The organism is Nitrosomonas supralitoralis, from assembly GCF_003011925.2.
In the GTDB taxonomy this organism is placed as follows: Bacteria; Pseudomonadota; Gammaproteobacteria; order Burkholderiales; family Nitrosomonadaceae; genus Nitrosomonas; species Nitrosomonas supralitoralis.
The window spans coordinates 56,544-111,347 of sequence record NZ_PXXU01000006.1; the positions used below are offsets into that span (position 1 = coordinate 56,544).

52 protein-coding genes and 1 pseudogene (1 of these 53 cut by a window edge) are annotated in these 54,804 nt (G+C 41.9%); 22 read left to right on the top strand and 31 right to left on the bottom strand.

Annotated elements, in window-relative coordinates:
- The 4 genes from fliS to C7H79_RS19335 all read right to left on the bottom strand — a co-directional run.
- Positions 1-178, bottom strand: partial view of a flagellar export chaperone FliS gene (fliS, locus tag C7H79_RS03185; RefSeq protein ID WP_106705850.1) — the 5' end (the start) only. The gene continues 248 nt to the left of window position 1, outside the view; 178 of the gene's 426 nt are visible here — the first part of the coding sequence; it begins with the start codon at positions 176-178; its stop codon lies off the left edge, out of view.
- A gap of 33 nt (positions 179-211) precedes the next feature.
- Positions 212-1,642 carry a flagellar filament capping protein FliD gene (gene fliD, locus C7H79_RS03190; protein WP_106705851.1) on the bottom strand — a complete coding sequence of 477 codons (1,431 nt, stop codon included), beginning with the start codon at positions 1,640-1,642 and terminating at the stop codon, positions 212-214.
- Positions 1,643-1,686: 44 nt separating this feature from the next.
- Positions 1,687-2,064, bottom strand: coding sequence for a flagellar protein FlaG (locus C7H79_RS03195; RefSeq protein WP_242447114.1), 378 nt, complete (start codon positions 2,062-2,064; stop codon positions 1,687-1,689).
- Positions 2,065-2,148: 84 nt separating this feature from the next.
- Complete coding sequence (locus C7H79_RS19335) at positions 2,149-3,858, bottom strand: flagellin N-terminal helical domain-containing protein (protein ID WP_106705852.1); 1,710 nt, start codon at positions 3,856-3,858, stop codon at positions 2,149-2,151.
- A gap of 351 nt (positions 3,859-4,209) precedes the next feature.
- Here C7H79_RS19335 and C7H79_RS03205 point away from each other — a divergent pair, with 351 nt between their 5' ends.
- From C7H79_RS03205 to C7H79_RS03265, 13 genes are all read left to right on the top strand, one after another.
- Entirely contained in the window at positions 4,210-5,781 is a 1,572-nt protein-coding gene (locus C7H79_RS03205) for a hybrid sensor histidine kinase/response regulator (RefSeq protein WP_106705853.1), read from the top strand.
- A 16-nt stretch (positions 5,782-5,797) separates the two neighbouring features.
- Positions 5,798-6,430 carry a response regulator gene (locus C7H79_RS03210; RefSeq protein ID WP_106705854.1) on the top strand — a complete coding sequence of 211 codons (633 nt, stop codon included), beginning with the start codon at positions 5,798-5,800 and terminating at the stop codon, positions 6,428-6,430.
- Positions 6,431-6,580: 150 nt separating this feature from the next.
- Positions 6,581-8,284: a GGDEF domain-containing protein gene (locus C7H79_RS03215; RefSeq protein ID WP_106705855.1), complete on the top strand. Its 1,704-nt coding sequence runs from the start codon at positions 6,581-6,583 to the stop codon at positions 8,282-8,284.
- 203 nt (positions 8,285-8,487) lie between these two features.
- Entirely contained in the window at positions 8,488-9,288 is an 801-nt protein-coding gene (locus tag C7H79_RS03220; protein ID WP_106705856.1) for a GGDEF domain-containing protein, read from the top strand.
- A gap of 156 nt (positions 9,289-9,444) precedes the next feature.
- Complete coding sequence (locus C7H79_RS03225) at positions 9,445-10,683, top strand: EAL and HDOD domain-containing protein (RefSeq protein WP_106705857.1); 1,239 nt, start codon at positions 9,445-9,447, stop codon at positions 10,681-10,683.
- 348 nt (positions 10,684-11,031) lie between these two features.
- Positions 11,032-11,616, top strand: a complete 585-nt coding sequence (locus C7H79_RS03230; RefSeq protein ID WP_106705858.1) for a hypothetical protein — start codon at positions 11,032-11,034, stop codon at positions 11,614-11,616.
- Between the two features lie 65 nt (positions 11,617-11,681).
- On the top strand, positions 11,682-12,047 hold the full coding sequence (locus C7H79_RS03235) for a response regulator (protein ID WP_106705859.1): 366 nt from the start codon (positions 11,682-11,684) through the stop codon (positions 12,045-12,047).
- Between the two features lie 137 nt (positions 12,048-12,184).
- Positions 12,185-14,338: a chemotaxis protein CheA gene (cheA, locus tag C7H79_RS03240; protein ID WP_106705860.1), complete on the top strand. Its 2,154-nt coding sequence runs from the start codon at positions 12,185-12,187 to the stop codon at positions 14,336-14,338.
- Positions 14,339-14,547: 209 nt separating this feature from the next.
- The gene (locus tag C7H79_RS03245; RefSeq protein WP_106705861.1) at positions 14,548-15,405 is read left to right on the top strand and encodes a CheR family methyltransferase; all 858 of its coding nucleotides are present in this window, start codon (positions 14,548-14,550) and stop codon (positions 15,403-15,405) included.
- Between the two features lie 10 nt (positions 15,406-15,415).
- A complete protein-coding gene (gene cheD, locus C7H79_RS03250; protein ID WP_106705862.1) occupies positions 15,416-16,027 on the top strand; it encodes a chemoreceptor glutamine deamidase CheD in 612 nt (203 codons plus the stop codon).
- A 37-nt stretch (positions 16,028-16,064) separates the two neighbouring features.
- Positions 16,065-17,144 (top strand): protein-glutamate methylesterase/protein-glutamine glutaminase, encoded by a 1,080-nt coding sequence (locus tag C7H79_RS03255; protein ID WP_106705863.1) that lies wholly within the window; start codon positions 16,065-16,067, stop codon positions 17,142-17,144.
- 188 nt (positions 17,145-17,332) lie between these two features.
- Positions 17,333-17,692 (top strand): NlpC/P60 family protein, encoded by a 360-nt coding sequence (locus C7H79_RS03260; protein ID WP_242447115.1) that lies wholly within the window; start codon positions 17,333-17,335, stop codon positions 17,690-17,692.
- Between the two features lie 145 nt (positions 17,693-17,837).
- Positions 17,838-18,140: a DUF4389 domain-containing protein gene (locus C7H79_RS03265; RefSeq protein WP_106705865.1), complete on the top strand. Its 303-nt coding sequence runs from the start codon at positions 17,838-17,840 to the stop codon at positions 18,138-18,140.
- On the opposite strand, the gene C7H79_RS17850 is transcribed toward C7H79_RS03265, so the two are convergent.
- The 15 genes and pseudogenes from C7H79_RS17850 to C7H79_RS03335 form a co-directional block, all read right to left on the bottom strand.
- Positions 18,060-18,428, bottom strand: a complete 369-nt coding sequence (locus tag C7H79_RS17850) for a hypothetical protein (protein ID WP_172592334.1) — start codon at positions 18,426-18,428, stop codon at positions 18,060-18,062. The genes C7H79_RS03265 and C7H79_RS17850 overlap by 81 nt on opposite strands.
- The gene (locus C7H79_RS03270) at positions 18,400-18,639 is read right to left on the bottom strand and encodes a hypothetical protein (protein WP_106705866.1); all 240 of its coding nucleotides are present in this window, start codon (positions 18,637-18,639) and stop codon (positions 18,400-18,402) included. The genes C7H79_RS17850 and C7H79_RS03270 overlap by 29 nt, the downstream gene beginning before the upstream one ends.
- Before the next feature lie 182 nt (positions 18,640-18,821).
- Entirely contained in the window at positions 18,822-20,183 is a 1,362-nt protein-coding gene (gene glmM / locus C7H79_RS03275; protein WP_106705867.1) for a phosphoglucosamine mutase, read from the bottom strand.
- Between the two features lie 31 nt (positions 20,184-20,214).
- Positions 20,215-20,496, bottom strand: a pseudogene (locus C7H79_RS03280) (hypothetical protein); the annotation flags it as partial.
- Between the two features lie 404 nt (positions 20,497-20,900).
- Complete coding sequence (locus C7H79_RS19665) at positions 20,901-22,373, bottom strand: sensor histidine kinase (protein ID WP_106705868.1); 1,473 nt, start codon at positions 22,371-22,373, stop codon at positions 20,901-20,903.
- Between the two features lie 21 nt (positions 22,374-22,394).
- Positions 22,395-22,784, bottom strand: coding sequence for a response regulator (locus C7H79_RS03290; protein WP_106705869.1), 390 nt, complete (start codon positions 22,782-22,784; stop codon positions 22,395-22,397).
- Positions 22,785-23,184: 400 nt separating this feature from the next.
- Entirely contained in the window at positions 23,185-24,039 is an 855-nt protein-coding gene (hslO, locus tag C7H79_RS03295; protein WP_106705870.1) for an Hsp33 family molecular chaperone HslO, read from the bottom strand.
- A 26-nt stretch (positions 24,040-24,065) separates the two neighbouring features.
- On the bottom strand, positions 24,066-25,187 hold the full coding sequence (locus C7H79_RS03300; RefSeq protein ID WP_106705871.1) for a Kae1-like domain-containing protein: 1,122 nt from the start codon (positions 25,185-25,187) through the stop codon (positions 24,066-24,068).
- A 19-nt stretch (positions 25,188-25,206) separates the two neighbouring features.
- Positions 25,207-26,094 carry a hydrogenase nickel incorporation protein HypB gene (gene hypB, locus C7H79_RS03305; RefSeq protein ID WP_106705872.1) on the bottom strand — a complete coding sequence of 296 codons (888 nt, stop codon included), beginning with the start codon at positions 26,092-26,094 and terminating at the stop codon, positions 25,207-25,209.
- A 10-nt stretch (positions 26,095-26,104) separates the two neighbouring features.
- Positions 26,105-26,446, bottom strand: coding sequence for a hydrogenase maturation nickel metallochaperone HypA (hypA, locus tag C7H79_RS03310; RefSeq protein ID WP_106705873.1), 342 nt, complete (start codon positions 26,444-26,446; stop codon positions 26,105-26,107).
- Positions 26,447-26,690: 244 nt separating this feature from the next.
- Complete coding sequence (locus tag C7H79_RS03315; protein WP_106705874.1) at positions 26,691-27,131, bottom strand: hydrogenase maturation protease; 441 nt, start codon at positions 27,129-27,131, stop codon at positions 26,691-26,693.
- Positions 27,128-27,628: a TPM domain-containing protein gene (locus C7H79_RS03320; protein ID WP_106705875.1), complete on the bottom strand. Its 501-nt coding sequence runs from the start codon at positions 27,626-27,628 to the stop codon at positions 27,128-27,130. Before C7H79_RS03320 ends, C7H79_RS03315 begins: the two co-directional genes overlap by 4 nt.
- The gene (locus tag C7H79_RS03325; RefSeq protein WP_172592337.1) at positions 27,629-28,489 is read right to left on the bottom strand and encodes a TPM domain-containing protein; all 861 of its coding nucleotides are present in this window, start codon (positions 28,487-28,489) and stop codon (positions 27,629-27,631) included.
- Between the two features lie 67 nt (positions 28,490-28,556).
- Positions 28,557-29,165 (bottom strand): LemA family protein, encoded by a 609-nt coding sequence (locus C7H79_RS03330; RefSeq protein WP_106705876.1) that lies wholly within the window; start codon positions 29,163-29,165, stop codon positions 28,557-28,559.
- A 416-nt stretch (positions 29,166-29,581) separates the two neighbouring features.
- Positions 29,582-31,759 carry a WD40/YVTN/BNR-like repeat-containing protein gene (locus C7H79_RS03335; protein WP_242447116.1) on the bottom strand — a complete coding sequence of 726 codons (2,178 nt, stop codon included), beginning with the start codon at positions 31,757-31,759 and terminating at the stop codon, positions 29,582-29,584.
- Between the two features lie 829 nt (positions 31,760-32,588).
- Here C7H79_RS03335 and C7H79_RS03340 point away from each other — a divergent pair.
- On the top strand, positions 32,589-32,786 hold the full coding sequence (locus C7H79_RS03340; protein ID WP_106705877.1) for a C4-dicarboxylate ABC transporter: 198 nt from the start codon (positions 32,589-32,591) through the stop codon (positions 32,784-32,786).
- 155 nt (positions 32,787-32,941) lie between these two features.
- Here C7H79_RS03340 and C7H79_RS03345 read toward each other — a convergent pair whose 3' ends face one another.
- Entirely contained in the window at positions 32,942-34,168 is a 1,227-nt protein-coding gene (locus C7H79_RS03345; RefSeq protein ID WP_106705878.1) for a BaiN/RdsA family NAD(P)/FAD-dependent oxidoreductase, read from the bottom strand.
- Between the two features lie 34 nt (positions 34,169-34,202).
- Entirely contained in the window at positions 34,203-34,424 is a 222-nt protein-coding gene (locus tag C7H79_RS03350) for a twin transmembrane helix small protein (protein WP_374057993.1), read from the bottom strand.
- Positions 34,425-34,595: 171 nt separating this feature from the next.
- Here C7H79_RS03350 and miaA point away from each other — a divergent pair, with 171 nt between their 5' ends.
- Together miaA and C7H79_RS03360 are read left to right on the top strand one after the other, a co-directional pair.
- Entirely contained in the window at positions 34,596-35,525 is a 930-nt protein-coding gene (gene miaA, locus C7H79_RS03355) for a tRNA (adenosine(37)-N6)-dimethylallyltransferase MiaA (protein WP_242447117.1), read from the top strand.
- A gap of 162 nt (positions 35,526-35,687) precedes the next feature.
- Entirely contained in the window at positions 35,688-36,023 is a 336-nt protein-coding gene (locus C7H79_RS03360; RefSeq protein WP_106705881.1) for a BON domain-containing protein, read from the top strand.
- A gap of 58 nt (positions 36,024-36,081) precedes the next feature.
- Here C7H79_RS03360 and dapD read toward each other — a convergent pair whose 3' ends face one another.
- From dapD to C7H79_RS03380, 4 genes are all read right to left on the bottom strand, one after another.
- Positions 36,082-36,903, bottom strand: a complete 822-nt coding sequence (gene dapD, locus C7H79_RS03365; RefSeq protein ID WP_106705882.1) for a 2,3,4,5-tetrahydropyridine-2,6-dicarboxylate N-succinyltransferase — start codon at positions 36,901-36,903, stop codon at positions 36,082-36,084.
- 32 nt (positions 36,904-36,935) lie between these two features.
- Positions 36,936-38,132 carry a succinyldiaminopimelate transaminase gene (gene dapC, locus C7H79_RS03370; protein ID WP_106705883.1) on the bottom strand — a complete coding sequence of 399 codons (1,197 nt, stop codon included), beginning with the start codon at positions 38,130-38,132 and terminating at the stop codon, positions 36,936-36,938.
- Positions 38,133-38,579: 447 nt separating this feature from the next.
- Positions 38,580-39,794, bottom strand: coding sequence for an ExeA family protein (locus tag C7H79_RS03375; protein WP_106705884.1), 1,215 nt, complete (start codon positions 39,792-39,794; stop codon positions 38,580-38,582).
- Positions 39,794-40,537: an OmpA family protein gene (locus C7H79_RS03380; protein WP_106705885.1), complete on the bottom strand. Its 744-nt coding sequence runs from the start codon at positions 40,535-40,537 to the stop codon at positions 39,794-39,796. The genes C7H79_RS03375 and C7H79_RS03380 overlap by 1 nt, the downstream gene beginning before the upstream one ends.
- A gap of 751 nt (positions 40,538-41,288) precedes the next feature.
- Between C7H79_RS03380 and C7H79_RS03385 the strand changes: the two genes are divergently transcribed.
- Positions 41,289-42,563: a hypothetical protein gene (locus tag C7H79_RS03385; protein WP_106705886.1), complete on the top strand. Its 1,275-nt coding sequence runs from the start codon at positions 41,289-41,291 to the stop codon at positions 42,561-42,563.
- 730 nt (positions 42,564-43,293) lie between these two features.
- The gene (locus tag C7H79_RS17855; protein WP_172592338.1) at positions 43,294-43,446 is read left to right on the top strand and encodes a hypothetical protein; all 153 of its coding nucleotides are present in this window, start codon (positions 43,294-43,296) and stop codon (positions 43,444-43,446) included.
- Here the strand turns inward: C7H79_RS17855 and C7H79_RS03390 are convergent.
- The 5 genes from C7H79_RS03390 to C7H79_RS03410 form a co-directional block, all read right to left on the bottom strand.
- Complete coding sequence (locus C7H79_RS03390; protein WP_106705887.1) at positions 43,424-44,836, bottom strand: dihydrolipoyl dehydrogenase; 1,413 nt, start codon at positions 44,834-44,836, stop codon at positions 43,424-43,426. The two genes, C7H79_RS17855 and C7H79_RS03390, sit on opposite strands and share 23 nt — an antisense overlap.
- 379 nt (positions 44,837-45,215) lie before the next feature.
- Positions 45,216-46,964 carry a gamma-glutamyltransferase gene (gene ggt, locus C7H79_RS03395; RefSeq protein WP_106705888.1) on the bottom strand — a complete coding sequence of 583 codons (1,749 nt, stop codon included), beginning with the start codon at positions 46,962-46,964 and terminating at the stop codon, positions 45,216-45,218.
- Between the two features lie 498 nt (positions 46,965-47,462).
- Entirely contained in the window at positions 47,463-48,953 is a 1,491-nt protein-coding gene (locus C7H79_RS03400; protein WP_106705889.1) for a tyrosinase family protein, read from the bottom strand.
- 32 nt (positions 48,954-48,985) lie between these two features.
- Positions 48,986-49,201 (bottom strand): hypothetical protein, encoded by a 216-nt coding sequence (locus C7H79_RS03405; RefSeq protein WP_106705890.1) that lies wholly within the window; start codon positions 49,199-49,201, stop codon positions 48,986-48,988.
- Between the two features lie 129 nt (positions 49,202-49,330).
- The gene (locus tag C7H79_RS03410) at positions 49,331-49,807 is read right to left on the bottom strand and encodes a hypothetical protein (RefSeq protein ID WP_106705891.1); all 477 of its coding nucleotides are present in this window, start codon (positions 49,805-49,807) and stop codon (positions 49,331-49,333) included.
- Positions 49,808-50,142: 335 nt separating this feature from the next.
- On the opposite strand from C7H79_RS03410, the gene C7H79_RS03415 reads away from it, so the two are divergent.
- The 4 genes from C7H79_RS03415 to C7H79_RS03430 all read left to right on the top strand — a co-directional run bounded on the left by C7H79_RS03415 (position 50,143) and on the right by C7H79_RS03430 (position 53,558).
- Complete coding sequence (locus C7H79_RS03415; RefSeq protein ID WP_172592339.1) at positions 50,143-50,400, top strand: hypothetical protein; 258 nt, start codon at positions 50,143-50,145, stop codon at positions 50,398-50,400.
- 513 nt (positions 50,401-50,913) lie between these two features.
- Positions 50,914-51,366 (top strand): BON domain-containing protein, encoded by a 453-nt coding sequence (locus tag C7H79_RS03420; protein ID WP_106705893.1) that lies wholly within the window; start codon positions 50,914-50,916, stop codon positions 51,364-51,366.
- Between the two features lie 9 nt (positions 51,367-51,375).
- A complete protein-coding gene (locus C7H79_RS03425) occupies positions 51,376-52,518 on the top strand; it encodes a DUF1207 domain-containing protein (RefSeq protein ID WP_106705894.1) in 1,143 nt (380 codons plus the stop codon).
- 491 nt (positions 52,519-53,009) lie between these two features.
- Entirely contained in the window at positions 53,010-53,558 is a 549-nt protein-coding gene (locus C7H79_RS03430) for a CHRD domain-containing protein (RefSeq protein WP_172592340.1), read from the top strand.
- A 472-nt stretch (positions 53,559-54,030) separates the two neighbouring features.
- Here the strand turns inward: C7H79_RS03430 and C7H79_RS17860 are convergent, their stop codons facing one another.
- Positions 54,031-54,189 carry a hypothetical protein gene (locus tag C7H79_RS17860; RefSeq protein WP_172592341.1) on the bottom strand — a complete coding sequence of 53 codons (159 nt, stop codon included), beginning with the start codon at positions 54,187-54,189 and terminating at the stop codon, positions 54,031-54,033.
- Positions 54,190-54,804 lie beyond the last annotated feature (615 nt).

Genomic DNA, 54,804 nt, shown 5'->3' on the forward strand with positions numbered 1-54,804 from the left:
AGATCATTTGTCCTTTTTCAGCAATCTCATTCCGCTGCATATGCATTTTTGTTCTGGCTAAAGCTTCTTGTGTGCCTTCGAACAGCATCAGAATAAGTTTGTGTGCATCCGCTGATTCAACGCCTGTTTCAACACCAACGCGTTGATAGGCAGATATTGCATTTGTAGTGAAGGACATTTTGTATTCTACCTCGTAAGTAATTAGTGATTTTTAATTACCGGAATTAGCACCAGGCAATCTAGATAATTGCTGCTGCAAAAAATCGCCGGTTTGTTTCATGCCGGCAATTGTTGAATCCAGCGCTGCAAATTGGGCACGAAATCGTTGTTCTACAATTGCTAAACGACTATTCACTGCATCGCGTTGTTTGCCGATATCCTTGATGGAAACATTAATGCCATCCATGCGGCCATCAATTAAGCCATCGTTTTTAAGCATCCCATCAATCACTTGACTCAGTTTTACAGCAATGCCATCTGTTGCAAATAGCGACGACATATCCATGGTGGGATCATTGAGAACAGCATTTAATTTGCCGCTATCCAACTGTAACGTGCCATCTTTCTGGAAGCGGATACCGGCTTGTGATAGTGTGTTCAATCCTCCTGCAGCACCACTTTGTAAATTCGAATTCAATACATTTCGCAGCTGTGTCTGTACAGATCGCAGTGTTGAATCACCGGTCAGGACGGATGCCCGTTGATTGGTTACATCGTAATTAGACAAGCTAGAGATAGTTTTTTGCAACTCGTTATATGCATTCACAAACGTACTGACTGCAGTCTGCACACTGGTTGTATCCTTTGTTACTGATAGGCTAGTAGTTGTTCCAGGATTTGCCTTGAACAAATTGATCGTTACTCCTTGCAATGCATCGGTGACAGTGTTAGATGGCTTGGTAATGGTAATCCCATCGATCACCATGGTCGCATTTCGTGCTGCCACGGTTTCGGACATATTTGCTGTGCCACCGGTTGATGCATCATAAGCAAGTTTTGATAAGCCACTGTTATCAATATTGTTTGAATCAGCGTCATTTACGGTAATCTTCAGCGAATTGCTCAAGCCGGAATCATTTGAAGCCAAAACTAACCGATTGCCGTTTCCGTCATTGACAATACTTGCAGAGACGCCGATATTGGCTTTATTAATTGTATCGCGTATATTCGCAAGGGATGATTGACTAGGTTCAATAGTGATCGACTTGGATGCTTTTTTTAAATTCTCAGTGAAGGTGCCATCACCGTTATAGGTACCAAATTCAATGGTCAGCGTACCACTGCCGATAGTGTCGCCGGGTGAAGCAAAAGATTCGGATTTTATTTTCTGAGCTTGTGCGAGTGTTTGTACTTCAATTGTATGAGCACCTATTTCAGCATTGGATTTTGCACTAACAGAAGCAATCGTAGAATCAACAATCGAAGCTTTAACGCCAGTGAACAAAGATGGATTGGCTAATGCTTTAACGGTGCCCTGAAAAGTTGACAGACCACTTTTCAGGTTGCCATAAGCTGAGAGTTCTGCCTGCTGCTTTGCTTCTTTCGTGCCTAGTTGCAGGAGAGGACGTTGCTCGATTGTCATGAGTTGACTGACGATTCCGTTGACATCTAATCCTGAGCCGAGACCTGGTGCTGAGATCATGCTTTCTCCTATCTATCTATAGACTTAATTCTGGAACAATTACATCAGGCGTGGCCGTTAAACAGTGCGCCATGAATCTTGCTGAGCGAGCGAGCTATATCGATTGCCTCTTCCGATGGAATTTGACGAACTATCTCATCGGTTGTGGCATCCATAACTTTAATAACGGTCTTGCCGGTATCTTCGTCGATAGAGAATTTCAAGTTTTGTGATGCTGCTTGCGCGAACTTCTCTATCTCGTTCACGGCTTTTTGCAATTGATCAGGCTGAACAGGGTTTGTCGTATCAGGCTGCGCTTTTGGAATAGAAATATTTCCATTGCTTACTGGATCGGTCGATGACTTGCCAGTAATCGGAGCAGAGTGAAAAGATGTAGATTGCGAAGTAACATTGCTCATACTTCCGGATAAATTGGTAATCATGAAAAATCTCCTACTATGGAAATGATTGTGGGGTGGCCATTACACATATTAAGTTCCACCCCATAATCATTCCTAAATGATTGCTTATCTCAACAAGGATAAGACATTGTTTGGCAATTGATTGGCTTGGGCCAACATTGCTACCCCAGCCTGCTGCAGAATCTGATTACGAGTCAGATTTGCCGATTCAGCAGCAAAATCAGCATCTCTAATCCGAGAACGCGAGGCTGACAAGTTTTCCGAGGTAGATTGCAAGTTAGACATAGTGCTTTCAAGTCGATTCTGCAGCGCACCGAAGTTAGCACGCTGACTGTTGACTGTGCTCAGAGCGGCATCGACAATTGCCAGCGTACGTTGAGCGGCATCATAGGTTGTGACATCGACTGCGCTGGTAGCTTGCAGTTGTGCGCCGTAAGTACCCGCTGCCGCTGTACCCGGTGTTCCCGCATCTTGGAATACATCCGCAACGGCAGTTGTGACACTAAACGATTGCGCGGAATCAAGTACCACTTTGCCCGTGTACCAGGCGCCGTTGCCATTAGTCCATACTCCCGTAGTTGTATCGAGTCCACCGCCAGCAAGTGTGTCCGCTAAAGCGTCAGTTGTATTAGTGTCACCGTCGAGCACTGATATATCAGAGACAGTAATACCAATCGCAGTTCCAGTATTGTCATAGGAATTGTTCAAAATACGCAGGTCGTTACCGTTCGTATTGCTCAGCTTGATAGACCAATAACCATCTTCTGACTGCACAGCCTCGGCGGTGAATCCTGTCTTGGCAGAAGCATCGTTGAATGCTTTCACGGCCGTGCTCAGGTAGCTGCCAGAATCGACATCAGATGCATCATCTGAGCCACCAGTTTTAAAAGAAATGGTCGTAAATTTTGGATCAACTGTATTGGTATTGGTTGGATCTGAATAATCAGTTGAAATTGCAAAAGAATAGGTAGTGTTCTGCTGAAACCCGGCGCCGCTACCTGTATCTGCCCCAAGCACGACTTCGGTGGTGGCGGAAGCATTGACGCCACTGCCGGTCTTGTTGATTGCACTGGCCATCTCAGCGGCACTGGCGCCTGCACGATAATAGACGTCAAAGTTTCCTGAGGAAGTGGAAATCCTGAAGTCACCCGCAGCCTTAGCGCCGTTGACACCGGATGTATCTCCCGTTGTGCCGCTGACCAGCACGGCATTGCCTACTGCGTCGCTATTGGAGCCGATCGTCCCTGCGACGAGATCACCAACACCACCTGCTGTAAAGGCAGCGAGCCCGCCGATACGGTAGTTGCCGAAAGCATTAGTTTGGAAGTTGCCTGACGAAGCAGAAATAGTCTGATTGGCGTTAGCGCCTACTTGCAGATTGAAGGTGCCGAAAGAACCATCCAGCAAGTTCATTCCGTTAAATTGCGTTTGACTGGCAACCCGCTGAATTTCAGAGGTCAGTTGCGTGACTTCAGCTTGAAGTGCGGCGCGATCACTAGCGGTATTGGTAGCATTGGATGCCTGGACCGACAGCTCGCGAATACGTTGCAAGTTGTTACCCATTTCGCTCAATGCACCTTCAGCTGTTTGAGTAAGCGAGATGCCATCATTGGCGTTACGATTTGCCTGATTCAATCCACGAATTTGAGTCGTCATTCTTTCTGAAATCGCGAGTCCAGCCGCGTCATCTTTAGCACTGTTTATTCTTAATCCAGAGGATAAGCGTTCCAGTGATGTATTGAGTGACGACTGTGACGAATTCAGGTTGCGCTGAGCTGTCAGTGAAGCAATATTTGAATTAATAACTGAAGACATTTGGGTTCTCCTATTTCATGTTTGGCATTATTGCCAGTTAGTTTTTCCGCAATCCTGAAAGATATAAAAATCTTGGGCGGATTTTAATTAATTTAATTTACGGTGGTGACTTCCTCGCAATCCAAGAAGAAAGGCAAGCACCGTTGATTGCAGTTATCGGAAATCATTTTCAAAAGTTTAGGATTATACTTTTGTGCGATTTGCCTAATTATTTGGTTAATATCATCTATTCGTGGTATAAAATGTTTTCTTTTCATGAAATTATTCAGTAGAATCTTATAAAAATACAGGTGGTTAATTTTGTAATTTAACTTTTAAGGTTATATCGGCTTCATTCAATGAGGGGCTGAGATGGTTCATGAAGAAAAATTAAAAATATTATTGATTGAGCATTCTGCACAGGATGCTGAAAGGGTTCTGGAAATACTTTTGCGCAGCGGTTTTCAAACAGATTGCTTGTGCGTTGCTACGGTTGAAGATTTTCTGAATGCTCTGAGACTTCAGGATTGGAATCTGATTCTATCTGATTATGCTTCGCCCCATCTGGGTGCGCATAACGTTATTGAATTGATAAAAAATCAAGGATTAGATATACCTGTAATTATTATTTCAAGTGATGTCGGTGAAGAAACGGCCGATTACATCATGGCCTTAGGCGCTTATGATTTTATGATGAAGGACAATCTTGCGAGATTAGTACCGGTAATCAGACGCAGTTTGTCTGAAGTAAAGAATTACCAGCGCTTTATTTCTGCACAAGCTGCTTTGCAAAAGAGTGAAGCGCTTTTTCAGGCAATCACCTCCAATCTTCCCGGCGTAGTGTTCCAATTTCAGTTGAGTAAAGATAATCAAGCCAAGTTTCCATATGTCAGCGATGCAAGTGAAACACTACTCGGATTATCACCTCAAAAGCTAATGGGTAACCCGGAGCTTTTTCCAGCATTGATTTTAGCTGAAGACAAGGAATCCTATCGTCAATTGATGCTGACATCAGCCGAACGACTTTCAACCTGGAACTGGGAAGGTTGTATTCAAGTGAAAGGAGATAGTGATATCAAATGGGTCAGTTTACGTGCAACACCCAGAAGGATGCCCAATGGGGACATGCTGTGGGATGGAATCATGATAAACATAACGCGTAATAAACTGGCTGAACGCGAAATCGCACGTTCTCGCGAACAATTAGCTGAGCTGTCTTCATATCTGCAGAAAGTTAAGGAGCAGGAGCGGGCTCGAATTGCACGTGAAATTCATGATGACATTGGTGGAACCTTAACAGCCATTAAATGTGAGTTATTCCCCTGTATCGACAAGTCAGTAAGAAATCTCGAATTTTATCAACAGAAAGCGAGATCTGTTGAATCACTAGTTGATCGTGTAATCGATAGTACTAGGCGTATTTCTCTTGATTTGCGTCCCGGAATTCTTGATTGTGGAATAGTAGCGGCTGTTCAATGGCAGGCAAAAGAATTTAGTAACCGTACAGGCATTATTTGCAGGGTATCATGCGACAGTGATGAAATATCTTTAGATGCGGATTTGGCCATAGCGATTTTTCGGGTATTTCAGGAAACACTGACAAATATTTCCAAACACGCCAATGCATCACGTATTCATGTGGAGCTTATTGAATTGGAGGGACTTATTTTGCTGGAAGTGATAGATGATGGGCGTGGTATTACTGTAAGCGATATGGAAAAACAAGATTCATTTGGTATCCGCGGAATGCGTGAACGATGTCTGCAATTAAAGGGAAATTTCCATATTTCTGGAGAATCGGAAAAAGGAACAAAGGTGACGATTCTGATACCGACAGGAAGTCTGGAAGATCAGTCTGAGCAAGCGTTCAATTTAAACAACAAGTTTAAAGAACTTTCGCAATCAGAGTTCATTAAGAAGAGAAAGCAAATTTCTCGACTTTAAGTAGTCGGAGGTATCCATGATTAGTGTAATGATTGCTGATGATCATGCAATTGTTCGTCAAGGCTTGAAACAAATATTGAGTGAAACTGATGATATCAAAGTGACTGGGGAAGCGGAAACAGGTTTCCAAGCAATCAAAATTGCGCGACAGCATGACTTCAATGTCATGTTGTTGGATATTTCCCTGCCAGATAGAAACGGTATTGAAATTCTAAAACAGATAAAGAAAGATAGGCCGAGTCTGGCAGTATTGATGCTTAGTATGCACAATGAGCACGAATTCGCTATTCGTGCATTAAAAGCGGGCGCATCAGGTTATCTGAACAAACAAAGTGCGCCGGCACAGCTAGTAGTGGCTATTCGACAAGTCGCAGCGGGTGATAAGTATGTCAGCCCTGTGGTTGCTCAAGAACTGGCTAATATCATTAACTCTGATACCGATAAACCTCTCCACGCTACTTTATCCGATCGAGAGTATCAAACGCTGTGCTTTATTGCAGCGGGTAAAACTTTGTCTGAGATATCGCTAGAGATGTTTCTGAGTCCTAAAACAGTCAGTGTTTATCGTGCACGTCTACTGGAAAAACTCAAGCTGACAAACAATTCAGAGTTAATTCGCTATGCGATAAAAAATAAATTGGTTGATTGATTTTAGAGTTGAAGATGCCAGTGCGATTGGCCCAATATTAAATTGGCTTTTGCTTATTCGTTTCGATGAGTATTCATGTTTTTGTGGATTGGTCGATATTTCTAACCTTAGAATTAATGACTCAGTTTATTTAAATCTTGACCCATTATTATGAAGAATTCTAATCCAATTGATGTTGCGCGCGAAACATTGCGGCAACTCACGTCATTAAAAATTCCGCCAACTCCGGATAATTACCACAAGCTATATGATCAGATTTCCGGGAATCCTGAAACTGGCGCAGGTTCCTTAGTTCCAGAATCAACGAATCAGGAATTGATCAAAGCAAATGAATTAATTGATCCTGTCGCAGCATGGGGAGATACGATCGAAGCATTATTGAAGCAGTTGGAAAATAAGCAGGGTGAATTGACAGTTGCAAAAAAAAAAGAAGGTGTTTATCGGGTACTGGCTAAGTTTTCAAAAAATTCAAATCAATTGTATCTTAAGCTCAATGCATTGATCGATTCTTGGGAGGTGTTGGCGCCCACAATGCAAGAATTTTCTAAGGGCGAATCAGTAAAAAACACTTCATCACAAATCAACTCAAATACACTGGATTCTCGGGCATCGCAAGTAGTTTCAGAACACAATCATCTGCTTAGTACTTTTACTGATCAGTTACTGGAATTGTTGTCTCAAATTTTAGAGCATGTGGTTGCTAAACAAATTGAGGATATTACTCTGAATGAAGAAGTGAGGGTGCTGGCATACCAGGTGCGTAAGATTCAAAATATATCTGATATGGAAAGGTTTGTAGCTGATTTTAAGCAGTTTTACAGAAAATTTGATGTGTATGGTGAGAATGGATTTAAGCTAAAAGAAGGCTTGCTGAAATTACTTAAGATGCTTATGAATAGCACCGGTGAGTTACTTGCCGAAGATCAATGGGTTGGAACTCGGATTAATAAATTGCGGGACACTATCTCCAAACCTCTGGATCTTCAAGTCATTCAGCAAGCTGAACATTATCTGGAGGAGATCACACAAAGGCAGGAAATAATCAGACGTAATCTGAATGAAGCCAAGATGACGCTGAAGTTGATGGTGGCATCCCTGATTACAAATATCGAAGAGCTAAGTGATACTACTGGAGAGTACCAGATTAGACTGGAGCAATATTCAGAAAGAATCAATAAGACTGATGATATCAAAGAACTTAATCAACTGCTTGGATTGATTATGGAAGAAACCAAGCAGATGCAGAAAAATGCGTTAACGTATCGAGATGATTTTCTTGTTTCTCGTGCAGAGGCTAGTTTGGCGCAAAGCAAAATCGATCAGCTCGAAACCGAATTGATAGAAATGGGTGAAAAAGTTCATGAAGATCATTTGACCGGGATACTTAACCGGCGAGGTTTGGATGCTGCTTTTACGCGAGAAGTTTCCCGTTCAATGCGCCATCAGAGTCCGTTAAGTTATGCATTGTTGGATATTGATAATTTCAAGCAACTTAACGATACGCATGGCCATAAAGTAGGCGATGATGCACTGAAATATTTGGTTGAGTCGGTTAAAGATACTACGCGCCCCGAGGACATTGTATCGAGATATGGTGGTGAGGAATTTGTAATTTTGCTTCCTAACACAAACCTTGAGGAAGCAGTTCAAATATTGTCTAGAATCCGACGAAATTTAACCAAGAAGTTTTTTTTGCATGAGAACAAACGATTGCTAATAACTTTTAGCGCAGGTGTTGCGCAGCTTAGGTCAGGTGAATCGCAAGAAAGTATTTTTAAGCGTGCTGATGAAGCTTTGTATCGTGCAAAAAAAGGCGGTAAAAATCAAATTCTCGAAGCAGAGCAAGTTATTTAATCTATTGCTAATTAATCCATCGATTGTTTTGGTCGGTAAATAGTACCGATTTCCCTTTTTATTCATTAAATCTGTTCCGGGTGGATTCTGTTAACTTTGCAGACAGACAGTCCATACCAGGATGGGTTCTCCTTCGCAATCCAACGAATTACCCCTGACTGGCTTAGTCTGACATCTTATGTCGTCAATTCAGGAGGGTAACAATGCAAGAAGCTATTGATCATAAACAAAAAAGAACGCTGAGATTGGTTAAATCGGCTAATGTTATTCGCAATGAGCATAAACCTATGGTTGATTCTGAAGATTATTATAAGCAAGTAGAGAATTATGCTGAACAAATCCGTAAAACACGTAATGCTGATGAAATCATTCGAATTCTGGATGTGGTGCTTTCCGAGACTCGAGGATTGAAGTTTAGTGATGAAGTTTTTGCTGCACAGGAACAGGTCAAACGAGCAGAACAGAAGATTGAATTATTGAAGGGTGAATTGGAGCAACTGAGAGAGCTCGTGCAGACAGATCAAATGACGGGCGCATTCAATCGTCGTGGTCTTGATGAAATTTTTAAACGAGAGGCAGCGCGTGCAGACAGAAATGCGCAATCGCTGGGGGTAGTTCTTATTGATCTGGATGATTTTAAGAGAATTAATGATGATTTTGGCCATCAATACGGAGATAGCGTATTAATCAACTTCGTCACCGTCGCGAAGGAAACATTAAGGCCTTCTGATATCGTCGCACGTTTTGGCGGGGAGGAATTTGTGATTTTATTGCCTGAAGTTGAGATAGCAGATGCATTAACTATTATTCAACGGTTACAAAATAATTTGGCAAAGAATTTCACTTTGCAAGTCGATAACCAATCAATGCCTATAACTTTTAGTGCTGGCGTTGCATTGCGTTCATTTGGGGAACATCAGAGTTCGGTGCTAAGTCGTGCTGATAAAGCGCTTTATCAAGCAAAGCAAACTGGGAAAAACCGAGCAATTCCTGCTTTGTGCTAACTATGTACCTATGAACTTTATGGAAAATAATTTATTTTCAAATAAATAAAACTCAAATAAGGTATCTAATTTGTAATGAAGAAAGCTAAAGAAACAAATAAGAGAGCCGATGTTCTTGAACGTTTCTTTAAACGCTTGGTTAATATGGGGGAGTAAATGGAAGGTTTCTTTCTTGGACGGCAGCCTATTCTGGATCGTAATCAAAATCTAGTAGCCTTTGAATTACTGTTTAGGCAGGATGAGACTGATGAGAAAGCCAGTATTACTAATGATCTATCCGCGTCCGCAAATGTCATCATCAATGCTTATTGTCAACTAGGCATCCAGAATGTATTGGGTAAACAGCGAGGTTTTATCAATGCGGATCCAGAATTAGTTATGAGCGACATTATTAGTCTATTGCCCAGCAAGCATGTTGTGCTCGAAATAAAAGAAACAGCAATTGTGACAGCAGAGTTTATGCAGCGATGTAAGGAGTTAAAACAGAAAGGATATCAATTTGCACTAGATAGTATCGTTGCAATGAATCAAAAGGTAGAGCAATTGCTACCATTGGTCAGTGTGGTTAAGGTAAATGTTCTTGAACTTGAGAAGGCTGAGCTTTCTAAACTTGTAGCTGAATTGAATCGTTGGCCAGTATTGCTATTAGCGCTAAAAGTGGAAAGTCGCGAACAGGAAAATTACTGTATGCAACTGGGGTTTCAGATGTTTCAAGGATATTATTTTGCAAAACCTGAAGTGCTGACGGTAAAAAGAGCTGACCCAGGAAAACTATCGCTATTGAAATTATTGACATTAGTTATGGGTGATAGTGATATTGAAGAAATAGAGAAAGAGTTTAAGCATCAACCGGGATTAAGTTATAACTTAATGCGAATGGTAAATTCGGTGGCAAACGGGCTTCCGCAAAAAATCAATTCCATAAAGCAGGCCATTATGATCATGGGGCGAAAGCAACTGCAGAGATGGGTGCAACTGTTACTTTATACGGCTGATCAGTCTAATGGAAATATGTCTAGTGCTTTAATGCAAACAGCAGCAGCTCGGGGCAAATTAATGGAATTAATCGCAGCAGTAGAACGTCCACATGATAAAACTCACCAAGAAAGAGCATTTATGGTAGGGATATTATCCTTACTTGATGTGGTTCTTGGCATTGAGATGCAGCAAATTGTCGACAAGTTAGGCATTCCGGATGATATGAGCCAAGCATTATTAGTTAGAGAAGGGCGTTTGGGTCATGAACTGAAGTTAATTGAAGCAAATGAAAAGGGTGAGGTAGCTGTTATTCAATTGATATTAGCTGGGCTTGGTTTTCTGAGTTTGAGTGAACTGGCGAATATCGAAATACAAGCAATTGGATGGGCTAATCGAATTGGTGAAGTTGCCAATTGATTAAACAGCCTGTGTAAGTCAAATATAATTTTAAATCTGAGAATTGATATATAACTAATTCGTTCTGCGTGATGTTTTATATATGGCAAGAAATTCTGCCGAAATATTTATTTTGTTCATGACGGTTGATGACATGTTACTTGCTGCGTAGCTTGTATGCAGTTATTACTTGAATCCGCCTTGTTTAATGTTAAAAGGTTTTAATGCGACAAAGATTTACCTGGTTATGTTTTTAAGCCCAGGAGTCTGCCAAATTCTGCGTATAGATCTTTACATAAACAATATGTTATATACATTGAGTGATAGTATTAATAGCCTTGAATAAAATTAGTAACGAGGAAAAAAGTTATGACTGAACTGCGATCAGTTAGTGGCAAGCCTGATAAAAAAATTGAAGATAAATTAATGCTGGAAGATAAGGAAGAAGTTATCTGTGATAGCGCAGTCGATGAATACTTTTTGGGTATCAAAGGAGACTTAAATCAAGCCGATAGATTAGTGAGTGATGCAGTCAATAATTTAGTTATTAACTTTAGATGTATAGATGAATTAACAAAATCTTATCATGAGTTGGTTTTAGCGATTGAAAAAATGACCCTTTCTGAAGGATGTGGCTCTATCACTGGATTATTGGAGAAACAAATGGTTATTGCTAATCGAATTGAGCAAGAACTAGAAATGGCAATCATTTCGTTGCAATTCGGAGATCTAGTATCACAATTACTCGCACACACTTCACGTCAAGTAAAAATGTTAAACGTTGAATTGGAATGTTTTGATAGGCAAGGCGATTGGCAGGGAAAAACTGAAAAGAAGACCATTGATTCAATACACTCAGCAGTTTCTAAAGCAGTTAATGTAGTAAAGAATAAAAGCAGAGATAAACCAGTTGTGCAGCAAGGTATGCAGATGGGAGATATTGATATTTTTTAACATAATGGTAGGTGCAAAAATTTTTATCAAGAAAATTAGTTATATCAGTAGGAGGATTAAAGTAAATGATTAAGACGATACTTGCAGTGGATGATTCTGCATCAATCCGGCAAATGGTTGCTTTTACGCTTAAAGGGGCAGGTTATGAGGTCATTCAAGCTGTTGATGGTCAGGATGCATTAGATAAAGCTAATTCTCATCAGGTTAATCTCGTTTTAACCGATATTAATATGCCACGCATGGATGGGTTAAAACTACTGGAGCTGTTACGAAAATTAGCACAATACAAAAATATTCCTATCTTGATACTGACTACAGAATCTGGCGATGAAATCAAAGCTAAAGGCAGAGCCGCAGGGGCAACCGGTTGGTTAGTGAAGCCGTTTGATCCCAAACGACTACTGGAAGTAATCGGCAAAGTTATTAGTTAGAAAGTAATATTGTCAATCAAATTGTTAGTGCTAAATAATTGTATAATTTCATTGGGTTAAAGTTTTTTTTGTGTCTATTATTCAGCTGCTTTCTTTAAAGCGCTAGCCGAACAATTCAACTTGAAATAAGGCTTTCTATGAGTACAGATCTCGAACAGTTTTATGAAATATTTTTTGAGGAGTCCTCAGAATTACTTGCGGACATGGAGGCATGCTTACTTAGACTTGATGTGAATTCACCGGATTTGGAAGATTTAAACGCAATTTTTCGTGCTGCTCATTCTATTAAAGGTGGGGCGGGTACATTTGGTTTTGCAGATATGACGGAGATGACGCATATGTTGGAAACACTACTTGATAGACTACGCAGGGGAGAACTTAAAGTACGTAGCGAGATGGTCGATGCATTTTTGAAAGCCGGAGATGTCATCAAAGCACAATTGGCCGGGCATCGTGGAGAAGGACAAGCTGATCCCGCTGTTGCTGAGTCAGTGTGTGAGGAGCTTAAGAAACTAAGTGAGGATTCGCAGGAAGCCGTTTTAGTAGTTGATACAATGGCTACTAATTTTGATACTCAAGCTAATTCAATGCCGCAAGCAAATGATGTTGCACAACTGAATTTTAATATCGAGTTTTCCGGTACGGACTTGAATAGTGCAACAATTGAGAATTTACTTGCTAATCTGAAGGGACTGGGAAGTCTGGAAAATCTTACACCTGAAAATTCAGAGGGCCGTTATAAATTAGCGCTGACCACGAGTAATAGTGAAGAAGATGTTTGGGAGAATTTGGCTTTCTTAGTTGATCCTGCAAGTCTTAAAATTGAAACGATTCCGTTTGATAACGCGCGGGCCAGAGTAGCAACAGAAGTCGGGTTCCTAAATGAATCAGTCAGCAATGCTGAATTTTTAGTAGCAGAAGATGAATTAACGTGTGCGTTGCCCCCTGCTCCTGGTTATGGATTTTTCCCTGGAGCGCCCGCGGCACCAAAAGATATAGAAGATTCGGAAACTAATTCGAGAAAGACGCAATTGCATAATGCAAGCAATAGCAAAAGTGAACCTCAACTTTTACCGACTAAATCATCTGGTAAAGCCAATGTAGCAACTTCTGCTAGTGAAACTTCGTCGATCAGAGTCAGTATAGAGAGAGTTGATCAAATGATTAATCTGGTTGGAGAATTAGTAATTACGCAAGCAATGCTTACACAAACCGCATCTCAATACGATCCAGTACTTTTTGAAAAACTGCATAGCGGAATGAGTCAATTAGAGCGAAATACGCGAGATTTGCAAGAATCCGTGATGTCAATCCGTATGATGCCAATCAGTTTTGTATTTAGCAGATATCCACGAGTTGTCCGTGATTTGGCAGCGAAACTGAATAAACGAGTGGAGTTGAAGACTGTTGGTGAGAATACAGAACTTGATAAAGGGCTAATCGAAAAAATTGCTGATCCCTTAACTCACTTAGTCAGAAATAGTCTGGATCATGGTATAGAAGTGGCGGAGAAACGTATAGCGGCCGGTAAGCCCGCACAGGGCACAATAACACTTCGAGCTTTTCATCAGGGAGGGAGTATTGTTATCGAGGTTAGCGATGATGGCGCAGGATTAAATAAAGAGAAAATTCTTGCTAAAGCAAAAGAACGCGGCTTACCTGTGCATGATGGAATGACTGATCAGGAAGTCTGGTTACTGATATTTGAAGCCGGCTTTTCAACAGCAGATCAAGTTACAGATGTGTCTGGCCGTGGTGTCGGCATGGATGTGGTGAAACGCAATATACAAAGTCTGGGTGGGCGTATCGACATTGAGTCGGCTTTTGGAGTTGGTACGCGTATATCCATTCGCCTACCACTCACGCTCGCCATACTTGATGGATTGTCTGTGGTTGTTGGGGATCAAATGTTTATTGTGCCGTTAAATTATATAACCGAGTCATTGCAACCGACAGCTACCGATATTAAAACAGTGAGTGGGCAAGGGCGTGTAGTGCAAGTGCGAGGTGAATATCTCCCAGTGATTGCATTACATGAGTTTTTCAATTTGCGTCCTAACGTAACAGAGATTCATAAAGGAATTCTTGTGATCCTTGAGGCAGAGGGGCATAAAGCGGCATTATTTGTGGATGATTTGGTTGGACAACACCAGGTTGTTATCAAGAGTCTTGAAAGTAATTACCGCAGAGTTCAGGGCGTTTCAGGTGCGACTATTATGGGGGATGGTAAAGTGGCACTTATTCTTGATACCGCAGCTTTAGTAATGGCATCACAGCAGGAACTTGTATAGGAGAAGGCTTATTAAGGGATGCGCGCCAAAACGAGTGACACGAATTTTGTACCCGCATGCGTTCCTCGTATTCTCGATAAAATGAATTGTACTAGGCTCCGGCTTAATATGGGCGTTGCTTTTGTCAAAGAATTGAGCTTACGCTCAATGTTTTGTGATGCTTGAAATAGTTCTGAAGTTGGTATCTTCTCTTGCTTGTGGATGGGTAAATGGAATTAATTACTGATATTGAAGAAAACTCTGAAAGTAAAACGCGAGAATATACTTTTACTCAGGCTGATTTTGAGCGAGTTAGAAAGCTGATATATAAACATGCGGGTATTTCACTTTCTACAGGTAAGCAGAACATGGTTTACAGTCGACTTGCCAGGCGACTGCGTGCGACTGGATTTGATAACTTTGATGAATACTTGGATTACTTAGAACGTGAAAACCCGGAAGAATGGGAGGCATTTACAAATGCCCTGACTACAAATCTTACGGCTTTTTTTCGTGAGCAGCATCATTTTCCCATTCTTGAGAAACATATTGTACAACGCAAAAATCAAAATAAAATTCAACTTTGGTGCAGTGCGTCGTCTACAGGTGAAGAACCCTATTCAATAGCTATGGCAATGATACAGGCATTTAAGTCTTTTACTCCGCCAGTTCATATTTTGGCGACGGACTTAGATACTGATGTGCTCGCAAAAGCGCAAATGGGTATTTATCCACAGGAAAAGTTAGAAAAAATTTCTAAAGAGAAACTTAAACAGTTCTTTCTGAGAGGTAAAGGTTCTCATGCTGGATCGGCAAGAGTACGTCCCGAGTTACGAAATATGATTACATTCCGTCAATTGAATTTGCTCGACGAGAAGTGGCTGATTAGAGGCCCATTTGATGCGATATTTTGCCGCAATGTAATGATTTATTTTGATAAACAGACACAATACAAAATTCTCAAGAAATTCGTTCCTTTGCTGGCTTCTGATGGATTGTTGTTTGCCGGTCATTCCGAAAGTTTTCAACATGCTAATGATTTATTTAAGTTGCGTGAGAAAACAGTTTATGAGCTAGCTATTCGGTAGAGGTGATCATATGAGTGAGATCCTTGATGAGCAAGTAGCGAGCAATTTATATTTTGACAAAAGTTTTAACCACCAAGCTGTCAAATTGTTACCGGGCGAATATTATGTTACCGATAAAGACATGCTCTTGGTAACAGTGCTTGGTTCTTGTGTTGCAGCTTGTATACGTGACTGTTATAGCGGTATCGGTGGTATGAATCATTTTATGCTTCCGGATGGTGGTGCGGACGTGGGTAGCCCTTTGAATGCTTCAGCTCGCTATGGTACGTATGCGATGGAAATACTGATTAACCAATTGCTAAAATTGGGCGCCCGTCGGTGTAACCTTGAAGCCAAAGTGTTCGGCGGTGGTAATGTTTTGGATGGGCTAACGGTTGCAAATGTAGGTCAAAGAAATGCAGATTTTGTTTTAAAGTTTTTACAAACCGAAAGAATAAGAATTGTGGCTCAAGATTTAGTTGATATATTTCCACGCAAAGTCTATTTTTTCCCAAAAAATAGCAAAGTAATGGTGAAAAAATTGCGAAATATTCGTAACACCACCATTTCTGATCGCGAAAAGGAATATAGACAACGTTTACACAAAGTAGATAGTGGCGGAGATGTGGAATTATTTTCTTAGGATAAGTCTGCTTATTGAATTGCATTGAGTGCTTATAATGAAAAAAATCTCGGTTCTAGTCGTTGATGATTCAGCACTAATTCGTAAGTTATTGAGCGAAATTATTAATAACCAGCCGGATATGGAAGTCATTGGGGTCGCAGCTGATCCTCTGGCAGCACGCGAAATGATCCGAGCCAGGAATCCTGATGTGCTGACATTGGATGTTGAAATGCCTAAAATGGATGGGATTGATTTTCTGGAGAAATTGATGCGATTGAGGCCCATGCCGGTTGTCATGGTTTCAACTTTAACCGAAAGAGGTTCGGATGTAACTTTTCGTGCACTTGAGTTAGGTGCAGTTGATTTCGTGTCTAAACCTAAACTGGATATTGTGTCTGGATTGAAAGAGTATAGCAGTGAAATTGCAAATAAAATCCGTATAGCGAAATCAGCTAGATTTAAGCGACATTTGCCTTTGTCAGTTACAAAAAGCGCTACTGCAGATGCGGTTCTGCCAGTCATGTTAAATCATATTTCTTCGACCGAAAAGTTAATTATAGTAGGTGCTTCTACCGGCGGTACAGAGGCGATAAAAGAATTTCTGATGCACATGCCACCTGATTCACCGGGTATACTTGTTACTCAACACATGCCAGAGGGGTTCACTAAGTCATTTGCCCATCGGATGAATAGCCTATGCAAGATATCGGTAGTTGAAGCGGAGGGGGGGGAAAGAATATTACCAGGCCATGCTTACATTGCCCCAGGTCATTCACATTTATTGCTTAAGCGCAGTGGCGCAAATTATATGACCGAATTGAATCATGGTGAGCCAGTGAGTCGACATCGACCATCTGTTGATGTATTATTTCGATCAGCCGCAAATTTTGCAGGTAAAAATGCGATTGGTGTGATTCTGACGGGCATGGGAAAAGATGGCGCTGCAGGAATGTTGGAAATGCACCGGGCAGGAGCCTATAATTTTGCTCAAGATGAAGCTAGCTGTGTTGTTTTTGGGATGCCAAAAGAAGCTATTGCAGCGGGTGGTGTTAATGAGGTTGTATCATTAAAAGATATGGCCAGATGTGTTCTGACAAAATTATCCAATATGGGGTCGCATGGTAACCGCATTTAGCATGCGCTAGCTCCAGGTTTTGATTTGGGGTAAAAGAAAAAAGTACATTACCAATGAAAAGATCTTTTTTCCTACTTACTATTTTTATTTGTCTCAGTTTTATAGTTAGCTGTGGATCAATCCAGGAACGAAATGTTTCCCAATCTAATTATCGTATTGCGACCAATAAACCCCTGGATCCCAGCTACATGCGAAAAGTACTCTATTCTCATTATAATGAATGGCAAGGCGTGCGCTATCAATATGGTGGGCTTAGCCAACGTGGAATTGATTGCTCAGGTTTTGTGCATCTGACATTTAAATCAAAGCTAGGCACACATTTGCCTAGAACGACATGGATGCAGGCGAAAGTTGGGAGAGAAGTAAGAAAAAATGAGCTGAAAACTGGAGATTTGGTGTTCTTTAGAACTGGTAAAGCTTCAAATCATGTAGGAATTTATCTGGAGGGGAATAAGTTCTTGCATGTATCTCAAAAGAAAGGCGTCACAATATCACGACTTGATCATATCTATTGGAAATCCAATTACTGGAAATCCGTTCGTATCTAAATTAGAAATAAAATTGCATTAGTTTCCTTTTTATAGTTTGGCTTATTAACATGAGCTGGGAGCGAGAATCTCCTTTGGCAATTTCTTCTTGGTTCTGAACATAAGTATGTAACATGTAATCTGCACTTTATTGCAAGGAAATAAAATGGAAGAAGAAATCAAACAAAGATTACAAAATAAATATTTCTGGCAGCGTGGTCTTTATATTCTTTTCTTTATATTTATCTATGGATTATCTAATTCCTTAATCATCGCTATCGTTCTTTTTCAGTATGTTACTTTGATAGTAACTGGAAAAACAAACCCATTGTTACTTGGATTCAGTCAAAATCTAAGTGCTTATATTCATCAGATAATTAGCTTTCTGTCATTTAATGCCGATTTGCGCCCGTTCCCATTTAGCGCATGGCCGCAGGAGGCGGATTCGAATTCGAAGTGCAACCTTTGATGTCTGGTTTATCAGTCTTAATACTGACGACTCACTGAAGTTTGGCGGATTCGAATTCGAAGTGCAACCTTTGATGTCTGCCTCCAGTTCTAAAGCGATGGTTTCATGTTGCGAAAATTCCTTGCCAATAACGAATGTCACGGTATGGCATTTGTGTTTGTAAGGGCGTAATGGACTGTTGATCTTCGCAGTCACCCCGCGCTGTGTTTGCTGTGCAATTGGCCAGCCAGGACGGAACGCGATTTCCTTTCTGCCAGCGTTACAGCGCGCCCTGATGGTTCTTGCCAATTACTGTATCACCCCTCCCAATCGCCATACGAACACTCTGCTCAGTCATCTGCGGACGTTCATCAAAGCTGACCCGGTTAAGGATGGCGCCACGACGATCAAATCCGCTTGCATAAATAACGCTTGCGCCGTGGCTTCTGACAGCGCAAATGCCACTACAACTCGCCATTTTCCCGTTTGTCAGCGTAAATGTACTGATAGACGGTCTCATGACTTATTGACAATTCATTCTCCAGTTTAAGCCGGGCTGAAGCCTGCTCGGGATTCATGTGGTAATCCACCCAATTTTAATGCTTTGTTACCAAGTTTGATTCTTTCAAGAATCTTGAGCGTGAGTACAGATCGTGCACGGTGTCGAGATCGCATGAGCATGATTCGTTAGAAAATAATCGCTTATTCTTTGCTGGCGATTTGAACAACCTCAGCAATATGTTTAGCCCAGTAATCAATTTTTTGTTTTGATTTCCCTTCAACCATTACGCGAATAAGTGGCTCCGTTCCTGATGCTCTTATAAGAAGGCGTCCGTTATCTTTCAAATCAGTCTCGGCTTCTACTTGCGCCGCTTTAACAATTTTATTAGATCTGAAATCAAATGACTTGGGGATTTTTATATTAATCAATCGTTGTGGATAAAGTACGATGTCACGTGTGAATTGAGCCAAAGTTTTTCTGGTGTCACGTAACGCGTACAGTACTTGCAAAGCAGAGATAATGCCGTCACCGGTCGTATGCTTGTCCTTACAAACGATATGTCCAGAATTTTCGCCTCCAAGATACCATTTTTTCTCATGCAATAATTCTAGTACGTAACGATCACCGACATTGGCTCGGAGAAATGGAATGCTCATTTCTTTAAAACGATTTTCTATTGCAAGGTTAGTCATCAGAGTACCTACGACACCGCCTTCAAGCACTTTTCTTTGTTTACGATGTTTGGCGATGATATAAAGTAATTGATCGCCATCGTATAGTCTACCTTGTTTATCCACCATCATAAGACGGTCACCGTCGCCATCCAATGCAATGCCCAAGTCAGCATGGTTTTCCATAACAGATTTTTGTAATGTTGAACAATGAGTAGCTCCGCACTCAAGATTGATATTTAAACCATTAGGTTCCGCACCAATGGTAATAACTTCAGCTCCTAACTCGTGCATAACATGACTGGCAATATGGTAAGTGGCTCCATTGGCGCAATCAACGACCAGCTTTAATCCGCGAAGATCAAGATGATAAGGGAAAGAACTTTTGCAGAATTCAATATAACGGCCAGTTGCATCTTTAAGGCGTTGCACTTTCCCAAGCTTTTCTGAAGGCTTGGTTTCAATCGCTGCATCTATTAAAGATTCAATATTATGCTCCACGTCATCAGGTAATTTGCACCCATCGGCAGAAAAAAATTTGATGCCATTATCTTCGAATAGATTATGTGATGCGGAAATGACAATACCAGCTTGTAATCTCAGGGCACGAATTAGATAGGCAATGGCGGGCGTCGGCATGGGACCGGATAGGAGTACATTTACGCCTGCGGCACATAGGCCTGCTTCAAGTGCAGATTCGAGCATATAACCAGATATCCGCGTATCTTTACCAATCAGAACTGTTGGGCGCTCTCCTTCCATTAGATGCCAGTCGCCAGAAACCAGGGTCTTTCCGGCCGAATAACCTAAATGCATAAAGAAATCAGGTGTAATAGGATATTTACCTACCCGACCTCGTATACCATCAGTTCCAAAATATTTTTTAGTCATTTTATGAAAGTATTAATTAAAGATAAACAAATTACTGTAATGAATCGCCCCGGATTTTCTGGAGGCTTTTTGGTTTGAGTTGAACGATATCAGCCGACTCCCTCGGTTGGCAATAATATGCTTTTTCAAATTCAGACGGTGGAATATTTCCGATTGGTTTCTGTAATCGGCGATTGTTGAACCAATCGTCCTCTTCCAGGGTGGCGAATTCCACTTCACTAGTATTGCGCCAGGAGTCGCGATGTCGAATAACCTCTTTTTTGTATAATCTGTTAATCGTTTCTGCCAGCGCATTGTCATAAGAATCACTGACCACATCACTTCTGGTGTTCAAGCTCCAGCCGTACAGCTCGTTCCAGAATCTCCGTGGAATATCTCATTTGTTTTTTTCATTACTCTATCCTCTCAAGAAATAGAGTCTCCGGCAATCCCGGGGCGATTCAGTTGGACGCTTACCATCAAATACGAAGAGGCATATCTGTGCGCCTGCGATAAAGTAAGTGATGCAAAGCGAGGTTTAGAAAAATATTTCATGCCCTATAGCCGGAATAGACATCACACTGCGCTTGACGACAAAACTCAAAATGAGTTCTATTTGGAACCTGACTGCAATACAAAAAACAGCTCAAGCTTTAATCGCAAGGTTGTCACTTAGGCTATGGATTACCTGTCCAATCAAGTGAAGCTACTTCAACTGCACCCATTAGTTGGACTCAATTAAGAAAAATTGGCATCGGTTAAAGGTATTGATTTGGCACTTCCAGTTGCAATGGGTCTTTTTATAGTACCGAAGATAATCGTGAATGTAGTGCCTACTCCCGGTTCACTAGCAATCCTTATTTTCAATCGATTGTTTTCAGCCGCGATCTTGACGATCGACAAACCAATGCCGCTTGTTGCCTTGTTATGGAGCGCTGCTCTAGGAGAATAAAAATATTCGTTAAATATGTTGGGCAGATCCTTCTCTTCGATACCGATACCATGGTCGGTGATAGTAATGCTAGCATGCAAATTCTTCCGATCAATTAGAGATGAAATTTCAATGCTGGTATTTTCATGAGAATAGATGATTGCATTGGTAATGATGTTTTCTAGCAGTATTTCTAATTGATCAGGAATTACCTTGCAGATAAAGTTCTCAATAGATAAATTGAGTGCGACTTTTTTAGAGTTGGCAACTGGGGTCAATTTCTCAATACACTTTTGCAGGACGGCTTGAATTTCAACAGGTTCGAAAACTGCAGTGTTAAGACAGGTATCTTTTAATCGTTCCAGTCGGAGTAGATCAAGTATTAGAGCAGACATATTTTTTGCCCGATAATCCATTTGTGCCAGTGCAGTACTGACCTCTTGGGTTGTGTCACCCAAATAACCTTCTTTGATTAAATTTATTTTGCTGCGGATGGCATCAAGAGGAGATTTAAGTTGATGCGTAATTAACAATGCATATTGGTCTTTTTCAACTTGTGCCTGGTTAATTTGTCTATAAGCATCAAGAAGATGGTGCTCGTGAGCACGAACGATGAGAGAAAGCCTTGAGACCACATACCAAACAACAAGAAAAAGGATATCAAGAAAAAGCATCCATATTATAGCGCCATCTTTGCGCGCACTCTCAGACAAAAACTGAGTATTCAGCAGTGTAGAGAGCGGTGCTTGAGAGATTAGAAAATTATCAGCAAAGATTACGATAGAGTCCATGAAGCAGACTAGAATTGTGACATAGAGACTTTCACGGGTAGAAAAAAAGATACAGGCAAGAGCAATATGCAGTACGTAGAAAAAAGAAATGGGTGTGGAGGTGCTTCCAAAATAATGCACGACAACCGATAAGCAGATCAAGTCAACAATGATCTGAATCCATAAATTGATTGAAGGCGAGTTATATCTGCTTGGTTTGCAATGATCTAACGCGAAGATGTAAGCAATATTGGCTACAATCAGTACGATAATAATGGCAACAGGCCATTTTTGCTGTTCATTGATGCCTACTTGCGTCAACGCATCTGATGCTGAAAGCATCAGAATTTCGAAAAAAACCAGTGAAGCAATGAGTATCCAGCGGAAGGTGATGAACCAGCGGATATTACTAATCAGAACATCGTCGCTAAGCTTAAGCTTATCTCCCTTAATTTCAAGCAATATGCCTTGATTGCTGGGCTTATTCCAGGAAAATTCTATAATTGCCATACTATGGAGTATTGCACAAAATTATGCAGCTTCTCCTGCCTTTTTCAAGCGCTCATTAATCGTTGCCATCAGGCTGATTGGCTCAACAGGTTTCTCCATAATGCAAACCCATTCATGTGAACCGTCTTCAAAATAGGGCCTGATCATGTCACCTAAAGATGTCAGAAAAATAGTTTGAATCTGAGGATATTGCTTGTGGACTTTCGCATAAGTGATCAATCCGGCATCCATTGATTCAACCATGACATCCAGAATGGCCAAATCTGGCCGTTTGGTTTCATCCTCTAATGAATCAATAAATTCTTGCATTGACAGATAACTATCAACTGCGTATCCATGCTTGGATAATATACGTTGAACTGATTCACGAATATCTGAATCGTCATCAACATGAGCAATTCTTGGCACCATAATAATTTTTCTCCTTGCTTAAGTTTTTTCTTGAAAACCACAGTTTAGAAGCGGCTTGGAATAAACCGTTCGTTCAACGGGGTTATTATATACCGGATCATATCGTATTATTGTGAATATTGTGTGAAATAGTAATAACGACGGCCCATTGAAAAAATATAATCTTTTTGAGCAACGAACTTAGGAAAGGTTGTTTCAATTTTCATTGAATCAGACAGTTGCAGTAATTTAATTGGAAAAGATTTTTAGAAAATACTTTCGATTCAAGAAATATGAATTTTAATTACGCTTGCATTGGGGTTGGTGGACTATGAATATAATCAACTGAATCATGGTGCTTTAATGCTAGTGACCGTAGTTATTGTAGTATTCACAATATAGAAATACTGTGTATTCAGGTTTAATGAACTGTTGGTCCAGCTTCCCGAAATATTGCATCAATAGCTAGTGCATCCAAGCGATATTCGCAATTACAGATATCATCACTAACAATGACCTCGCCAAAATCTTTCAAAATAGAATCAACTTCTTCACGTCCTAGTGTGCGAAGCATGGCATAAATCTTGGCAATATCTTCCTGGCAACCATATTCAACCGACTGAGTGTCAAAAATGCGGATGGTTTCTTCATGAAATAAACGTGTTAATATTTCTTCTGCGGTTAGATCGAATAATTTATGATCATGGATTGTATTTGCTAGAGCTTCGGCACGTATCCATCCATCGGGATCACGCGCGTCAGCATCGGGCATTTTCTGAAGTAGCAAACCAAAAATTGCGTTGTTAGCAGTGACCAGAAACAAGCGCGATGGCAATTGGTCGGATTGCTTGAAATAATGCTCAAAAATTTCAGAAATGGTATTGCCATCAAGCGGTACGATGCTTTGGTAAGATTCGCGCATCGATGTCATATCGAGTGTAATAAGTAAATGACCACGGCCAAGTAAGTCTGGAACTGATTGTGCTTCGATGGTTTGTTCGCATTTCGCCATGCCACGCAAGTGTAAGCTCTCAGTGCAATCCAGTATCAGCATGGAGATGGGTCCGCTACCCGTTAATTGAATGGTCAAACGACCTGTTTGTTTGAGGTTTTCACCCAAAAGCAGGGTGACTGCACTCATTTCACCTAACAGTTTTGTGACTGGTTGAGGATAGTTGCGTCCGGATAACATTTCCTGCCAGACGGAGTCGAGATGCACGACAGCGCCACGTATGTCTAATTTTTCCAGCAAAAAGCGTTGTACATAATTACTCATTGTTAAACCTATTATTTTAATCGATATTATAAGCAGGCATTTTGCAATGCCACCCAAGCCTGACCAAGAGCGATAGCGCTATCGTCGGGCTGTAATTGTCGTGAAAAAAACAAATGAAAGCGTGGTGCGTTTAATCGATTGACTAAGCCGTATCGTAACACCGTATTGTGAAAACAACCGCCACCCAATGCCAAAATGAAAACTTGATGTTTTTCAGCGGCTATTTCTGTCCAGGTTGCTAGCCCTTCAATTAAGGTAGCGTGAAATAGAGCCGCAGCATATGGAAGATTTTGCTTTAAATCGCAGTCGTCGATTAAAGTCATTAATAATGGAGAGAAATCCAAATTATTTGTTTCTGTAATTTGATAACCGTCAGTCAGAGCACATGCAGGTCCATGTTGTTCTGCCAATTTTTGTAATTGGATTGGTGCGTGTGCTTCATGGGATTGAGTGAGACTGACACCGAGCAGACCTGCTGCAGCGTCGAATAATCTTCCCATGCTAGAAGTCTGTGGACAGTTCAAGTTTTTACTCAGCATGCTGGCGACAATTGCGCTAGCAAACTGATCAGAAAAACGTTGCGTAATCTCCTTGCTGCGATTTAAACGAGCCAACACAGCCGCAGCCATTCGCCAAGGCTCTTGGGCAGCCCGATCTCCACCTGGCAGAGCTAATGTAGTTAGATGGCCTAACCGTTCAAAACGTGCACCTTCCACCTTTAATAATTCGCCACCCCAAGGGGTATTATCGGTTCCTAACCCTACACCGTCCAGCGCCAAACCCAATACCGGCTGAGTAAGTTGATGCTCTGCACAGATAGCACCAATGTGTGCGTGATGGTGTTGCACGGCAAGGGTTGGAATATGCTGGTGCTCAGCAAAAGCCTGGGCAAAATGTGTGCTGTAAAAATCCGGATGTAAATCATGCGTAACCAGTTCAGGTTGAATCGTGTAATTTTTACACATGCTTTGTACGGTTTGGTCCAATTGATAGCGAGCATCTGCTGTTGCTAAATCTCCGATGAGCGATGAGATATATGCCTTGTTTTCTTGCGTCAAACAAATGGTATTTTTTAACCAAGCCCCGCAAGCCAGAATAGCGGGTCCGCTGATTGCCAACGGAATAATAATGTCTGATCGATTAAACAAGTGTGGAATTGGCTTGTATCTAATTTGAATTTGCTGGAGGAATAGCAAGGCGGTTAGCTTCAATCCAATCAACCCAGATTTGCATGCCACTACCCAGTGTTGCTGAGATTTGAATCACCGGTAATCCGGGGTGGACGCGATGGGCATATTCAATTGCCAAATCGACATCAAAAGACAAATATGGTAGTAAATCGCATTTATTCAACAGCATTAGATCAGCAGCATGAAACATATCTGGATACTTGAGTGGTTTGTCTTCGCCCTCGGTAACCGACAAAATAACCACTTTATGTGCCTCACCTAAATCGAAGTTCGATGGACACACTAGATTGCCAACGTTTTCAATAAACAAAACACTATTCTGCTGTGGAGATATTTGCTGTATGGCTTGTTTCACCATAAATGCGTCCAAGTGACAACCTTTGCCCGTATTGATTTGTGTTACTGGAATACCAGTTTCACGAATTCGCGCCGCATCATTATCGGTCTGTTGATCGCCCTCGATTACAATCATAGGCAATTTATTTTGGAGTATTTGAATAGTCTTGACTAGGAGAGTAGTTTTACCAGAGCCTGGACTGGACACCAAGTTGAGCGCAAAAACACCCAGTTTGGATAAGTAACAACGATTTTCAGTGGCATATTGGTTATTTTTTTCCAGAATATCGCGTTCGATTTTGATCATTCTTCCGTGGCTCATGCCGGGTGCGTGCTTATCGGCGATACCTGTTCCGAAATCAAGAGTTTCTGAAGTGCGATTGTTTTTAATCGATAATAACGGGGCATGGTCGTGATTATTAGAAGGCTTCAATGGGCGAAAGTGAATTGGATTCCGAAGATGGAGTGATTGAATTATTTTTCCATTAATGCGTGTTTGTCCGATACCGCATCCACAAGTTGCACACATTTGATCCCCTTTATTCAACTTCTAATTCTTTGATTTTTATCTCGCATCCTTGAATGACTTTCAATGTATAACTGCCACAATGTGGGCAAGCCTCATAATAGGTCGAAATCAAGCAGTTGAGATTGCAGTAAGTACAAACCGCCTGTCCAGCAATCTTTATGATTTCGAGCTTGGCCTGCCGAGCCAAACTGTCCTGGGATACTACATCAAAAAAAAATCGCAACGATTCTTGCTCAACGCAAGCCAATTCTCCAATTTCCAGCCATACGGTTTTAATCTTTGTAAAGTGCTGTTCAGTCGCGGATTCTTCAATAATTTGCAACAAATTTTCAGCGAGCGAAAGTTCATGCATGTTTTGTCTTTCTACTGAACTACTATTAAAATCGATAGTAACAAACAATCATGATACCGCCAAAACGTACTTATGGGGTACTAGAAAATATTGGGTAAGTAACGCTAGCTCTGTTTTGCATAGATGCAATGGCGTAGTGGTAAAGTGTTACGCAGAATGCATCTGCGTTCATAGTCTGAATTAAGCCTAACTCATTCAGTGGATGGGATGATTTATGCAAGGAATCATGATGATATTTAGTTCATCATGTGCATTGTGAATGCCAATGCTGAATTTTTAGGATAGCTGCTTGCAGGTTCATTTTTGCCTGATTACTTGGTTTCTCTCCCAATTCAAACTGATAGCCTCGAATGCGAAGTAAAAAAGAAGATGGGGCAGTGCGTTGGTAAATTTGCTGATAAGTAAATAATAATGCAGATGGTGTTAACGCATGGCTGGTATAACTCGTGTCTTTCTCGGCATGTATGGTTGAGAATTGGTATGGTTCTGCGCATGACATGTCTGCATCAATAAAAACAATCTGATCAAATTCTAATAAGTCGATTGTGTGCTCGATCAACAATTGCATTTCAATGAGGCACTTGGTATTTATCAGTCTGAGTTGATCAATATGTTCGATCAATAAAGGGCCCAGCGCATCATCTCCACATCCAGGATTTCCATATCCAAATAATAATATTCTCACAGTATCATGGGCTTATTGGTAAGCTCATTTTTGTCTTGCATGGGATCATATGGAAAATGCATTTTTAAATGCTGACTGATAGTATGAATGCCTTGGATGATACCAGCTCCAAATTGCTGCTGACGAAATGCAGATTCCATGGTACGGCAGATGTTTTCCAATTCCTCGTTGGAAACTTTGTTGTGGATGCCCCGATCTACAATGATTTCTACGTCTCGATCAGCCAGCAGCAAATAAATCAGCACTCCATTATTCTGCTCGGTATCCCATATTCGCAATTGTGAAAAAACTTCAATAGCCCGCTCTCGAGCTGTTTGATTTTTAATTAGCGCAAAGGTATTAAGTGCGCCTTCCACTGCAAAGCAGATTTCACCGCTATGACTCATTTCCGATTGCTGGATTGTTTGTTCAATTGATGCCAGGGTAGTTGCGGGGAATGCACGCCGAAGCATCCATTGTCCGATAGTAAGATGACGTAATATACGAGCAAAATTCATTTACCATCTCCCAGAGGCGCCGCCGCCGCCAAAACTGCCGCCACCACCACCACTGAATCCTCCACCACCAGATCCGCCGCTCCTAATGCTGGAGTTTGACCAGTTACCTCGTCCATTCCGATAGATTCCTGGGTTGATGTGAATAAAAAGATTAAAAATGAATACTGCAACAGCGATGAGAATGGCTGCCACTAACGAAGAGAAAAATAACCAGCCGACAAATCCCAAACCAATTCCAGTCACGCTAGCTCCAACCAGACGACCCAGGAATACCTGTAATATTCTCCCGATAACGGTAGAAAAAATTAGGATGAAGATTAGGCTTTCAAGGTTTGTGTGTGAGATTGACAAGTTGTTGTGCGCATTTCTCGGGAGTGGTAGTGCTTCACCTTTGACCGAACTTATTATCGCTTTAATACCTGCTTCAATACCTTCACCAAATTGTTCCTGTTTAAAATGAGGTGTAATGATTTCCGCAATAATTCGTTTCGCTGTAATATCGGGTAATGCGCCTTCCAGGCCATAACCGACTTCTATGCGAAGCTTTCTGTCGTTTTTTGCAACCAGTAGCAGTACGCCATCATCAATGCTTTCGCGTCCTAATTTCCATGTTTCAACAATCCGCATTGCGTATTGCTCAATAGTATAAGGTTGAGTAGTGGGAACAATTAATACGGCAATTTGACTGCCTTTTGTTTTTTCAAATGTTGCTAATTGATGCTCTAGTTGCAAAATTTCATGAGCCGAGAGTGTTCCAGTTAAATCAGTCACATGTGTTTTAAGAGGAGGAATGGCGATTTCTGCTCTAATCGTAGTGATTATCAAAAAAATTGCGAGTAGGACAACGGTTCTTGAACACATACGCAAGATGCTGAAGCCTGAATTATTGCTGATTGAAGTAGGTGTCATGAAAGATAATTAACTGAGTTTATTTCCCTTCCAATCTCGGCGCATCAAAATCAACTTTTGGTGCTATAGAAATTTCGTGCTCATTATCCACAGTGAAGCTGGGTTTTGTGTGAAATCCAAATAGCATGGCTGTTAGATTGCTGGGGAAAGACCTGACTGTAGTATTGTATTCTTGAACTGCTTTAATATATCGATTGCGTGCCACTGTGATGCGATTTTCAGTGCCTTCCAGTTGTGCCTGTAAATCACGAAAATTGGCATCCGATTTTAACTCGGGATAATTCTCGACTACGGCCAAAAGCCTTGAAAGAGAACTGGACAGTTCTCCTTGCGCATTCTGGAATTTGGCAAAAGTTTCAGGGTCGTTGATTAGTTCTGGAGTCGCTTGAATACTGCCAATTCTGGATCGAGCATTGGTAACTCCAAGCAATACATCTTTTTCTTGAGCAGCGAATCCCTTGACGGTATTGACTAAGTTGGGTATCAAATCAGCACGCCGCTTGTATTGATTGAGTACTTCTGCCCAACTGGCTTTAATTTGCTCATCAGCAGACTGAAGTGTATTGTAGCCGCACCCGCTTAAGACAAGAACGCAAAGAATTATCGCGATTAATAACATATTGCGCATAAACTTCTCCAAAGAAATTTGATATTCACAGATTAGGTTCTGTGGATATTTCGTAAAGTTCAACGAAAATATTTTTCCATTCTTCTGGATAGAGTTGAATGATAAAACGGAATTGACCCATGAATAATCGTGAATTTCAATAACGGTTGTTGGCGCTTATCTCAACTACCATTTTGGTAAATCGAGTTCAGTCTTTTAATAGCTTTCCGCATTGGCGTAAATTGAAGTATCTGGATCCTCGAAAGAAGGTTCTGCACCTCGCCTGAAAATCCTGAATCAGATCTTGGTTGATTTAAAGAAATCACATTAAATCAATTTGTTTTTAAATATTCATTCAATATTCTGGTTAGTGGAAAACCTGCGAAAAAAAAGCCACTCGATCTTAATTGAGTGGCTTTTTTGCAAGCTTCGATACTTTAATTGTCAGGGGATCCTGATACGATCCAAGTCAAACCACCATCCATTGATTTGTAGATATTTTTTCTTGCAGCACCCACAATCGTAGAATCTGATGCAAAGGTAGGCGATATCTTGAACTCAATGAATTCAATATTCTCATTTCCAAGCAGCGATGAAGTTGTATTCAGCGAAGCTGTGACTGCGCCTACTCCATCCAGATTTGCACTAAACAATCCTTTGCCGCGGACATTGACAAAAATCGTTCGATCGGTGCCGAAGTTGGGCGAAAATTCCACTTGTAGAATAACGGCATTTGCTCCAACTGAAGCATCGGTTTCTTTTGTCCAAGTGGTGCCGCCATCGGTCGAGCGGTAAATGCCGCTGGTTGTGCCAACGAGAACAAGATTATCGATGGCAAATTGCGGAGATATCGCAACCCACATATATCTTTGTCCAGCCCATCCGGTTTGGATGATCGAACTGGCACCTACGCGTAAGAAAGTATTCCCGCCATCCTGGGTACGCCATAATTCTCCAGCACGAGTAGCGGCAAATGCAGTGCGATCAGTGGCATAATTTGGCGATACTGCTACGCTTGTAATAGGATGATTCGTCGGGATTCCGCGTTGCAAAATCCAAGTTTTTCCAGCGTCTTTGGTTTGCAGCAATCCATGGAGTCTTGAGCCGAGGTAAATCTCCTTATCGGTTGCAAAGTTTGGCGATGCTGCTAGGGCCGTGAGAGAGACAAGATCCTTTCTAATCTCAGGAAATCTAGGAATGAACCTAACGGTAAAACTGTCTCCAAAATTATTAGATGATCCCACGTATCCATTGGTCGCAGTAACGATTGTTTGAGTACCATTGGCATTCTTCACGATCTGCGAATCGAAGAAATTCATTTTTCGCCCTGTCGGGTTGGGCCAGCCACTGGTAGACCAGGTTGTGCCGCTATCCGCAGAAATAGCGATGCCTCTTCCAACATATGTTGTGGCAATCATTTTTTGATCAATGTTGAAATTTGAAGATAGCGCGAGACCTGTCAGTATGCCAATACGTGTTTGACTTTGCTTCCATGTGCTGCCACCATTTTTCGAGATGAAAAGTCCATCGAATACCGGTAAAAATACTGTCTGATCTGTTGCATAAGTGCGCGATACTTGTAAGTCAGTCATTTCATTGAGTAATGATGTTTGAACGGTGACTACAGCGCCCGAGTCATACAGGGTCCATTTATCGCCACTATCAATGGACTTGAATACCGCTTGAGTCAGGCTGGTACTAAATACTGTGCGGTCGATCGCATAGTTTGGTGAAACAGCTATATTATTGATCGCCTCGTTAGGCAAGCCAGTACCTTTGTTGACAAAAGTATTTCCACCATCGCTGCTATAAAAAATCCCGAAAAGTGGGGTAGCCAGGAATATCTCCGCTGCGCCTCCTGGTGCAATGGCCATATCATAGATGATGGTTCCTGTTGGGTTCCCCAATTCGATCCAGTCAATGCCTCCATTGGTAGACTTTCGTAAATATCCAGTATCGCTTGCAATCACCAAGGTGTTATCGGTAGCAAAGTCGGGTGATACCGCAATAGCAGCTACTTTATTAGTTTTGTCGAGTATTTGGGTCCACTGTGCATCTGTATTGGAACGGCGGAAAAGAGCTCCATTGCCTTCACTAAAGAAAACCACATAACCACTGCTTGTTTCTGCGACCTCCATTTTTTTAATAATTTTGTTTGAAGCGGCAAGGCCTGTGTTATAGGATTCCCACGAATCTCCACGGTTGGTTGATCGATAAACACCGCCTTTGCCTTTGAGTCCCGCAAAAACGGTTTGATCGGTCGTAAATTTTGGAGAGACGCGAATAAAACTGTATTCGAGTGGATGGTCCAAACCATTCGCTAGGTTGATCCAGGTTGTACCACCGTCAGTTGAACGCATAACTTGGTCGTAATACCAGCCGGTAAACGCGCCATCGCTGATTAGAAACATCGTTTTGTCGTTGGCATAATCAGGTGATGCGGCAAATGCAATTACCATGTCATGGGGTGTGTGCGCATGCGTATTCATGCCAGTAAAGCCGATTGACAAGAAAAATGCAGTAAGCACAGCAATTCGCCGGATGCCACCGATTTGAATTTTATTTATATCGAATAACATGTTCAATCCTTCAAGTTTTTGTTGCATATTGATCATTAACCCCACCAACGAAGCTTTTGCGACGAATTTTTGTTGATAAATCTGAATCACTGGATAGTTGATTTTTAGCCGAAGCTGGAGGTAGATATTAGTGGAAATGTTTCTTAATACCAATAGGTCATTATTACTTATTTTATAGTATAAATGTACTGAGTCCTGCCTTAATCATTGAAGCCTTGAGGTGTCAATGGAAATTTATACCCATATACCCACAAGACAGCCATCTGCCTGCTTTTTCGCGAGAGGTCGCATGTGCGGGTAGTGCGGTATGCTTCTGCGTTTTACTGGTAACTGCTAATGAAGACAATAAATACACCTTTGCGCACCTGTTGATCAGGAGAAGGATGTTGTTTAACAAACAGCGATCCCGTTTCCTTGTTTTCCTGAAGATTTTTTGCATGTGAATAAAACCAACGTACCTAATCTGTTTCTCAGCAGCCACCAGCACTTGAATTTTTTCTCGATGCTTCGCTCGCGCATACTCTTGTATGGCATCCTACATTCAGCCCATTATCAATTTATGCAATTGATCTACGCTAACCTAAGCCTTCAGGTTAGCATTGCCGGATCAACGTCAGTGGCACAGACATCTTCTGTTCCAGATTGAGCCTGCCAGTCCAGCAAGTTAGTGTCTCCCCTGTTCTTATCCAGAGTCCTTATCTCACTAGCCTTAGTAAGTAGGAAGGAATACCAAAACAAGTTCATAGCTATTAATTTGATTGTGAATTATTTGTGAAATAATTGTGAACTTCTTGTGAAGTATTCCGTCATAAGCAGTACAATACATATTTTTCAAACTCAATAACTTTTAATTAAGGAGATTTTCATGACTGACAATCATTTTTTTGCAATCGCAGCATTAGTCATTATTGGGATATTTTTTGGAATAGTGGCGATGCTCGGATTACCACAATCAATTTTGGAATGGGTAATCACTGATGGTGCTTTTGCTATCCTTCTTTATATAAGCTACCTGGCAATAGGTGCCTTTAAAGGAACGTCTAAACCAAGAATGCATTATTGATTCAAGAAATCGGCAGAATGAAGCGTGTTAAGTGAATGGAAGCACTTATAGTGTGAGATTCATTTAACACGCAATTTTATTAACCTTTACATATGAGGTGATTTTATGAATACGAGTCAAATCTATTTATTTTCAACCGGCATTGAGAGCAAGATTCAAACAACTTGCCCTGCAGCATAACCCGATGACCAGGCCCATTGAAAATTAAATCCTCCTAAATGACCGGTAACATCTACAACCTCTCCAATAAAAAACAACCCTTTTGTATGTACGGATTCCATTGTCTTGGATGACAAATCATGAGTGTCGACACCGCCCAGCGTCACTTCCGCCTTCTTGTAACCTGTTGTTCCGCTCGGAATAATCTGCCAATTGTGTAGTTTGTCTGCAATCAGTTGTAATTCGTTTTCACAGTAGCGACATATAGGCTTTGCAGCAATAGCTAGCTGGGTTAGTGTGATTGCGCACCAGGTCTGCACGAAGCGTTTAGGTAGATAATTGGCTAACAAATTCGGTAGAAGCATGGTGCTTTTGCGGTAACTCAGAAATACATTTTGCACATTCAGTTGCGGTAATAAATTGATATGCAGGGATTCTCCTGGCTTCCAATAGGATGATATCTGCAATATGGCGGGTCCACTTAATCCTCGGTGGGTAAATAAAACATTCTCACGGAATGAAGCGCCGTTACAACTAACCTCAGCATCTATTGACGTACCTGAAATTTCTTTAAAACCAGCAAATTCATCTGCAGTAAAAGTTAAGCTCACCAAACCGGGCCGTAACGACGTTACGCGAACGCCAAACTGATTGGCAATTTGATAACCGAATGCGCTTGCGCCAATTTGTGGAATGGACAATCCGCCTGAAGCAATAACCAAAGATTTAGTTTCTAAAGTATTGCGCTCGGTTATCACTCTAAAATTCGACTTGACATCTGGTATCTCTTTATCGTTCAATAGATACTCCACTGCCCTGATTTTTGAGTTGATTTGCCAGTCTACCCCCGCTGTAGTGCACTCGCTATGAAGCATGTCGATAATTTGTTGTGAACTATCATTGCAAAATAACTGACCTAATTTTTTTTCATGATAGCGAATACCATGCTTTTCAACCAGAGCAATAAAATCCTGGGGTGAAAAACGAGCCAATGCGGAACGACAAAAATGCGGATTACCGGAAATGAAATTTTCAGCTGTGGCGTACCGATTAGTAAAGTTACAACGACCACCGCCCGAAATACGGATTTTTTCGGCTAATTTACACGCATGATCAACGAGTACCACACTGCGGCCTCGCTTCCCTGCTTCAATTGCACACATCATGCCCGCAGCACCTGCTCCAACGATGACTACATCCTTATACAGCTTTGGCAAGCTCATGAGTCACGCTTTGAAGTGCTTCCGGGCAGAAAGTCTACTGGCTCATCATATCCAATCGAGTCGCTATCATCATGATGATAAAAAGAAAAAGCGACAAACCAATACGTATGCTCAATGATTTTACCATGCGTGTTGAATGACCTTTATCCTTATACATGTAATACAGTGCTGATCCTAAACTATATAATATGAGCAGAAATAATACGGCAGCGAAGATTTTCAATGACTTGATCCTAACAAAAGTTGAATTTGCCAAAGTTTAGCCGAGTTTTTCTGATTGTCCAACGACTATTTAACGATAAAACTCCCAAAAATTCATTACCTAAATTAACCAATTGTTTCTATTTCACTTCATTCTCACTCATTTTCATTCAATCAAAACTGTGCAATGCAAGATCTGATTTGCTTACCAACTGCTATTTTTTTAATGGGTCCCACAGCAAGCGGCAAAAGCCAAATTGCTTTGGAAATTGCCAAAAAAATCCCAGTTGAAATCATCAGTGTGGATTCAGCCCAGGTATACCGCTACATGGATATTGGAACCGCCAAGCCCGAGCAAGAAACTTTGACCCATATTCCTCATCATCTGATTAATCTCATTAATCCTGACCAGAGTTATTCAGCAGCACAATTTCGCCATGATGCTTTAAACGTCATGCATGACATCTCTTCGCGCAATAAGATTCCGCTACTGGTTGGTGGCACGATGCTTTATTTCAGAGCATTACAGGAAGGACTATCCGTATTACCGGCAGCAGATCAGGGCCTTCGCTTGGAGTTGGAAAATATGGCGAAGAGTCTCGGTTGGCCAGCTATGCATCAAAAACTCTCGGAATTGGATCAAACAATCGCTGCACGTATCAAACCTACCGATAGTCAGCGCATCCAGCGCGCGCTGGAAGTATGTTATCTGACTCAACAACCGATGTCAGAAATTCTGAAAACCTCACAACCAACAGATTTTCCCTATCGTAAAATCAGCATCGCACTCATCCCCAGTGAGCGCAGCCAACTGCATTTACGAATTGCTGAGCGCTTTAGAAACATGTTAAGCGTCGGGTTAATCGATGAAGTTCAATCCATTCGTCAAAAATTCTCATTGCTGAGTACAAAATCACCATCGATGCGTTGTGTCGGTTACCGTCAGGCTTGTCTTTATTTGGATAACAAAATCAGCAGTGATGAATTACATGATATGGGAATTGTCGCTACTCGCCAGCTGGCCAAACGACAATTGACCTGGATGCGCAGTATGAGAACCACCAATAAAATCCATGAGCTTGACTGCTTAGCCAGTAATTTAAGCACACAAGTGCTCAACTTACTCCAAGCTGCGATTGAGACTGGCTCAGATTGAGTTCAGAAATTATTATTGTTGATATTTTCTGGGCTTGTCAGCTTGTCTATTTTCTGTCGATAGCGTTATGATTCTATGTACGCTAAAGGGAATAGATTGCGAGCAGCGTAGAAAAAAAATTACAATACACATACAGAACAAATATTCAGAGGACACACAATAATGCAGATTTTTTTTAAATTCTTTACTTTTGCCGCGCTGCTGATAATCATCTTCTTTTTGACAGGCTGTGGAAACTACGCAGAAAAGACCCATCAATCTTGGGTTGAACCTCCGGCCGGACCTGTTTACGATGATTCGACCATTTTCGCACGGATTACTCAGGCAATTCAATCAGACCCTGTATTACAGGGTGCGGACATTGAAATCAAAGTTAAAGACGGTCAGGTTACCCTGACAGGCACGGCTAGCAAGGAAGATCAGATTACCCGCTCTAATATGCATGCTTGGATCGTGGATGGTGTGAAGAAAGTAGATAACGAAGTGGTCATTAAGTAATCGAATAAAAAATCCCCGTAATCGGGGATTTTTTATTTATCTTATGCGGATATCTTGTTCAAATTCCGCGTAATAGCTCATTAATTCCTGTTTTTGAACGAGTTTTTGCGTCTACTTGTTTAACTATCACGGCACAGTACAAACTGTATTTTCCATTTTCAGCCGGCAAGTTTCCTGATACCACAACAGATCCAGGCGGAATGTGACCGTAACTTACTTCGCCAGTTTCACGGTTATAAATTTTAGTACTTTGACCAATATATACGCCCATAGAGATGACGGAATTCTCACCGACAATTACGCCTTCCACAATTTCCGAGCGCGCCCCAATAAAGCAATTATCCTCAATAATGGTCGGATTGGCTTGCACTGGCTCTAACACGCCTCCAATACCAACACCACCCGACAGATGCACATTCTTGCCAATTTGCGCACACGATCCAACGGTAGCCCAAGTATCAACCATCGTACCATCGTCTACATACGCACCAATATTGACATAAGATGGCATCAGTACAACATTGTTGGCAATGAACGAACCTTTGCGCACCGCTGCGGGCGGGACTACACGAAAACCGCCATCTCTAAAATCTCTGGAACTGTAATCAGCAAACTTGGACGGTACTTTGTCAAAATAATTGGAAAATCCACCTTTAATAAAACTGTTATCTTCGATTCGGAATGACAGCAACACCGCTTTTTTGATCCATTGATGCGTTACCCAAGCGCCATCGATTTTCTCAGCTACCCGTAGCTTGCCATCATCCAGCATCGCCAAAACTTGTGCAACGGCCTCCTTTAAACTGGCATCGACATTACGCGGCGTAATTTCGGCACGGCGTTCAAAAGCTTCTTCAATGATGGTTTTCAATTCACTCATGATTTTCCTTAGTAATTTAAATTCAATCCGATTCAATTCAATCGAGTCACGAGGCTTTTAATTCTTTGCATGGCTTCGATACATTCCTGCGCAGATGTTACCAATGCAATCCGAACATAATTTTTACCCGGATTACTGCCTTGTGCATCACGTGCCAGATAACTGCCTGGCAGTACCGTCACATTATAATCTTGATACAGCTGTCTAGTGAATTCGGTATCGTCGATAGGTGTTTTAATCCACAAATAGAAACCCGCATCAGGCATCTGTACTGCCATTGCATCAGACAGTATCGCCATTGCATCGATGAATTTTTGTGCATACAAACGGCGATTTTCCCTCACATGCTCCTCGTCATTCCACGCCGCTGCACTGGCAGCCTGAGCCGCGGGGTTCATGGCACAGCCATGATATGTCCGATACAACAGAAATTTTTTCATTATAGCCGCGTCTCCGGCCACAAAACCGGAGCGCATTCCCGGTACATTCGAGCGTTTCGATAAGCTATTGAACACCACCAGGCGAGGAAAGCCCACGCGACCCAATTGATTTGCAGCATCCAATGCACATAACGGTGGGTTGGATTCATCAAAATGGATCTCTGAATAACACTCATCCGAGGCCACCACAAAACCATAGCGATCTGACAGAGCAAACAATTCTCGCCATTCTTCCAGAGTCATCACTCCGCCCGTCGGATTATTTGGCGAACAGACATAAATCAACTGCGTGCGCGACCATACATCATTACTTAATTGTGAAAAATCCAATCTAAAATGATTTTCTGGCAGCGTGTTAACAAAATAGGGTGTTGCACCAGCTAATAGTGCTGCGCCTTCGTAAATCTGATAAAAGGGATTGGGGCATATTACTGCCGGGCGACCAGCACTTGGATCAATCACAGCTTGTGCAAAAGAAAACAACGCCTCGCGACTACCATTGACAGGAATAATTTCGGTATCCGGATTGATTTCGGGCAAATTAAAGCGACGTTCTATCCATGCCGAAATGCTGTTGCGTAATGCCGGTATTCCTAGTGTAGTCGGATATGTCGATAAGCCTGCCAGATTGCCGATTATTGCTTGGCGGATAAAATCAGGCGTTGCATGTTTGGGCTCGCCAATCTGGAGATCAATCGGATTCAATGCAGTATTACGAGTTACTCCCTCAAATAATTGCCGCAATTTTTGGAACGGATAGGGTTGCAATTGACTCAGATTTGGGTTCATACCATATTAGAAAGAATGCTCAGCTAATAGTCTTATACTGATCATCCTGGAATTAGGATATTTAATGCGTGTGGATTATAAATCGTGCATGTAAAAATGGCCAACTTAAATTAAGGCCATGTAATAATTAACTGTTGATTTTTTCAGTACCCTGATAATAAATGACTTTTTGATTACCATAAAACCACATAACCAATTGATTATAAATAAACCATGCGATTCTATAAGCCATTTCCAACAATCAGTTGTGACATAGCCTAAATTAAAGTGCCGAATAAATACTGCTTCAAATAAAGAATATAAACCCTATTTCTCACACTCAAATTAAAACCGGTGTGACTCAAGAAAACGAGGTTTGATAGTACTGGAGCTAAAAATATGCATTGAATAACCCGCCAATTGGCGGGTTATTCAATGAGATTAAATCCATTATCAATGGAATATTAATCAAAGCCCGAACAAATTTGTAAGGCAGTCTAGTAATCCATCCGAATCAGAGCGGTGGCAAAAATAAAAAATGCTGATAAAGAAAGTGATAATTGAAGATAGTAGTAAAGCGACAGAAGCTTTTAAATTCTTTTGTTCATATTTTGCTTTTATCGCATTTGCAATGTCATCATAGGATTTGTTCGATACATCTATTTTTGCTCTTGGAATAACAGGAACTTCATCTACGCTTGAGAGAGTTTGCGGTTGCATCTTCTTTGTGCTTGGCGACGGGGATTGTTCGTTGTGCGGAACAGTCTCAGTTGCAACAGTCTCATGGGCCGGGTTGTCAGCAGCTTCGAGCAATTCCTGTTTTTTCCTTTCTTCATTGTTGAGCATAATGATGTAATGAAATACATCAGTTATCAATCCCATTCGTTGCGTAGCCTCATAAACATCTTTTGCATCGATCGAAGATTTGTCACGTTCATAGGCAACATTGAACGATCTGTCACATAACGAATTTATGGTTCGCGGAGTTCCACCGGCGCTAAACGCAATTGAGATAGCCTCCCATCCGGTGGATGAAATGAGATTTGGATTACCCCCAGCTACCTGAATACGATGCGTAATATATTTTAGTACACCATCGGTAGTCAGTTTTCCTAATGATTCAAGTGCGGCAATTCGTTGTTTGAATGGAATCATTTCTGGTTTATTGATCTTCTCCATCAACTCTTCCTGGCCGAGGAGCAATAACTGAATAAGCTTGATGGATCCTTCTTCAAGATTATTTAATAGGCGAATACCATTAATAACATCTTCAGTCATCAGATGGGATTCATCGATGATAACCAGACATTTTTTTCCTTCCGTATTGATCGTCATCAAAGCATTTCGAATATCTCTCATGACAAAGGTTTTTTCAGATGACGTGGGCTGGAGTCCCAGTTCTTGAGCAAGAAACAGATAAAGATCAGTGCTATTAGCAGGAGGTTCTGCCATCCAAATTAATTTGATGTTCTCTGGGAAATCGGCTTTTATCATTTGACTCAATGTTGTTTTGCCGGAGCCAATCGGCCCTGTGACGACAATTAGTCCACGGCCGCTTTGTAAAGAACCAGATATTTGCTTACGTATGCGCGCATGATCTCCGTGATCATAGAAAAATAACGGATCTGGTACATTCTCGAATGGAAGTAATTTGAGGTTAAAGTGCTGGGCATACATATGCATTAGTTTGCTCCCTCTTGAGGCATAAGTTTTACTTCGACTCTACGGTTTTTTGCTCTACCTTCAGCTGTGTCATTGGTATCTATCGGGCGTCTGTCACCATAGCCAATAATAGACATTCGTGTGGCGGGTACTCCATGTAAAGCCAGTATATTTGCGATGGCTCGTGCACGACGTCTAGATAAATCCATATTGTCACTACTAATCTTTCCAGTAGGTATATTGTCGGTGTGACCCTCAATGAGAATACGGCTGTTCGGAGATGCTATAATTTCTTTAATTAAATCTTCAATCGTCGCATAGGAGACGTCATGGATAATATCTTGTCCGGAACGGAATGTTTTGCCATCAAATATTGTTAATGTTCGAGGTTTCACTATAGTGTCTGAAGTTGGAATGACTTCTGTTATTTCTTCTGCAGCAGCAGTGAGTTCTTTTGTAGCTGTGGGTTCAACTATTGCAGTAGATTGATTTTTATCTTGCGTGGTTGCATTTTCCGCGTTCTCAACAGATACATTATTACCATTCAGAGCTGCTTCGGACGAATAGTGTAAGTCGTCCATACTGGAGACTGGTCCAGGTGTGGGTATGAGCGAAGGTGCAGATTCAGGGGTGGGGGATATTATTTCCGGCCAGTCACCCCGATAAACTGCATCGTGAGCTGGAATGTCTAGTGCCTTAAACGCAACAACAGCTGATAAACTAAAAAATACAACAGACAGTCCAATAATAATGAAACGTAACATGATAGTGTACTCGATTTAGTATGTGATAAATTAAGCAAGTATTAACGGACCTCTTCATCAATATTTTAGCGTATTGAAGGGCGTTTTGCTTATGTGAATAGAATAAAATGATCTGATTATCGGTAAAAAAGCTGTATAGCCCGAATTCAGCGTAATTCAAAACCTGTGCCACAAGCTGCCGGTTAACATTGTCCCGTACAAATTTGGATTTAATTGAACTAATAGAAGTAATAAATTATATCTTTCCATGAGATTAACATATTATATTTATTTGATGTGCCAAAGCATCTATTCTAAAAGGGTTTGAATTTTTTGAGAAAGATCGTGTGAGATTTGTCACGCGTTTATTCACTGTAAGATGCTATGTTACAAGATGTCAATTATCATAGATCATAGATCATAGTTGTTACTTCACGAACTTTGAAAAAGGCTTGCAGCATCAGTCAGTGTAAAATATTGATATGACCGAATTGGTTGGCTAGATGCGAGGATTATTTTAATTGTTTTTGCTAAAGCCTGTTGGTAAATACTTACAGAGAAGAATGAATCCCTTTCTTTGTTAGTGTCGAGAATATTCCACAGATTTTGTATGTGTCAACGATAGATACTTTTTCTGTTAGTGAACAGCGTTATTGACTCAGTTCTTAAAATTCTTAGTGTTATATTTATTAACTCAATAAAGTCTCGGCTTTTGTTTGTTTCATGTAATGGAAATCCCGAGTGTTCTACTATCAATATGGAGATTAATAGCATGACAATAACTACAGCGTCTTTCTCACGATTGCCTCGAACAGACAACAGAGTTCCAAAATTATTACTCTGGTTGATTGCGTTTATGCCGATTTTGATCGCAGGTTGCAGCATCGGAGATAAAATCGACAAATTAACAGATAAAGTAAGTGATGTAGCGGGAGATACCGTATCTACGTTAGATAACGCGATTGATGCTTTGGATCGAAACTCAGCATCATGGCAATCGGTATTGCAAGATACTACGACAAAGCTGACCGATGAAGCCCAATCCACAATCCGTAATGAGGTTTCTGATCTGCTTAATCGCAGCGTCGCAGCTACGGGAAACGAATTGCGCTGCAATATGGATTTTATCGGTTCGCGCGTGCGTCAGGCTTTGGCGCGAATACGGGCGCGACTGCTTCATCAATCGATACCACCGGTTGAGCCAGCGTTATGTCATGTAGTGCCTGCAGCTGTAGATATGGCATTGGATACAAGCCGTCGCAACAAACTGGAGTTTTTCGGATATGATTTTGATACTACACCCATTAAAGTAACTTTACACAATAAATCAGGTGTATTGGATGTTTCTTCCAAGCTTGATCGATTGACTCATTATCACATGACGCTCAATCTCGGTGCCAATGGGGTTCCTGTATCCAGCGCCAGTGATCGTCTGACCTTGGAATGGCAGGATCGTCCTATTTCCAGTATCGCCGTGATTCAACCGGCTACACCAGTGTGCCGGGAAAAACCAGAAACATACGCGCGTAATACTTATTTATCCTTTACGCCACCCCATACACGTGGGGACAAAGATTTTAGCGGGAATGGTCCTGAAGTATGGGCAAAAGCACGTTGGAGTAACGAAGGTACGCATGTTAGTTTACGACTATGGATGAAAGCTCAGGAAACACGTAGCGATTGGACCACTGCAGAAGGTGAGCGCACTGATGTCTACTATACGCCGCCGCCAGGCTGGCGCATTGACAGTATTGCCAATAGCCTGGAAAGCACGGCCCATTATATCGATACAGATCATAACGATGATCGTCAAGGCGGTGGCCCGAACGGACCGGTCAGGGAGTTCAAATTCCGTGGCGATCGCAGTGGTGATGATGCAGGTAGCTATACCGGTGTAGATGTTACTTTTAATCCACTCGTGGTGAAATTAGTGGAGGTGGCTGACTGTGCTCCGGCATCAGTAATAAAATCGTTGCAGATAAAAGATCTGATTGCTCCCTCTACAATCAAACGCCTGCAACCCATGATGTTGAAGCTGAAGCCTTAGTTATATACTCTGTGGCAAAGCTTTAATTGATTCTTAATTGATGCACTGCACTAGTGATCACGAAGCATTGGTGCAGTGCATTTTTATGTGTTGTAATTTCTTTCGCAACGCCTGCGCATTTAGGCGAGCTTGCAGCATAAAGCTTCCCGTTACATTTTGTATCTGATTGGGATCGTTAACAATCTGGGAGTAAGTTTCTGCATCATTTGACTTAATTTGAAAAATGCTGAGGAGAAAAGTCTTTAACCAATAATCTAGTTGCAATGCAATTGGTACTGATGAGTTAATAATTGTTGGTTAAATTTTTTGCAGGCGGTACTGTTCTGGTAATAACGCTTTTTGTGCTAAGGGATTATTTATACTTGAGCCGAATCAAGCTGCGGTGATGGTTTTCTTCGGCAAGTATGCTGGGACTGTCAGTGAAAGTGGTTGCTTCTGGGTTTATCCATTTTATAGCCGAACGCCAGTATCGCTTCGGACCAATAACTGGAATACCCTGCTCTCAAAGTCAATGATGACGTGGCAACTTGATTGAAATTGCTGCAGTAATCGCTTGGCGTGTGCAGAATACGGTTCGCGCAATTTTCGATGTGGAGAGCACATTCAATTGTTTGCAGGTTCAAAGCGAATCGACAGTTTGTCAAGTAGCCAGAATTCATGCATACGACAATACTGAAGGATAAGGGTTGCGCAAAAGTTTGCGTACTGATTTTGATACATTGCAGCGTTGTTGCGTGAATCAATTCAACAGCATGTCGAAGTTGCAGGTATTGTGATTGAGGAAGCTAAGATTGCTCATCTTGCCTATGCACCCGAGATTGCTATGCCATGTTGCGACGACAACAGCGGAAGCCGTAGTATTAATCAAGGGCTTCCGAATTAAAGGTGCCGCACATGGACAGATCGAATGCGTTGACTACAGGGAGTTGTGCCGCTAGTGCACGAAGCGCTGTGCGCAGGCCTTCTTCCAGAACCGGATGATAAAACGGCAAACGCAATAACTGCTGAACCGTGAGCGATCGATCGATGGCGAGCGCCAGTAGATGTGCCATATGGTCTCCGGCGGGTGCGCACATTTCCGCGCCCAATAACCGACCACTTTCTGCATCGGCATAAAGACGCTGAATGCCCTTGTTTCGCTGACCGACGCGAGCGCGTCCCTGGCGGTCAAAATGTACTTCTCCAGTCAGAGTCTTGGCAGGGTCGAGTTCCTGAAAGCGACTACCTACGATTGCAATGATCGGATCAGTAAATATGATGGACAGTGATGCCCGGCGTGTAAAGCAAAGGGGATCAGAGCGCATGGCATTAAGTCCAGCAATGTATCCTTCATCGGCAGCTTCATGCAGCAGTGGCACTTGGTCGTTAGCGTCGCCGGCCAGAAATACCGGCAGATCGGCCACTTGCAGGGTACTTGGATTTACCGGTGGCATGCCATGTTGATCAAGTGGAATTCCCAGTGTTTCGAAGCCCAGATTATCGATATTAGGGCGGCGACCCAACGCAGCGAGAACACAATCAACCATCACTTCGTTGTTTCCGGCACGTACCTGCACGTTCTTTTGTACGAGTTGCAACTCGGCCTTCTTTCCCAGATGCAGAGGAAATTCTCTTCCTAACAGATCTGACGCCACTGCAACGACCTGCGGATCTGTTAATCCAGCGATTTGATTTCCACCAAATGCTACTACCTTGATCCCAAGACGAGAAAGCGCCTGGGCCATCTCGGTACCGATAGAGCCCATTCCCACTACTGCCATACGAGCGGGCAAAGTTTTCTGTTCAAACAAGGTATCTGTTGTGAGCAGCCGACTACCCAATGAATTCCACGACGCTGGGACAATCGGGTGCGATCCGGTAGCAATTATGATTTTGTGCGCACGTAACTCCTCACCATTGACTTCCAATCTATCTGGGGCAAGCAGGCGCGCACGCCCAGAAATCGCACGCTTTCCCAGTTCTTCTGTTGTTTTGATCGTGCTGGCAACAAAATCATCGCGTAACCGCCGCACTCGCTGTAAGACAGCAGGAACATCAATTGTGAGCTGACCAGAGCCACGAATTCCGAATTCTTCAAAGGTATTGCGACGTTGAAAGGCATTGGCAGCCTCAATCAACGCTTTGGATGGCATGCAACCGACCCGGGCGCATATAGTACCCCAGGGCCCGTCATTGATAATCACAAAGTTCTGAGTGCTTTTTCGCACCTCTCGCAACGCGGATAATCCTGCGCTACCGGCTCCAACGATAATCACATCCAGTACTTTACTCATAATTAATCTCTCCGATGACACGCACAGAACATCCGAACATTGTGGTTAGATTCGATTTATATTCTTTGCTCTAGTTTTTCTAGACCGCTTATCGTCGGTTGAACTGATCCTCACGATAGTTTTCGATCTGTTGAAGAATCTGCCCTGTTTCTAACATGCATGCATTATTATTGACAATTCTGATTTTCTTAACCATCCTATCAGGGACTCGACATTCAAACAACATGCTATTACCTATACGATGTTTTGCAGCAGTTACTGAGACACGTCAAATTGGAGAGGTCGAGCCATATTTATCTATCTGACTTGCTTGCCCATGATATGGTGAAACTTATCTTTGTATAAAAATCGAGCCTGATTTTTTGTTGTCAGTAGTTAATTATAAGCCGCTAATTTCGCCCTCGCGGCGAGGATCGGCGCCACCTTCGAGTCCGGTTTTTGTGTCGATGCGAATCACGTGCAAACCGCTGGTTTGATCCTTTAGCTTAATGCGATGGCCACGTTCGCTCAGTCGTGCCAGAGTTGGCTCGTCAACGTGACCGCGCTCCAGTTCCACGTCGTATCCCATGGCAACAATATGTCCATCGGCAATGGCCTCAGCAACAGGTAATTCCTTGGCCAGAATGCGATAAAGACTACCGGCAACATAGTTGATAATCCTTGCCCCGCCGGGACTGCCAATCGCCAATAGCGCTTTGTCGTCTTTAAAAACAATGGTTGGCGCCATCGATGAGCGCGGGCGCTTACCAGGCTGAATCCGATTGGCGACCAGGGCACCATCGATATCCTTGGGCGTAAAAGAGAAATCAGTAAGCTGATTGTTCAATATAAAGCCGCCGACCATGATTCGCGAACCAAATGCATTTTCAATACTACTGGTCATACTCACCACATTACCCTCGGTATCGACAATGCTCAAGTGAGTGGTGGAAGGAAGTTCAGGCGAGTTGCTACTAAGGCGAGGTTCGGCGCCTGGCGGTAAGCCTGCATTCACTTTGTCAATTACTGAACTATTGCTGATCAACATTGCACGCTGGCGAAGATAATCGTGGTCTATCATACCTTGAGTGGGTACGCTGACAAAAGCAGGATCTCCCATATAAGCATTTCGATCAGCAAATGCCAGCTTGGAAGCCTCAATAAAGCCATGTTGCCAGTCGACACGCTTGCCATAACGCATTTCGTAATTTTCCAATAAGCTAAGAATCGCCAGCACCGTGGTGCCACCGGAAGATGGAGGTGGAACGCCGCAAATTTGGTAAATTCGGAACTGCCCACAGATTGCTTTGCGCTTTTCTGGCTGATATGCCGCCATATCAGAGAGGTTGAGACGACCTGCACGGTTGGGATCACTCTTTACAGCCTGGACGATTTGTTCGGCCAATTCTCCACGATAAAAATCAGAGACGCCAAGGATGGCAAGGCGTCTAAGCGTTTGTGCGTAGGCCGGATTTTTCAGCAGACTCCCTTTGGTCTTGGGTTGCCAACCTGTTTCAGTCTGGCTGTAAAAATAATCTCGGATTTGCGGATTCACTGCTACTCTGGGCATGCGGTTTAGCAAAATGTGCAACCGTTCGGAAATGGCAAAACCCTGCTCGGCTAGCGCAATAGCGGGTCTGAATAAATTTGCCCATGGCAGCTTGCCATGCTCCTTGTGACTTGCTTCCAACATCGCCATTACGCCGGGTACGCCTACCGAGTGGCCGCCAATAACTGCACTAAAAAAATCCATTGGCTGGCCATCGGCATTCGAGTAATGAGTCTCTGACACTGTCGCAGGCGCGGTTTCCCGACCATCCCAGACGACCAGTTCGCCGCTCTTCGCTTGCCAATGCAGCATAAATGCGCCACCGCCAATTCCCGAGGACTGTGGTTCGACAAGACCAAGTACCAATTGCGCAGCAATGGCGGCATCAACCGCAGAGCCACCCTGGCGCAAAATTCTTGCAGCAGCGCGGCTTGCGTGTGGATTGGCAGTTACGGCCATTGCTTTGTTGTAATTGGCTGACTTGATCGCGCTAAAGCCACTGGCAGCCTCGGGTGCAATAAGGGGATCGCTGGCATGGGCTAATACGCCGTAAAGACACAGCGCAGAAAAAAGCAACGGTTTTATACTCAGCCAGTGCATTTCATTTCTCCGAAAAGATCAAACGTGTAGAGAGTGCCACTTCCTGTTATGAGCAGTAAAGTTAAGTCAGATGAAGTAAAAGGTCAAACACGATTGAAATTGAAAGTTTCCTCAGAACCTTCCAACACACTGATGCCTGTCGGTGTCATTTTTTTAACTAAAATCAGCAGCCTATGATGGATTGTAAATTTGCACTAAAAGATAATATAAATTACTAAAAACAAGATGCCGAGGCGTTGTTAGTTTATTTGATAGGGAGTCCAGGTTATAAAGCCAAATGTTCATTCAGTCTGCGATACTCAATTGTTTTCGCGATAAGCTGATTGTTGATTATCTTAATGTCCGATAATGCCGCAATCGTTCGCGTTGGCGAAAAAAATGCTCGAGTCAGATTCCTCCCATTTTTATGACTCAAGACAAACAGAGAAAATCTGTTTGTCTTGAGTTGTGATTTTATTGCGATTCAGACTTTCAATATCCCTACCTATCAACTTTGTATCAACCTCGAGTTATGCGGATGGTATAGGGGCCTGTCCCGATAGGCGAATAGTGTCTGACGCGAACGAAATATTCACCAGGTGCGAGCTGACGACGGATCAGGGCATTGAAGGAAACTCCCGCATCGTCATTGCTGGCAATTTCCGGTATCTGACTATTCGGCCCATGCAAACTCATAAAGGTATCTGTCGGTCCATTCGTCTGAATAGTATAGGTATCGCTAGTGATTATATTAAATCGGTACACATCACTTTCGTTTGCTGCGGAAATAGCCGCACTGATACTTGCGCCATCCACAACGAGCTCGGGGATAGGGATTGGAGTGGGGCCGGGGCCAGCATCATCGGATCGAACGGCAACTGCATAATTTCCTGTTGCGCTCGAACTGTAAAGCCGAATACGCAAATAGTAAGTGCCTGCTGAAAGATTTCGCGTGATTTGTGAATTAAAATTTTCGCCTGCATCATCGTCTGAAGCTACTTCGATATTCGGATCATTAGGACCGAAGAGCGTCATGAAGGTATCGGATGGCCCAGTGGTGTATATGGTATAAGGGCCGAAAGATGGGATTTCGAACCGGAAAACATCAGTTTCTCCCGCTGTTCCAATATCAGCCTGGGTTGGATTAGCTCCAACAACAATCAGCGGTATGGGTGGTTGAGGCTGGATGACAGTGTCATCATATTCGATGCCTAAAGCGATACTATTTAGCACATCGATAGGTCGCGATCCGATCGGTCCTGAAGGTGTGTTATTCATTGGATCGGTCAAATTCTGTCCGAAAGGACCGCCGTTGGCTGGAAGGTAGCCTTGATTCGGGAAGCGTATTTGCCATTCATGCCAAATCTTGTCCACCATACAATGATGCATAAAGAACACCGGATCATTCGGAGAGGTCATCGGCAGCATAGAAACACCGACCCAGACATGTCCACGATTGTGAAGATTAGGGCCGATCCAGCCTTCTACTTGATTACGGAAGCTTGGATTGCTGTTTATGTTCCATGAAGGCATATCATAAGGCGTGACAGCCATGACTTGATCGATTTCAGTTTGAGTGGGTAAGGTTGGTAGTCCGTTTTGACCAAAAGCTCGCATAAGAGGGCCCGCCGGCAATCCGCTGGAATTGACGATTGTCCATTGTCCAGTGCGGAATGGTCCATTCCGGACAACTCCACTAGCATCTCCATTTCCCCCGAGCAAGTCGTCATTCCACATGGAGGCATTGGCTCCTCCCGATGGCCAATTCCAGTAGGGTATTCCGAGATTTGAATTGCCAGAGACGCGCTGAAGTTCTAACTCGAGATCAAAAATAAAGCGACGGTGCCAAGGCAGGAAGGCAGGACATCGATGAATTGCACTCATAATAGCGTTTGCGTGCCTGAGAACAAATTGATCATAGATGCCTTCTGTTTTTAAAGCCTGAATGGCGGTAACGAATTCTGTATGTTCGGCAGCAGTCAGCGTATTTGCATCTTTTCTGATAGCCATGAGAATTTCCTCCTTCTCTCAGTCTGTTTGAATTACTCTTTTACATGGGAAAACTCGACAGTATGTTGGACGATTGCTCGAGCCAGTTCCAATAATGAATCATATTGAGTGTAGGGCAGATATTTTGAAGAAAACTTGTTCTTTACTCGATCATGTTGGTAATCAATTACCTTCCCCTTTATAAGCAGGTGGATATCATTTTTTATCTCAATTTCGCAACTTTCAAAGGTCTCTTTATAATTTGCCATGTTGTGAACTCCTTATTTTGGATAATGAAAATTTATCTGCCCTTTGTATAAAAAAAATTTTTACTGTGTTAGCCTCTGCAACTTTTGAAAAGTCCGTTAATTAATAATAAATAGCATCCTCTTCCTTCGTTATTCAGTCACCTCGCACTGCAGTTTCGAATTGGATATATTTCCGTTATGACGCCCGCGCCCATGGATCACAGCAGAAAAATCAACAAAGTATCCATCCAGCCTATGGTAATTTAAATTTGCAAACCCTAGCGTCCTCGGAAAATCCGATATCGCACCTTTCGATTCTTTTGTCATGGTAGCCAAGAGTTCTAGGCTTATAGTTCCTATAGAATAGGATGCCTCAAATTTTCCTGATTTTGTTATATTCTCAACCATAAAGCATCCCTCATAGCGAGCCTTTAGCTTAAAAGTGCCATTTTTCGAAATGATCAGCTTTCCAGAGTGAAGCGTCGGTATCCCTGTGCAGTCATTCGTGTCGGCTGAACTAACGTAGCAAGTCATATTTCTTAAATTGAAAGGTTCCTGTGACATTGCCGTAGTATTTTTATGAATGAGTATCGAGATACCCATGAGAATCATAGCCGATGGTTTCATGGCGCCTTCCTTAAGAGTCCAGCAGAATCAGGGATAATCCAGCAATTGTCTCTTGTGGCAACTATTTTTACGCTTACTGGCGATCATTTCACGCCTATGTTCGCAGAAACGATATCAAACAATTGTTTGCAGAATCATCAATGCAAGTTTGGTCTTCTGGGCATTTGATGGCCTCAATTTTATAACTTTCCTTATGTCCCGCTGGTTTGTATTCTGGTTGATCGCTGAATATGCCTATCAAGGCCATTTCACCTGCGCACCATAGGTCTTGTCATTACACCCACAAATCGAAGAATACCTTATTGCAAATTGTGGACCTGGTCTAGCTGAAGGCGATGTCATTACTACAAAAACGATCATCAAATATGATTGAGCGCAGTGCCGAAATCATGACCAAGACGGGAATGTCATATAACCGCATTTCATTATCTACTTCAAGAATCTCTTTCCTCTTTGCTGCTATGTTTCACAATACTAGACTTGCAAGTAACATACAAATTAAAAAGTCATTAATTTGGCATGGAAGAGCTGGCAATGATGACAAAGAAACATCTGATAAGAATCATGTGGTCAAATCACGAGGTTATTTTTGAGCTTAATCGTTGTCTGGATTTGCTGAACGAAGGAAGCTGTTCAAGGTGATTTCAGTGCCTGCGTAACGCAGGTCATTCAAAACCACCCTTGTTTCTACTATTTGTCGCGCTCATCATTAAAATGGCTATTGTGCTGGATAACTCATAAGATAAGAAGCCCAGAGCTTACCCAGTCTACGAAATTGAATCGCTTCCGCAATATGCTGATTATTAATTATCTAGATGCCCAGCCGTGTCCGCAGTCGTTCTCCACCTTTAATAAAACAATCAAGTCTGGTGTTTTGAAGCACATTGACACGTGCTACCTCGACGTGAGTAGAACTTAATCAATATAACCATTCCAGTCAAAAGTTCTGCTAAGGCTTAATGAATATTGCTGATGCTTATGTGCGATAACGAACAGATCATCCTTAATCGATTCGTTAAAGTTGAGAGCGGAAGGTTTTGTCAATGCTTCTGATTTTTAATTGAGAAAATGTCTTCGTAGTAAAAATACAAATTCAAGGAGAACTTATGAAAATTACTAATAAAGATAAGCAAAACATCTCAATAAAGAGCGTTCTAATGGTTACTGTAGTATTCGTTGTGCTTGGCTTGACGGGCTGTCAGCAAGAGGGGCCGGCTGAAAAAATGGGACAGAAATTAGATCGTTCAATTGAGAACGCTGAACAAAAGATAGGTAAAGAAATAAACGAAGTGAGAAAATCATTAACCGATAAATCCGAAGAAAGTATTCAATATCTTGATGATTCGGTTATTACCTTAGATGTTCAGGCAGCAATATTGAATGATCCATTGCTTGAGGTATCTGACATTAAAGTAACCACAGTTAATGGCATAGTGCAACTGAGCGGCATGGTTGATTCTCAGGAACTTGTTGACAGAGCAGCAGAAGTGGCTTCTGCTCAGAAGGATGTGAGATCTGTAGAAAACAATCTGATCGTCAAAGTCGTTTTGGCTGAGTAAGGTACAATAATGATTTGTTTGCGAATTATCGGTGTGCTTGGGCTCATGTTGTCAAATGCAGCCGTAGCACAAGCAACTCTTCCGAATGATGCCTATATTGCTGGTTATGCAACCAGTATGTTACGGTATAAACTGAATTTGGACATACCAACTCTCATTGTGCAAAATGGTGTCATCATTTTACCGCAAGATAGTTTAAATATTCCTGATCAGTCACATGTTGTGCAGATGTTATCGGAAATTGCGGGAGTTAATGAGGTTAGAATAGAGAAAGCTATTACCAAGGTTCCAATAGCGACCGCTCCCTCACAACCCATCCAGCAATCCGCAGATCAAACTGTAGCGATAACGAAAACTGATCCCACATTATTTCCAACCGGTTTATTGCCTAGTGGTCATTTATTCAAACCATTATTGGCGGATCCTCGGTGGGCACATTTTTCAGCTTCCTATCGCCATTTCTTAAATGATAATTTTGAGGGAAGAAACATCGGTGCAGTTAGCTTTGGCGAAACAATACCGTTTTACCGCGGGAATTTCGGACGTTCGCTTGTTCAATGGGAAGCAGGGCTCCAGGCTGCGGTTTTTAGTGATTTCAATTTAGGCGCTTCATCATCTGATCTCATTAATACAGATTTTATTGCCTCGGCATATTCAAGTGTGCGTGCAAAGCAATTTTCAGCATTTGGTCGAATTTATCATCAGAGTTCACATTTAGGTGATGAGTTTTTACTGAGCAAAGTAAATTCTACATTTGAACGTATAAACCTAAGCTATGAAGGTGCGGATCTTAGATTGTCCTATGAATTTCCCTATGGAATACGCTTATATGGTGGAGGTGGTGGCTTATTCCATAAAGAACCATCTTCACTCAAAGTATGGATGACGCAATATGGCATTGAATTTCGAAGCCCATGGCGTATGGAATTTGCGCCGATACGTCCTGTTGTTGCGGTTGACTTCAAGAATTTTCAAGAAAATAACTGGGGCACAGACGTCTCAGCCAGGGCGGGAGTTCAATTCGATAATTTGCAAGTGCTCGGTAGAAATCTTCAGATACTTTTGGAATACTTTAACGGAAATTCCCCAAGTGGTCAGTTTCTTAAAAACAACGTGGAATATATTGGGGTGGGGGCTCATTATCATTTCTGATTCCAATAGAAATATTAAGCAGTTCTTTACCAAAATTTCTTGTCATTGCTCAAATCACAAACGTGACTGATCTATAGGGTCACAATCAATAACAATCCGCATTCGTTATCTATGTTGAGTTACTCTGCTAAGTTATCTGCCGGTGGCTGGTTGCATGTTTTATAGCTTTCTTCCATTTTGGAATGGAATGCCTGGCACTACTTAAATACAACAACCCGAAGCCAATAAGCCGTCTTTTTCAATTATCATCAGGAGTTCGCGATGAGTGTTTTCATGAAATGTAACTTATTAAATTAACATCTTAATTAACTGTTGCGGTTGGCGCTTGAATTCAGCATACTATCAATGCACCCAACGAGATGCACACAACGACGTTTGGTGTTGTTCTTCACAAGCAAAAGGAATCTTGATTTTGGACCAGTACGTCATCTTGATTTTTGAATTAGAAATATAACTAATGAAAGATGGCTACTTTATTAGGAGAATATAGCATGAAGAAACTGTATATTAAGCTCTCTTTGTTTATAACTTTGTTGATTGGACTAAGTGTCGTATATGCTGCAAATGATTTGAAATTCGGAGCAGACCTAAGCGGCGCGCAAGAAGTTACCACTCCAGCAGGTGGAGTAGTAACTGGTGCTACCGGCACAATTGAGGTTGAATTTGATTCGGCGTTAACCAGAGCGCAGTTTCGTATCACGGTGCGCAACGGCACAGGAATAACACAGGCGCATTTTCACTGTGCATCTGCGGGTGTGAGCGGAACAATCGTGGCCTTTCTTTTTGGTCCCGTAGATCCGCCAGTGGATGTGGGTGAAGGATCTGTTGAAGGTACCCTTGATAACAGAAATATAATAACGCCTGAAACGCCTGAAGCTATTGAAGCATGTGGCGTGCCGCTCAATAACATTGCTTCTCTGGCTTTCGCAATGCGTGCAGGAAAAATCTACGCGAATGTGCATAGTACAGCTTTCCCGGCAGGCGTGATTCGGGGTCAGTTATTAGAAGATGAGAATGATGACGGAAACTCGGATCAGTAAAAGAGTGGAAGTAAAAAGTTGATACCATTAACCAAGTCTGAAACGTTGTGCCGGGCTTATTTGCCCGGTACAACGGATTATGCAAAACACTATGAAGAATGGGGAAAGTGAACGTTGGTACTATTATTCTAAGCAGATACTGTTTGAATGCACATGTGAAGTGGTCTCCTGCAACTGTACAGCTGAAAGTAGAATTAAGCTCTGCTAGTATTAGTAGTATTAGTAGTATTAGTTAATCAAGCCCAAGCAGCTTGACGGGCGATCTTGAAATGTATGACAAACTTCATTCGTGGTAAAAGGTTTATCAATAAATTAAATGGCTATGTTCGCGTTAGTTGTTGGTCGCTGTAGATAAACACTAATTATCATTTATAAACAGATTTTTAGAGTAAAAACCAAAAATTGGTATTTTACACAAATTGAATAGGTTACATGACCACCAATAACTAACGCCAATATAGCCAATCAAATATTATTTTGCAGGAGGCACGACAATAATTGTCTCTTTCGCGCCAGGTTCACCTTGCGGCCCTTGCGGCCCTTCTGGGCCTGATTTACCTGAGCCAAACGTTATACACCCTGATATCCCGATCAGAACTATGATTGCTGATAAAAGTCTGAATTTTTGCATCGGATTTTCCTTACTTAGTTCTAAAATTTATTTCAGTTAATTAATTATAATGTCGATTCAACGGCAATTCTGTGCGCTACCGTACAGAATCAATAAGAGGGCTGTGAGGTTAATTGATTAGTGATATGAAGTGGCATCAACCCATTAATAGCGCTATATCATCATCGACGCATCCTTCTGAGGCCATCAGTTATTCTGTAGATATCGCCAAAGTTAACTTCATAGTGTGCCGGATGAGCTAAGCCATCTCCTCATTCCGGGAGCCTTCTGTCCGAATTGCTTTGACGACATACCCTCGAGACATCTTCAATATACTTAACATCACTGCTGTCCCGTTTAAGGGGATTAAATCATTGAAACTACTAAAGAAACAATTTTCATGTCCCAGGTGAATTTAGGCATTTATTTTTCTTTTTAAATCAATTTGTTAACATGATATCAACTTTAAGTTAACGGGACACTAGTGACTTAACATAAAGTATTTGTTTTGATGTGCGTCGAGAAATAAACTTGTTGGATTTTAAAATTAAAGCTGATAAATTGAGCGGTATAACCAAGTTAAGCTTGTGGTTACAGCTGCTGATTATAGAGAGTCTTTAAGATTGGCAGTATTCC

Coding starts and splice junctions, on each gene's coding strand:
- fliD (WP_106705851.1), bottom strand. CDS start 1,642: ATGATCTCAGCACCAGGTCTCGGCTCAGGATTAGATGTCAACGGAATC.
- C7H79_RS03195 (WP_242447114.1), bottom strand. CDS start 2,064: ATGATTACCAATTTATCCGGAAGTATGAGCAATGTTACTTCGCAATCT.
- C7H79_RS19335 (WP_106705852.1), bottom strand. CDS start 3,858: ATGTCTTCAGTTATTAATTCAAATATTGCTTCACTGACAGCTCAGCGC.
- C7H79_RS03205 (WP_106705853.1), top strand. CDS start 4,210: ATGGTTCATGAAGAAAAATTAAAAATATTATTGATTGAGCATTCTGCA.
- C7H79_RS03210 (WP_106705854.1), top strand. CDS start 5,798: ATGATTAGTGTAATGATTGCTGATGATCATGCAATTGTTCGTCAAGGC.
- C7H79_RS03215 (WP_106705855.1), top strand. CDS start 6,581: ATGAAGAATTCTAATCCAATTGATGTTGCGCGCGAAACATTGCGGCAA.
- C7H79_RS03220 (WP_106705856.1), top strand. CDS start 8,488: ATGCAAGAAGCTATTGATCATAAACAAAAAAGAACGCTGAGATTGGTT.
- C7H79_RS03225 (WP_106705857.1), top strand. CDS start 9,445: ATGGAAGGTTTCTTTCTTGGACGGCAGCCTATTCTGGATCGTAATCAA.
- C7H79_RS03230 (WP_106705858.1), top strand. CDS start 11,032: ATGACTGAACTGCGATCAGTTAGTGGCAAGCCTGATAAAAAAATTGAA.
- C7H79_RS03235 (WP_106705859.1), top strand. CDS start 11,682: ATGATTAAGACGATACTTGCAGTGGATGATTCTGCATCAATCCGGCAA.
- cheA (WP_106705860.1), top strand. CDS start 12,185: ATGAGTACAGATCTCGAACAGTTTTATGAAATATTTTTTGAGGAGTCC.
- C7H79_RS03245 (WP_106705861.1), top strand. CDS start 14,548: ATGGAATTAATTACTGATATTGAAGAAAACTCTGAAAGTAAAACGCGA.
- cheD (WP_106705862.1), top strand. CDS start 15,416: ATGAGTGAGATCCTTGATGAGCAAGTAGCGAGCAATTTATATTTTGAC.
- C7H79_RS03255 (WP_106705863.1), top strand. CDS start 16,065: ATGAAAAAAATCTCGGTTCTAGTCGTTGATGATTCAGCACTAATTCGT.
- C7H79_RS03260 (WP_242447115.1), top strand. CDS start 17,333: ATGCGAAAAGTACTCTATTCTCATTATAATGAATGGCAAGGCGTGCGC.
- C7H79_RS03265 (WP_106705865.1), top strand. CDS start 17,838: ATGGAAGAAGAAATCAAACAAAGATTACAAAATAAATATTTCTGGCAG.
- C7H79_RS03270 (WP_106705866.1), bottom strand. CDS start 18,639: ATGAGACCGTCTATCAGTACATTTACGCTGACAAACGGGAAAATGGCG.
- glmM (WP_106705867.1), bottom strand. CDS start 20,183: ATGACTAAAAAATATTTTGGAACTGATGGTATACGAGGTCGGGTAGGT.
- C7H79_RS19665 (WP_106705868.1), bottom strand. CDS start 22,373: ATGGCAATTATAGAATTTTCCTGGAATAAGCCCAGCAATCAAGGCATA.
- C7H79_RS03290 (WP_106705869.1), bottom strand. CDS start 22,784: ATGGTGCCAAGAATTGCTCATGTTGATGACGATTCAGATATTCGTGAA.
- hslO (WP_106705870.1), bottom strand. CDS start 24,039: ATGAGTAATTATGTACAACGCTTTTTGCTGGAAAAATTAGACATACGT.
- hypB (WP_106705872.1), bottom strand. CDS start 26,094: ATGTGTGCAACTTGTGGATGCGGTATCGGACAAACACGCATTAATGGA.
- hypA (WP_106705873.1), bottom strand. CDS start 26,446: ATGCATGAACTTTCGCTCGCTGAAAATTTGTTGCAAATTATTGAAGAA.
- C7H79_RS03320 (WP_106705875.1), bottom strand. CDS start 27,628: ATGAATTTTGCTCGTATATTACGTCATCTTACTATCGGACAATGGATG.
- C7H79_RS03325 (WP_172592337.1), bottom strand. CDS start 28,489: ATGTGTTCAAGAACCGTTGTCCTACTCGCAATTTTTTTGATAATCACT.
- C7H79_RS03330 (WP_106705876.1), bottom strand. CDS start 29,165: ATGCGCAATATGTTATTAATCGCGATAATTCTTTGCGTTCTTGTCTTA.
- C7H79_RS03335 (WP_242447116.1), bottom strand. CDS start 31,759: ATGATCAATATGCAACAAAAACTTGAAGGATTGAACATGTTATTCGAT.
- C7H79_RS03340 (WP_106705877.1), top strand. CDS start 32,589: ATGACTGACAATCATTTTTTTGCAATCGCAGCATTAGTCATTATTGGG.
- C7H79_RS03345 (WP_106705878.1), bottom strand. CDS start 34,168: ATGAGCTTGCCAAAGCTGTATAAGGATGTAGTCATCGTTGGAGCAGGT.
- miaA (WP_242447117.1), top strand. CDS start 34,596: ATGGGTCCCACAGCAAGCGGCAAAAGCCAAATTGCTTTGGAAATTGCC.
- C7H79_RS03360 (WP_106705881.1), top strand. CDS start 35,688: ATGCAGATTTTTTTTAAATTCTTTACTTTTGCCGCGCTGCTGATAATC.
- dapD (WP_106705882.1), bottom strand. CDS start 36,903: ATGAGTGAATTGAAAACCATCATTGAAGAAGCTTTTGAACGCCGTGCC.
- dapC (WP_106705883.1), bottom strand. CDS start 38,132: ATGAACCCAAATCTGAGTCAATTGCAACCCTATCCGTTCCAAAAATTG.
- C7H79_RS03375 (WP_106705884.1), bottom strand. CDS start 39,794: ATGCATATGTATGCCCAGCACTTTAACCTCAAATTACTTCCATTCGAG.
- C7H79_RS03380 (WP_106705885.1), bottom strand. CDS start 40,537: ATGTTACGTTTCATTATTATTGGACTGTCTGTTGTATTTTTTAGTTTA.
- C7H79_RS03385 (WP_106705886.1), top strand. CDS start 41,289: ATGACAATAACTACAGCGTCTTTCTCACGATTGCCTCGAACAGACAAC.
- C7H79_RS03390 (WP_106705887.1), bottom strand. CDS start 44,836: ATGAGTAAAGTACTGGATGTGATTATCGTTGGAGCCGGTAGCGCAGGA.
- ggt (WP_106705888.1), bottom strand. CDS start 46,964: ATGCACTGGCTGAGTATAAAACCGTTGCTTTTTTCTGCGCTGTGTCTT.
- C7H79_RS03400 (WP_106705889.1), bottom strand. CDS start 48,953: ATGGCTATCAGAAAAGATGCAAATACGCTGACTGCTGCCGAACATACA.
- C7H79_RS03405 (WP_106705890.1), bottom strand. CDS start 49,201: ATGGCAAATTATAAAGAGACCTTTGAAAGTTGCGAAATTGAGATAAAA.
- C7H79_RS03410 (WP_106705891.1), bottom strand. CDS start 49,807: ATGAAACCATCGGCTATGATTCTCATGGGTATCTCGATACTCATTCAT.
- C7H79_RS03415 (WP_172592339.1), top strand. CDS start 50,143: ATGTCATTACTACAAAAACGATCATCAAATATGATTGAGCGCAGTGCC.
- C7H79_RS03420 (WP_106705893.1), top strand. CDS start 50,914: ATGAAAATTACTAATAAAGATAAGCAAAACATCTCAATAAAGAGCGTT.
- C7H79_RS03425 (WP_106705894.1), top strand. CDS start 51,376: ATGATTTGTTTGCGAATTATCGGTGTGCTTGGGCTCATGTTGTCAAAT.
- C7H79_RS03430 (WP_172592340.1), top strand. CDS start 53,010: ATGAAGAAACTGTATATTAAGCTCTCTTTGTTTATAACTTTGTTGATT.
- C7H79_RS17860 (WP_172592341.1), bottom strand. CDS start 54,189: ATGCAAAAATTCAGACTTTTATCAGCAATCATAGTTCTGATCGGGATA.